Origin of the sequence: Fischerella muscicola PCC 7414, assembly GCF_000317205.1 — a bacterium.
GTDB classification, from domain to species: Bacteria; Cyanobacteriota; Cyanobacteriia; order Cyanobacteriales; family Nostocaceae; genus Fischerella; species Fischerella muscicola.
The window spans coordinates 1-57671 of sequence record NZ_AJLK01000170.1 but is presented as its reverse complement, the minus strand read 5'-3'; the positions used below and the strand labels follow the sequence as shown (position 1 = coordinate 57671).

The following is a 57671-nucleotide window of genomic DNA, read 5'->3' as shown; positions in this document are numbered from 1 at the left end:
CTTGTGCCATCTGCCATGCCACGTGCTACTCTGCGGGAAGCCGTCCTGCGGGCGTCTACAAGTCGGCGAAGCCGCCCAACGCAGTGGCTCCTCCGCATAGCTGCCTTATTTTCAAGACAGACGGTCATGTGATAAATCACACAACGAGGGAATGAAAACTGTCTTTCCTTCTGCCTTCTGCCCTCTGCATTATTTTCAAAACAGACGTTACTAAGCTAAAGATGTTTAACTGTGGAGAGAAAGGCGATCGCACAAACTCCAGTTATCATCTTTTTTAGTACGCGCCCTGATAGGAGTATTGTTGATGGCTGGGCCTATTATCCCGCCCGAACAACATCGCAAACTGGTGATGCGCTGGTTACTTAAAGAAGAACGCAGCGATAAAGGAGATCATTCCCAGCATCCTTGGTGGCAGGTAATGTGCCTGACGGGGGTAGATTATTTCTCAACGCTTGGGTATCAGCCTGGAATCGCTGCTATCGCTGCGGGGGCGTTATCTCCTCTAGCTACCTTGATTCTAGTTTTGCTGACGCTGTCCCGGTATTCATGTAGGGGGGTAGTTATCAGTTATCAAATTAAACTGGTTACTGTTAACTGTTAACTGATTCACGCCCTATCCCCGATCTTGCAACTGACACAGTAATAAGCCAAACAACTGGTTTTCGTCAGTCCATACTTTTTGCGGTACTAAATTCTTGGCTTTTAGTTCTTGCTGGATGCTGTTGAGGCTGAATTTACGGGAAATCTCGGTGCGGATAGTTTCACCTGGTTCAAAATGAACATTGAGTTTGAGAGTGTGTAATTCGACGGTTTGCGATCGCTTACTTTTGAGATGCATCTCAATTTGATGTTCAACTTCGTTATAAAATGCCCAGTGTTCAAATTGGGTGGTATCAAAATTACCCTGAAAACGCCAGTTGAGATGCTCTAACATATTCAAGTTAAATGCCGCTGTAACTCCTTGATTGTCGTTATAAGCGGCTTCCAGAATATGTTTTGGTTTTTGTAAGTCTACCCCCAATAAAAAATACTCTCCCACTTGCAAAGCAGCTTTGACTTGGGATAAAAACACATCACACTCTTGTGGATTCAAATTACCCAAAGTGCTACCAATAAAACAAATCATCCGACTGGGTAACTGGCTAGGCTCAATTTGAGAAAGTGCTAATTCGTAGGTTCCTGCCAGTGCGTAAACTTGTAGTGAGGGATAGTCTGCTAGTAGCGACAGCGCGCCACTTTCGAGCATACCAGCACTGACATCAATTGGTAGATAATGCAGAGGTAGTCCTTGTTGTTGGTAAGCATCTAGTAAAATCCTGGTTTTAGTAGAACTGCCACTACCCAGTTCAACTATTTCACAAGCGCCTGTGATTGCCGCAATTTCACTAGCACAGCTTTGCAAAATTTTTGTCTCAGTGCGTGTCAGGTAATACTCTGGTAACTCACAAATTTGCTCAAATAAATCGGAACCACGATCATCATAGAAATAACGCGGTGGTAGGGTTTTTGGTGTTTGAGTTAATCCCTTAACCACATCAGTTCCAGTACTAGAAGCAACAATCAAAATTGGTTCTAGCAAACGCTGTATTTGTAAGCGTTGTTCAATAGTTCTTTGAAAGTTACCCTTACTGCTGTCAGGTTTAGATATTGACATTCACCCTCCGTGTTTTTGCCGTGATAGGTTGCGATGCCGTATTGCAATAGCTTTAGCGATCGCTTTCCCCAAATGGCCTCTATTTATGTTAGCCAGTGAAACAAAAAGCCGCAGTGGATACAAGATGCTGATCCACTGGGATTTTCCCATGAAACAGGCTAATTTGCTCCAGAGGGAGTTTTGTTTCGTGCGTCAGATCCCCAACTTTTTTAAAAAGTCGGGGATCTATACCAGGTGAATTGCCGTTATGATCGCATCAACATCTTCAGGCGATTCCCGCTGCTGTTCCTGCATAGTACGTTGCTACTGAACCCATAACAGTAGTGGTTAGACAACGATCGCCCCATTTGCAACCAGATAAAGAAGCGATAGTTAGCATAATGCAGTTAAAAATTAGGGTAAAACAACAGAGGTTTCTTTACCATTGTTGTTTGCACTATTCAAAGGTGTAGCTGTACTCTCAGAAGGGGATTGGGTGTTTTTTGAACGGCGTGATGATTTCTGGCGTGGCTTACCTCCCGCCTGGACATATTGCAAGCTGTCTTTGCCATAACGAGTTGCCACACTCATTAACATCTTTTCAGAATAGCCGCTTAATTCTTCTTCAATGAGAGAGAGGCGACCTGCCATTTCATCCAGGGTAGAGAGTAAAGTGTTGTAAGTTAATAGCTGGTCTTGCAAGGTTTGGATACGGCTGTCATAATCTGTCAAATTCAAACCGTTGCCAAAATCTAGCGTCGGGCTAATCGATCGCATTCCGGCAATTCGACGGAGAGCTTTTTCGAGAGTAGGTGAACTGCGTTTTAGTCGTGCCATCAGATGCGCTCCTCAAAGAATTTATTGGATTACTTACTGTATGTACTGTAGCCAATGCAACAATAAACCTCTTTGAGAAATAATTCGGAAAAATAAAATGAAATTATTAATATCAATCTGATGATTTTTAGTTGTTTACACTGAAAGTATATTAAGAATAATTAAAAATAATACTTTCAAAAGCAAAACATACCTCGAAGTCATGTTGAAGTACTTGGAAGTCGTGTTGAAGTACTTGAAAGTCGTTTTGAGGTACTTGAAAGTCGTGTTGAGGTACTTAGAAACGATGTTGGAGTAATTCAAAGTCGTGTTGAGGTACTTTGAAATCGTGTTGAGGTACTTGGAAACGATGTTGAAGTAATTCAAAGTCGTGTTGAGGTACTTTGAAATCGTCTTGGAGTATTAGATGATGGGTTTCCCTAGCTTAACCCGACCAACGGCAAAGGCGATACCTTCGGTCAGCTTCACTAACACACTGAAAAGTATCATAAATAAAATTCAACTCTAAGTTCTTGCTAAATGTGCGATCGCCCTGAATCCTGCTTCTGCGGTAACTGATATCATTTCACAAAATTATTGCTACAAATCCTCCCCTTATCCTCCCAATACGGTTCGGATAAGACAAATCGATTGACATCTAAACCCTGTACCAGACGTGCCATGGCACGTCTCTACATTCCCAAATCATGACGAAAAATTCTTAATCGAACCGTATTGCTTCTCCTCCTTGTCTCCCTAGCTGCCAAATGCATCAAACTTATAGTGAAATGGTATGAGAACTCCCGATGCAATTCATATTGCAAAAGAACCCCACCCTAACCCTAAGTGAGATCAGGGAGGGAATTAAATCTTCCCCCCGTGAACGGGGGGATTGAGGGGGGTTTTCAGAATTCATGCAAGAGGTCTATTGTCTCTTTGTTGAGATTAAGCTGTATTAGGTGAGAAACTAGGGACAACATAAATCAAGGGAATTTTCACTTTTTGCACAGCGAAACCCCGCCAAAACTTGTTGTACACCAGGATGATACCAATTGCGAAAACTAGAACGCAGCGCCCAAGGACGGGTTGCCCAGCTACCACCTTTTAAAACGCAATGTTGACGGTCAAAATAAACCTGCGAGTACCCAATATAAGGGTAATACTGAAAGCCTTTATAACCATCAAACCAGGTAGCTGTCCATTCCCAGACATTGCCTAAAGTATCATACAAACCATAAGGGCTTTGTCCAGCAGGATAGGCATTTACTGGTGTTGTTTTGCCCATTTTTTGATCATGATTGCAATGTTCTGGTGTTGGTTGTGCATCTCCCCAAGCATAAGCGCGACGCTGATTAGTTCTAGCATCCCAGCTAGCTGCTTTTTCCCATTCGGCTTCTGTGGGTAAGCGCTTGCCAACAAACCGCGCGTAGGCTTCTGCTTCGTAATAACTAACACCACACACTGGGTGATTATCCCAGGTTAAATCTTCATGCCAGTACAAAGGTTGGGTTATTTTTGCTGTTTGCAACCATTCCCAGCCCTCCTTTGACCACCATTGGGGATTTTCATAACCTCCTGCTGCCATAAATGCCCGATATTGTCCACAAGTGACAGGGAAACGGTCAATATAGTATGTGTCTAGATATACTCGATGAGCAGGGCGTTCGTTATCCAAGGCATCTGGTGAATCATTACCCATCTCGAATTCGCCAGCGGGAATTTGGATCATCTCTTCGGGGTGATGGGGGGATGGGGAGGTGGGGTGATGGGGAACTCGGGGCCCCCACTCCCCTAAGGGAGTGGGGATTAGGGGCAGTGGGGTGATGGGGTGATGGGGGGATGGGAAGAACTTAGAATTATATTTTCCACATTTCCCTATTTCCTTATCTTTCAGCTTGCACATTTCCAATATAAAACAAATAATCTCGCTGTGTTGGCTTTCGTGTTGAAGTAAAAAGCGCCACAGAGGTGCTTCTGTTTCTAAATCTGTTACTTCTAAGTAATCGAAGACTTTTTCTCTCACTGTATTTAGGTAGTAACAAATTTCCTCTAAGTTGGGTAATTTGACGCGATCGCACTTTGGCAAGCCATCAGCAGCAAACAGCCGGCGATATTGAGGGAACATACAGGGTAAACCTGCACTGCGCTCAAGTAACCACAAAGATTCTGTGTAAGCAATATGACCCAAATGCCAACCCACAGGACTAAAATCAGGATGAGCTTGATGGCAAAAGGTAACTTCGTCCATACCCTCAAACAAAGTGAGAGTTTTGGCACGACACTGAGTAAAAGCCTGAAAAATTGTCTGTTTGAAACTAGATTTGCTCAATTCTGATATCACACTCTTCTCCCACACTGATAATGCTATTTTCTGGACAAGGTGTCCAATTACCTCCAAATAGTGGTTCTGAGGCTAAGATGACGGCATTGGGGAAAGTTGGATCATTAGCTGTCCAGTAAAGCGAGGGAGCAGGTGATTTTGTGCTAAAGCGAGAAGCAACAAGACTATTTCCATTACTGATAACTAGGTTGGCTGAGGCGTGGGTTTGATGAGTTAGCGCGATCTCTGTAAGTTTGAGCAAAGTTATATGTAGAGCCTGCTCGAGAGTTTTGCCTGGGTTTTTCTGCCATAGAGATAGCAGCAAAGCAAAGATATGCTCGGAATCAGTAGTTCCACTCACCCATTTATAAATTTCATCATTTAGCTGCTGGCTAATTGGTACATACAGTGTTTGCCGGAAATTTTCAATCCGACCATTGTGAATGCATAATAGACGTTGATACTGAAAAGGCTGACAGTTACTTAAATCGAGTGCTTGCCCTGCTGTAGCACTGCGAACATAGGAAAGAATACACCCTGACTCCACATAACGGCTGAGACTAGGTAGGTTAATATCATTCCAAATCGGCAGCGTATTTTTGTAGGTAAAAGGTTCGGTATCCCTTTGCACATGATACCAACCCACACCGAAGCCATCGGCGTTAACCACTCCAGATAGCATTTCGCGGGGTTGATAGCTCTGGACTATCAGCGAGTGTTCTGGTTCATACAACAGAGGTTCTAGAGAAACTGGTGAACCAAGGTAGGCTAATAAACGACACATTTTTTAGGAATGGACTCCCGATAACTGTAGAAATTAAGCTTTTTGCCTGAGAATTACCTGAAAATTATATAAATTTCTCATGATGTGGCGATCGCTCCATTTACCTATACCATCAGAGTATTTCTCTTTTTCTCAGTAAAAATTCGGTAAAGAAAGTGACTGTAATCATATTGACAATCTGAAAAACTGTATAAAATAACCAAATTTACATTAATTTTACCAATTACAAAAATATCCCATGTCTCAAAGAAAACTTCTAGGCTTCGAGTACAACAGAAGCCGACTATTGAGGTTTTTCTACCTCAACTTACCTTTAGCAACCATCATCTTGCTGGTTTGGATGAAAGCTGCAATGGCGCAAACTCCCAGCATCAAGCAAGAATTAAGTTCCCTCTGGCTATTAATTGCAGGTGCTTTAGTCTTCTTTATGAATGCTGGCTTTGCATTGTTAGAAACTGGCTTCTGTAGACACAACAACGCCACTAATGTCTTAGCAAAAAACCTCGTTGTTTTTTGTGCAGCAACATTAGCTTATTGGCTGTTTGGTTTTGGATTTATGTATGGCGTTAGTATATACAACTATGTAAATTTTTATATCTTATTTCAAGACTTCTCTATATTTTGCAGGTCTGAGATAACTAACCACTAACTAGAAATAAATAAATATATGACTAATTCAATAATGGTTATTTTCCCTTATCGGTATCACCAAACATGGGTTTTTGATGATGAGCATGTTGGACTATTTCAAGAACCCTTCGTTAGCGGTGTACCTGAGATGATTGATATGCTCGTGAAAGATATTCCCAATGTTGACGAAGGCTTTAAACTTTTGTTTTCTGCTGAGCCTTTTCCTGGCTATCAAGCAGAATTAGTTTGGTTGCAACAAGAGTATGGTGGTAACTGGTATCGCTGGAATGAAACTAATATGGAAGGATGGCTTTGTCCAGCATTGTTTAAATATTTTAGTGAACCACCAGAAAAAATATACTGTAATGCGGAAAGTATTTATAGTAATAAAGCTCTTGCATGAACTATTATTAAAATTACGAATGACGAACTAGAAAGGATTTTTTTATCCTTCATAATTCATCATTCATAATTCATCATTTTCTAGTACTTCAAATTCCAAGCAGCAAAAGCTAAAGCACACCAACCAGCGATAAAAGCTGCTCCCCCTAAGGGTGTAATTGCTCCTAAATATTTAACACCAGTTAAACTCAGAGCATATAAGCTGCCGGAGAAAATTGCAATCCCAATAATAAACAACCACCCACTAGCTACTAAACTAGGTGGGGGAGATTTGATGTGAAGTAATAATATTGCTACAGCCAACAATGCCAAAGCATGATACATTTGGTAGCGGGCGCCTGTTTCAAAAATTAAAAGCGATCGCTCACTAAGTCTTTCTCGAAGAGCATGAGAAGCAAAAGCTCCCGCAGCAACAGATAAACCACCTAAAATTGCTGCTAAGCTCAAAAATATTTGCGTCATAGAGTTTCCCAATCAATTCTTTAAAGGTCAAAATGATAGGAAATTCCCCCCTCTTCACTTATCTTATAATTAGCATTAAATACTTTGGCTTGTTCATCAAGATATTGCCTAGCGACTGGTGCTGGCAGATGAGATTGCATCGCAAAACCTAAAAGAGTTATACGTCCGTTATTTTCTTGAATCATCCGGTAAAAAGTGGATTGCAGATGTTCGCTAATCTGCTGTTCCAGCGCCTTTTTATCTTGCCGACTTTGACGATATAAACCTATTGCTAACCATCCTCCCAAAGCAAGGGTCGGAATGCCAAAAATAAGACCTTGCTTGGTGGTAAGATCAAGGGCATTATACGCTTCTGTTGAACGAAAATCTGGCGCCTCTTCGTCTATTCCTGGAGAAATATATTGAACCATCTTATGTTTTTCAATTGCTGCTGAGACTGATAAAGTCAAAAACATCAATCCCAGAGTTAGCAGCCAACCCGCAGCCAATTTTTCACCAGTCTTCATAGTTGTTAGTGGTTAGTTGTTGTAGAGACGTGCCATGGCACGTCTGTACATTGGTTAGTGGTTAGTTGTTATAGAGACGTGCCATGGCACGTCTGTACATCGGTTAGTGGTTAGTTGTTAGTGGTTAGTTGTTAGTGCTTGGTTTTTCCAAGCAACAAACAACAACCAACAACCAACAAATATACGGAAATTGTACCGCTATTTTCTTCGACCAGACGATAAAAGGTAGATTGCAGGCGATCGCTTAACAGCTTCTGGTGTTGTTTACGCATACTCCACACCAGCCATCCTCCATATGCTGTGGCTGGTAAGCCGAAAGCTAAACCGCTAATAATACCGTCTACCGATTCTTGCTGTTCCTGCGGAGTTTACTTTTGGTTGTAGGTAAGTATCTCAACAGCAGTGACAATAAAGCAGAAAAAACCAAATGTCAACAACACCCCAGCAGATACTTTTTTTAATAAATTTCATAACACGACAAGATGTAATATCTTGTCGCGATCTTAGCCTTACTTCCGCTTAGCTTCCAGTAAGCGGGAGAAATAAAAACGAGTACGTGTCATTGACTGGCGTTGCACAACAAAACCATTTTTCTCTAGGATCTTGACTACATCAGCCTCCCGGTGTAAATAAGCACGAGTCGCTTTACTTGGCCCCGGAAAGAAACTCCCAATTTTCTTTAGGATAGTCAAAGCACAGGTTTTAGGAGCAAAACTGAGAATTATTCGCGACTGTGCTAAAGAACAAAGGTGAGAAATCATCGCATCCGCTTTTTCTTGGGGATAGTGGATGAGAACATCCAAACAAATCACCGTATGGTAACTACCACTGAGAGTTTCCAAATCTTGAACAGCAAAAGTCAGATTTTCTGGATTTTTTAGGGTTAGAGAAGCTCTTTGTTTCCCTTCTTCTACCATTTTTTCAGAAATATCGCTGGCATAAACTTTTGCGCCTGCTTCTGCTAAGGGAATGCTGAGACTACCCACACCACACCCAGCATCGCAGATAGACAGCCCTGCTAAATTGTCATCTGCTTTTAGCCAGTCGAGTACTTTATCTACAGTTTGCTGATGCCCATTGCGGATATCTAGCTGGACTTTGTTGACTTCGCCATCGCCATATATACGTCTCCAACGGTCAAAACCGGTGGAATTGAAATATTCTTTAACAATTGTTTTATCGTCGGCTGCGTTCATGAAATTCAATTATCGAAGAGTATCCAATGCGTGACATCCTCCCGACGCTGACCGCTAGGCGGTACAGCGCGGGCTTCCAACTTCACAGTTAGACATTCCTGCCCCACGCCACTTATCTAGGTCATAGACCCCCGACAGACCGACTTGACAGGCTGTTTCCGTTCCCCAGAGTCCCTGGGCTACTACACTCAGCAAGCGGCGAGACTCCATGTATCCCGACGCTGATGCTTTGCTGCCCAGCGCGGGACTTATGTTCTCGCGCTCTTAGTAGTTAAAAGTATCATGCCTGTCCACTTGGAGGAGAGTGTGGGATTTTTTTGTACTTCAGCATCTCAATAATGAATCTGCAATTATTAACTCTAAATAAACACGGGTATGGGGGTTTAAGGGTGTGGGAGTGTAGGGGAGGAAAAAGTGTTTATTTTGTTTATTTTATTTGTAGCGGGTGGCACACCGCCCGTAGAGTGTTCTAAAGAAACACTTTGCATAAAAATACTGGGTACTGCTGTACTGCCTTTTGGTTGAGGAACTGTATTTTTAGTCTAAACCCGGTAAAAATTATTGGTTTTTACAACAAAATTGATTTTTATCTAGTATTAATGCTTAAATATTAGTGATTTATTATACAAATATATTTAATATAATAGCTATTTTAATTGCTCCGGAATAAATTCCTTTAAGACTTAGTGAATATTTTTTTAGTTTATTGATTAAGTTTTTTATCGAGGTTATTTGTAGATGAGCAAATGTTTTATCAATAGATTAGTTTTATGGTAAGAATAAAATTTTTCACGCATTTTATTGCGGCATCGAGCCTCGTATCTACTTTCTTATCTATGACATCGGTAGCTCATGCCTCTAGCTTAATTCCTAAAGAAGAAGGAGAAATTCAGTTAACAAACTTAGCATGTTTAAGCAATCAAAATCCTAAATGTATAGATACAGCTTTAGGTTCAAACGGCTACAAAGTTACTAGTTTAGAATTTGACAAACAATTTTCTGTGAGTCGTTTATTTGTTGATCAAAGAAACACTACCAACGATTACTCAAAGTTTGGTATTCAGTTTCTGGCAGACGATGAAGGCACTAATCCATCTATGGGAGAGTATTGGTTACGTCCAGTAGCATATACTGCACCTGTAGTTAAGAAAGACATTAAAACCTCTACTTCCACACAGAAAAATCTGAATGCACCCGAGGGTGCTACTGTAGGAACCAAGACTAATACAACAGCACCAAAACAAACTACTACTACGCGCTCTGATGGCACACAAGTAATTACGGAAGAAATAATCGAAACAACCATAACTACTAGGCAAATTATGGTTGATCAAAAGACAACTCAAACTGTTTATAACGAAAAAACAAAAAAATACGAGACAAAAACAGTTACTGTTAAAGTGCCTAAGTTAGTACAAGATGTTACTACTAAAACTACTACTCAAACAACTACAATTACACCAGGAAAGCCTGTTGAAAATGGAAGATTAGAAGTCGGTAGATTCAAATTTGAATTTAATAATCCTTTGGCTGGTATAAAACTCAACTTTTTTGATGTCGAAGATTTTAATTACACTGGCATATTGAGCTATACCAATTCTCAAGGTCAAAATATTTATGTTTCAGAAATGTTAACTGGACTCCTTGATAAAAAAGGGAAGATTATAGATGGAACTATCCAATCTTTAACTTTAAAGGATGTAAAATCTTTTGTGGTGCAACTGGGTAATCCTGGTAAAAAATATGGCTATCAAAGTATTTTCAGTTCAACTGGCGATGGTGTGCGCTTTCAGCTAGAAACTGTGCCAGAACCCAGCACTTTAGCTGGTTTGGGAACTTTAGCTATTCTGGGAATTTTAGGTAGTAGCCAGTTGAAGCGAAAAACTAGCTGTTGATATAGACTTCTTGCATGAATCCTAAAAACCCCCTCAATCTCCCCGTTTACGGGGAGAAGACAGGAAAAAACTTTTAATATTGGAGGGTTGAGTGGGGTAAAAAATATTTGTGCAAGAGGTCTAATATAAGAAAAATCGTTAGTACTCCAACTACTAATTACCCGTTACCAACCTCTGCCAAGTTAATTCTCTACTAGATTCATCCAAGTGCCAGCGTAATAATTGGCTAGCAGAAGCACCAACTATACTTTCTGATAAACCGATCGCTTTTCTAGGTGCATCTGTAGCAAGTGCGATCGCCACCTCTACATCACATATTCCCCACTTCACCAAGTTTTGCACTCCCACCAATAAAGGCAAAGTCGTCCCTGATAAAGTACCATCCGGTAGTCGTGCTGTACCAGCTTTAACTTCTATGTGTCGATTATCCCAAGGATAGATACCATCAGGTAGCCCCAAAGGTGACAAAGCATCGCTAACTAGAAAAAGTCCTTTTTCATAACGACTAGCACGCAGCAATATATCTAGCATTGTTGGTGAAACATGTTGTCCATCAGCAATAAAACCACACATCACCTCCGGATGAGTAATTGCTGCCCCTAATAATCCTGGTTCACGATGGTGTAGTGGCAGCATGGCATTGAAAGCATGAGTCACCATCGTTGCACCCACCTCAAAAGCTTGTTGTGCCTGTGCTGCTGTTGCTTGCGAATGTCCTAAACTGACAGTGATACCTAAAGAACGCAAGTAAGGAATTACTTCACCTGTTGCATCTAACTCTGGGGCAAGAGTAACAACTTTGACAATATCAGCATAATCCCCTAACACCCGCTTGACTTCATCTATTGTTAAAGGCAATAAGTACTCAGCGGGGTGGGCGCCGCGTTTGTGAAAATTTAAAAATGGCCCCTCAAGATGAACTCCCAGAATTCGTGATCGCCAGAGATGTAAATTCTCGCCATTTGCCATAAACTTAGTAATCACAGCAAGCGATCGCTGAATATTTTCTACCCCAGTTGTCACCAAAGTAGGTAAAAAAGCATCTACTCCCACATTCCACAAAAATTCGCAGATTTTTGGCAATATATGAGCATTTTCCGTTTGCAATTCTGGAAATGCTAACCCCAATGCACCGTTAATCTGCAAATCAACACCACCCAGCGAAATCCAATCACCTTTGACATCTAACACTTGTAAGTCTGCTGGTGGAACTCTTTTAAAGACTGTATAAATTGGTAAGATACGTTCAATCATACCTTGGCGATTCACAAGCAGCATTTGCAAATCTTTATAACCAGGTACTCGTGCGTTAATAATGTCTATAGGAAAGGGATCGGGAGTCGGGGATTGGGGATGGAGCATTAGAATTTGCAATTATTTCTGAGTTAGATTTTAGGGTGAATCACAAATTACGTAGCTAAATGAGATGATAATCTCTACCAAAGTAACCAGAAACTACAAGTTAGAGAAGAAAAAAGTCAAAATAAAAATCTTTAACTTTTACCCAATCCCCAATCCCTATTACTATCTATGACTCAACCTCTTGTCGGTATTATTATGGGCAGCGATTCCGATTTACCTACCATGCAAGGTGCGATCGCTGTTTGTGAAGATTTTGGTGTTGCTGTTGAAGTTGCGATCGTCAGCGCTCATCGTACACCAGAACGAATGGTGGAATATGCCAAGTCTGCCCACGAACGGGGTATTAAGGTTATTATTGCTGGTGCGGGTGGTGCTGCCCATCTCCCTGGCATGGTTGCATCTCTAACTCCCCTACCTGTGATTGGTGTTCCTGTACCTAGCCGTCATTTACAAGGTGTTGATTCTTTGTATTCTATTGTACAAATGCCTGCGGGTATTCCGGTTGCCACAGTAGCGATCGGCAATGCAACAAATGCTGGACTATTAGCTATACAAATTATTGCCACACAACAGATAGATTTACTGAAAAAAATACAAAATTACCGCCAAAATCTATGTGAATCGGTAATGGCAAAGCAAGCTAAATTAGACCAAATGGGCTATGAACAGTATTTGAAACAAATGTAGAGGCTTGTAATATCTTAGTTTCATTTTATACGTTTCAATACTAAAATTAAAAATTTTTTCTACAACTTTATGTATTGAATAATACTAAATGTGTTTTTTATTTCAACACTTAAAGTGTTGAAAATAACATAAACCTACATAAAAATCACTTTCAAATGTAAGCACAACTTTAAATATTTTTAATATTTTTTCAAATTTCTCGCTTAGCTTTAAAAAACATTGATACAGCTAAAGAATGCCAACCTAAGGCTGAAATCGAGATATGTATTGATAGAAAAATCAAGAAAAACTGTATTTAATGTTACAGAAATCCAGAAGTATAAGTTTAAAAATATACAATCTAACAAAAGAAATCTTTCGTAGATTTACAAAAACACTTCATAACCTCAGTCCCATGAAACCTGTGGAAACATTTGTCTGTGGTGTCTGTTAATTGCAAAAACAACAAATTTGTTGGGATTAGCAAATTTTTCTTCAATCAAGGTGTCAGTTGTAAACGTAGATAAAGTTCATAGTGCGTTTTCCTAGCAGAGTATGTGTAATGGTTGAGAAAAGTTTGACAAAATTAATAATTGCCACTGTTGCTTTTTTGCTCAATTTACCTTATAAGGTAAGGCAAAATTTAAAAAAAGCTTGAATTCGGGTTAGCTATTTTTTACGGTAGTTTGAGTGAATTCAAAAAAAATTTTTTACTTGCTACCGTATTTTTAGTGGAATTTTTCGCCAAAATTATGCTTACATAGGCAAAAATTATTTTCTTTGAAAGTAAAAAATTAAAGAGTCAGTGAAGGGTACTTGACTGTTGATGAAAGTACATAATAATAATTTCTTAAGAATGTATGTAGTATCACCAAAGTTAATGCTTACTTCTTGAATTCAACTTGGGTTATTGGATTCTCAAATTTACAAATAACACCTTACTAAAAATTGAGAATCAGCGAGTTTTAATAGCAAACTTGTGTAATAGATAATATCAATAACCACTTGCTTAGCTTTGGGAGAGCGCTCTTTCTGCTTAACGTATTTTCTCTGTTAAGGACGGTTTAGAGCATGATGTTAAAGAACAAAAAAAAATCGAAAGCAAAACATAGGCGACAGTCTAGAAACTGGAATGCCTACAAAACACAATCAAACTCAATTGTCAATCAAATTTTTTGGGTGATTCAGCGCTTGTCTCCCAGTTGGCAAGCTTGTATTCCCATAGCTTGTTTAATTGTGCTGAGTTGGGGTTATGTAGCTGTTGCTCAAACTCCTGCTCCTGCTGGTCCAACCACAGCTGACTTAAAGGTTGCACTTGACACTTTGTGGGTTGCGATCGCTGCTTTTTTAGTGTTTTTCATGAACGCTGGTTTCTGTATGTTAGAAACCGGCTTGTGCCGTCAGAAAAACGCTGTGAATGTTCTTGCCAAAAATCTCATTGTATTTGCTTTGGCTACCGTTGCTTTTTGGGCGATCGGTTTTGGCTTGATGTTTGGCAATGGCAATGACTTTATTGGCTTAAGTGGATTTTTCTTGCAAGGGGCTGATAACAGTCCCGCAACTGGAGATGCTTATAAAGGAGTTTTTAGCGCTCTCAACTGGACTGGCGTTCCCCTAGCTGCCAAATTTTTATTCCAGCTAGTATTTGCCGGAACAGCAGCAACGATCGTATCCGGTGCTGTTGCTGAACGTATTAAATTCGTTGACTTCCTCATTTTCAGCCTCTTACTTGTGGGTATTTCCTACGCCATAACCGGACACTGGATTTGGGGCGGTGGCTGGCTTTACAAAGCTGGTTTCTTTGATTTTGCTGGTTCTACGGTAGTTCACTCCGTAGGTGGTTGGGCAGCTTTGATGGGAGCCGCATTACTTGGGCCTCGCCTTGGTAAATATCAGGATGGACAGACTGTTGCCATTCCCGCTCACAATATGAGCATAGCCACCTTAGGCTGTTTAATTTTGTGGTTGGGCTGGTTTGGATTTAACCCTGGTTCCGTAATGGCTGCTGATGCCAACGCCATCACCCACATCGCCCTGACTACTAACATGGCAGGTGCTGTTGGTGGTATCGCTGCCACAGTGACAGCTTGGCTATATTTGGGTAAGCCAGACCTATCCATGATTATCAATGGTATTTTGGCTGGCTTGGTGGCGGTCACTGCACCTTGTGCTTATATCACTATTGGCAGTTCTTTCATTATTGGTTTAATTGCCGGAGTCATAGTTGTTTTCGCAGTCACCTTCTTTGACAAAATCAAAATAGATGACCCCGTGGGAGCGATCTCAGTACACCTAGTCTGCGGTATTTGGGGAACTCTAGCAGTTGGTCTATTTGCTGTTGGCCCCGGTGTAGCAGACTTTCCTTGGTACACAGAAGGTCTTGGCCCAGCCAGGGGTTTATTTGCAGGTGGCGGCTTAGGGCAGTTCTTCACTCAGTTAATTGGTGTTCTGTCTGTAGGTGGTATGACTGTTCTCCTCAGCACCATATTCTTCTTGGTACTCAAAGCTACTTTAGGCATCAGAGTATCTCGTGAAGAAGAAATAGAAGGTCTGGATATCGGTGAACACGGCATGGAAGCCTACAGTGGGTTCCTGAAAGAAGCAGATGCTGGTAGATTCACTGAGCCTAGCAGCCCCAGAGGAATCTCACACTCTGGAGATTTACCTACAAGCCTGTAATTGTTGATTTATTTAGTTTTGGATAATTAATGCCAACCCCTAGTAGCTTTGCTTTTGAAAAAGGGGTTGGTTTTTTGATTGCAGAAGTGGGTAGTTATACCGTTTTACAATCAGTATTTGATCTGAGGGGGTGACAAGGGGGATGTAACTTAGGCTTGGCTTGCCTTTCACTTTAATCACTGCTGAAAAGATGAGAATTAATTGAGCGCGATCGCGCTTTGTGAAAATAGGAGTTTTGAGTGCTGATGAATAAGAAAAATCTTGCTGTTGCTTTTTATCTTTGAGGGCGTCCGTCACCTGAAAGGCTTGCCCTGCCACAAGTTGACTGCGGTTGTCACCCCCTCAGGTATTTGATATATAGCATTCCTCAATCATTCGTGACAGACAAGATCCTCGACTTCTCTAAGAAGTCGGGGATCTGGGCTTTACGACTCTCACAAATCAGATAGGATTGCTATATGACTGATTTAATTTTGCCAAAAGCGATAAAAAGCGTTCTAGACGGACATAGTAAGCCAGATTCTGTCTTTGCTGCGTTACTTCCGGTACTTGGGGAAGTTTTGCAATGCGATCGCTGTTTTCTTTATCTGAGAAATCCTCAAACTAAGCTGGGTAAAATCGCCCATTGGTGGCGGCGTAATCAACAAATACCAGAGATTACAGACACCGACTGGAGATCAGAACCGGAGTCGTTACCAAAAGAAGACCCCTTATTCGCAGCCGCTTTACGAACCGATCCTTCTGTTTATGTCGAAGATGTGGAAACCGCCAGCCCAGAGGTTGTTAATAAAGAATTTGAGCATCAAAATTTTGGACATCGGGCGTTAATTCATGCTCACTTATGTCAAGACGGTCAACTGTGGGGTATTTTACAACCAGAAATTTTTGGTCAAAAGCGAATTTGGTCAGCATTTGACCGCGCCATTATTACTCAACTGGAAACTAAATTGACACCCTTGGCAGTTGCCTATATTCAAGCAGCCAATCCATCTAAATTTATTTGATGTAAACGAGTAATCTATCTACGATCACAGTCCTAAACTCTCACGTCAAAAACAATAGCTGTGACTTATCTTGATAAATCACAGCTTCATGTCTCGAAAATCAAATCAGGCGATAGCCACTATTGATTTTAATTCAAATATCTTTTCAATTACATCTTCTACTACCTTATCAGGTGTAGAAGCACCAGAAGTTACACCGATAACAATTTCTCCATCAGGCAACCAGTTGTTTGTAATTTCCAAATTGCCATTTAATAATCGATGTTCGATGCGATTTTCAAATAGAATTCTATCAACACTATCAATATGGTAAGAAGCAATTCCACGCTCAAAAGCTATTTGTTGTAATTGGGTAGTGTTTGATGAATTAAACCCACCAATTACAATCATTAAATCTAGCTTTTGTTCTACCAATTCTAACATGGCATCTTGCCGTTCTTGAGTAGCATCACAGATAGTATTAAAGCTTTGGAAATGGTCATTTAAATTGGCTGGCCCATACTTTTGCATCATAGTATGTTCAAACAGCTTGCCAATTTGCTCAGTTTCACTTTTGAGCATTGTAGTTTGGTTGGCAATGCCAATCATTTCTAAATCTTTGTCGGGGTCAAATCCTAGTGAGCAAGCTTTACTGAATTTAGCAAGAAATTCTTCTCGATTTCCACCATGCAAAATGTAGTTAGCTACGTATTCTGCCTCTTTTAAATTCAAAACAATGAGATATTTTCCTGCAAAAGAACTAGTGGCGATTGTTTCTTCATGCTTATATTTACCATGAATAATTGAGGTATATTCACGCTTTTTATGCTTCTCAACTGTATTCCAAACCTTTGATACCCAAGGACAAGTGGTATCAACGATTTTGCAGCCTTTGTCATTAAGTATCTGCATTTCTTGAACGCTGGCGCCAAAAGCGGGTAAGATCACAACATCACCAGTTTCCACAACCGAAAAGTCTTTTTTCCCTGCTGTGACTGGGATGAATTCTACTTTCATTTCCCGCATCCGTTGGTTAACAGAAGGATTATGAATAATTTCATTAGTAATCCAAATGCGTTCTGTGGGGAAGTGCTTACGAGTTTCATAGGCCATAGCCACAGCACGTTCTACACCCCAACAAAAACCAAAAGCTTCGGCGAGTCGAATTGTTACATCACCTCGGGTGAGGGTGTAATTATTATTCCGTATTTGCTGAATTAGCTGACTTTGATATTCTGACTGCAATTGGGTGGCAACTTCTTCTTGATGACCAAACCCTTTACGATGATAATTTTCAGAATGTTGAAGTGAACGTTTAAAAGCTTTAGTATCCATTGTTTTTTCAACAAAAATCACTCTTTCACATTTTCTCGCGCCGAGGCACTGTTGTGGTGGGGAGATGGGGAGATTGGGAGGTGGGGAGAATATAGAATTAAGTTCCCCCCATCACCCCATCCCCCTATCACCCCATCTTCTTCTAGCGCCCACCTTCTAGTTCCATCTGGCTATATAATTGCAAGGCAGAACTCCAAACTAAATAACCCTGAGAATTGAGATGTAAGCCGTCGGTGCTTAATTCGGGACGAAGATTACCCTGGTTGTTGACAAATAGGGGATGTAAGTTTAAATATTTGACGCCTTCTGTTCTCGCGATAGTTTGCAGTTGCTGATTCAACTGACGAATGCGACTATTGGAAATAGCTAGTAATTTTTCTCGCCCTTCCCAATTTGCTTGTTCTCCTCCGTGTGGCAATATAGACTGAATAACTATTTGTGTCTGGGGATGCACCTGACGCAGGTAACGCATGATTCGCCGATGGTTTTCTAAAATTATCTCATCGTCCTTGCCCTGGATTAGGTCATTAATACCGATCATCACAAAAATTGTTTCTGGTTGAGTGTGGTCAAACAGTTTTAATCTTTTTAATAACCCAGTGCTATTTTCTCCGGAAATACCTTGGTTTAACCAGTTCCTAGTTTCGGGTAATAGTTCAGGAGGAAACCACAAACTTAAGGAATCTCCAGCAATTACAGTGAGATGATCTGGACGTTTTTCAGCAGCGACTTTCGCTTCTTGTTGGAGAATATCTACCCATTGTTGATAATTGAGTTGATGACGATTACCCAACTCTGGCGTGGGTTGTGATGAAGCATTCGCATTAGCGTGATTTGGCAATATATTCGCGAAAAAAGCAGTCACCCCCCGCTGTCGCCAGATTAGCAGGATGACCGCTAGCAAAAGTATGCCGTTGGTAATCAGCGAGATAATTGCCCAGGTAGGAGAAGTTTTTGCAGAAGTGGACACGATTGTGGGGAGTATACCAAATCTTGTAGTACCAGATTTTATACTGTTGGCGTCCACAAAATGTTACTGATACCAATTCAATTAATGATTGCAACACATCCTTTGGATAAAGACGCGATGAATCGCGTCTCTACAAGATGGCCTATCTGTCGCATTCTTTTGGCGAATTGGTATGAGTTGAAATAGGGGTTGGGGATTGGGGAATAAGGGATAAGAAGGGCAAGGGAGAACTATATAAATGCCCATTTCAAGTATTGTTAATACCCCATCATGACTACTTATCACTAACGGAAATGCGATCGCCAAATTCTTCGTTATAACCTTCTTCACCGTGTTCGCTGATATCCATACCTTGCATTTCTGCTACTTCTTTCACACGTAGACCAACTGTGGCATCAATCAGCTTGAGAATGACGAAGGTTCCCACACCCGCAACAACATAGGCAATAGCAATTGCTGCTAGTTCAACTAGTAATTCTCTGGGATTACCGTAAAGTAAGCCATTTTTCCCGGCGGAGTTTACTGCGGTGGTAGCAAAAACTGCTGTCAAAATTGCACCTACCGTTCCACCCACGCCATGTACAGGATAAGTATCTAGGGCGTCATCAATTTGTATTTTGTGCTTAAAGCTAACAGCATAAAAGCAAACAAAAGTCGTGATACTGCCAATTAAAATTGCTGCTAGTGGTGTGACAAAGCCTGCGGCGGGAGTAATACCTACTAAACCAGCAACTGCTCCTGTAGCTGCACCAACTGCGGTTGGTTTACCACGTAGAACTTTTTCTAAAATCAACCAAGTTAATGCTGCTGCTGCTGCCGAAGTATTAGTGTTAACAAAAGCTATTGTAGCTAAGCTACCTGAAGCAAGAGCGCTACCAGCATTAAAGCCAAACCAACCAAACCATAACAACCCAGCACCTAACAAAATGAAGGGAACGTTGTGAGGAGGGCTAAGACGATCAGGATAGGTTTTGCGAGGGCCAAGAACGATCGCAGCCACTAGGGCAGAAACCCCAGAACTAATATGAACAACTGTACCACCTGCAAAGTCGAGGGCGCCCAAGCCGCCTGCTAAGCCAATGAACCCACCTTTCCCCCATACCATATGAGCCAGAGGAGAGTAAACAAAAGTAGACCACAGCAGTACAAATAAACTATAAGCAGTGAAGCTCATTCGTTCAGCGATCGCCCCAGAGATCAACGCTGGGGTGATGATGGCAAACATGGCTTGGTAAATCATGAATGCTAGATGTGGAATTGTTGGTGCATAAGACAGGATCTCTGGAGGATTCGACCCTTTGAGATAATCTGTAAGTTCTGTGCCAACACCATTCAAACCCAGCCACTGTAAACCACCAATAAAGGGATTTCCAGGCGCAAAGGCAAGGCTATAGCCCCACAAAATCCAAGTTACTCCCACAACTCCCATAAGTACGAAGCTCATCATCAACGTATTGAGAACGTTGCGAGAACGTACGAATCCACCATAAAAAAAGGCAAGTCCAGGAGTCATTAGCAATACTAAAGCTGCTGATATCAGCATAAATGCTGTATCCGCAGCAGTTTGAGCATTAGAAATTGCTGCATTAACATCAACGGGTGCAGCCAAAGCATTGCCTATGAGAGGTCCTGCTAGAAGCACTAGGGCGATCGCCCCAATCATCACAACTTTCTTCAACACTTGTTTTTTGTCCCTTTTCGCCAACATTTCAAGACTATTACGTACATTCATTTGAGTAACTTTTAATACGATTTTCTGTATTAAAATTGACCCAAATTTAGTAAGTTTTGAGACATTCCTCAAAATATACTTCTTTTAGTAGTTGGCAAAAAATAAATTTTTATGCATCTATGTATGTTTTGCATAGTTTTCATATAAGACAAAAAAGTGAGAAATAAAGAGATTAGAAGAGTAATTAAGTATTATTATCTCAATTAAAAAATATGTAGATTTTACATAAAATAGTTTTATAAAGTCTAACCAGTAAGTAAGACTAGAAGATTGAGAGTAATTTTTTTGAATAAACTTTAAGTAGCTTTGACGAAATGCGTACTACTCGACCACATAAGTTCTGACTCTTTGCGAGTGGCTAGATCCCCGACTTTTTTAAAAAGTCGGGGATCTGGCAGCCTATCAAAATCAATATGGTTGAGTAGTACATCACAACGCCTGAAATTGGGCATTGGGCACGGGGCATTAGAAAAATTATCAATATCTTAATTACCTTAATTACCTTTTGCCTGTTAAGAGTTCCCTATTCCCTATTTCATTCCCCTGCCTATCCTTGAGCAACAAGTGGTAAGCGTACGGTGAAAACAGACCCTACTCCCTGTTCGCTCTTGACAAAAATTTCACCACCCATCATTAAACAAAAGTGACGGCTAATTGCCAACCCAAGTCCTGTACCGCCATACTTTTTCGTTGTTGAGGCGTCTCCTTGGGTAAAGGGTTGGAATAACTGCTGTTGTTGCTGTAAAGACATGCCAATACCTGTGTCCGTCACAGTGAAAATAATGATTTCCCTGGGTTCTTCGTCCAGTGAGTAAACTTTTTCTCTTTTGACATTTAATGTCACTTTACCGTTGGTAGTAAACTTAGCGGCATTGCTCAGCAAGTTGTAAAGTACCTGCCTGAGCTTAGTCTGATCGGTGTGCATTATGCCCAATTCTTGCTCATAATCCACTTCTAAGACATTACCATTTTTTTCTACTAGCGGTTTTACCGTCAGCACAACACTATTAATTAATGTCATCAGGTCAAATGTCTCTGGGTAAAAAGTCATTTTCCCTGCTTCAATTTTCGATAAGTCGAGGATATCGTTGATCAATAACAAAAGATGCCTACCAGCAGAGTTAATTGATTCCAAATCACTGATAAACTCTCCTCCTAAGCTGGTATCAGCAGCATCATCTTGGAGTAGTTGACTCAAACCAATAATGGCATTCAATGGTGTACGTAATTCGTGACTAATATTCGCTAAAAATTGACTTTTGGCTTTGTTGGCTCCTTCTGCTAATTCTTTGGCTTGTTCCAGTTCTTTGGTATGTTTTGATACTTGTTCTATCAAACGATTCAGTGATTTTGCTAATAAACCTATTTCATCTTCGGTGGTGACAGGTGCGCGCAAGTCAAAATTCGATTTCCGTGCTACTTGTTCGGCAACTTGAGTGACGGTGATGACTGGTTCAGCGATCGCTCGAGAAGTGCGCCAAGCCACAACAGCAGCAACTCCCACCGACAAGAGCATACTGGCCATGACTATTAATCTTTCAATTCCTTTGGACTGGCTAACATCATTTTTCATCTTCTCCTCTACTTGCTCGGCGCTTTGCAGGAGATCATTCAAATATTTATATAGTTGATCTAGGCGCGAGGCTGTATCACTACGCAAAACCGCTAGTAATTGGTTCTGGACTATGGATGCTTGCTGTGGTGATATTTGCTGATTATTAATTGGTTCTAAGATAGACTCAATATCCTGAACATAGGAGTCTAAATTAGTCGCGTAATTTTGTAATAAAGTCTGTAAAGAAGCTTCACTGGTTGCTAAGTTCTTGGGCTTGCTTTCCAGAAAAGCCATAATTTGATTTTCTATTTTTTTAGTTTTTTCGATATTTTCCAGAAATTTGTCTCTTCTGTAGGCTAGCTTTTCTGGATCTTCCACGACAGCAGGCAAATTTGTACTTTGGATTTGTGCATCTGCGATCGCATCTTTGTAATTAACCAGCATTTGTGTCTGGTAATGGGCGTGATCTAATTCCCTGATTTGTTGTCCTCGATAAAAGTTAGCGACAAACAACCCAGCAAGTGAACCAAAAAACCCAATGCCAATTGCCAGAAAGTAACCATAACCTATTTTTTGATGGATGCGCCAAGAACTAGCCTTGAGTTTCCCTCGCGAGGGAAATTCGATAGTCGGCAGTTCGTCGGTTGAGGGGTCGTTGGCTGACACTTTTGTTGTTTCTGAACTGTTGTCAAAAGCGGTTGGTTTGTGAGTTTGCATCCCTCAAATCTTCTTATCCTCCCGCCAAAGTTATCACATCAATCATAGGCATAAAATCACTGAATCAGTGACTCTCACCTAATCTTACTCTTCCTTTATAACAAGAACAAATATTCGCTCACTATTATAGTTAGCATTACTTCCATGTAGGGATCGGGGATAAGGGATAGGTGATCGGGGAACAGAGAAAGGAAAGAATTTTGGATTTCAACTTAAAATCCAAAATCTAAAATCTAAAATTTATTGTCCTCCTTGTCCTCCCTGTCCCCCTTATCCCCGATCCCTTTTTTCTTGAAATTAAGATTTAGGAGCTAAAGTTTATACTTTTGACTCCTAACTCTGGGCTGAAATGAATTAAGCGATCGCAGCAGTTGAAGCTTCTTTGCTGAGTGCTTGTTTCAACAACTCCGCCTTATCAGTACGTTCCCAGGGCAGGTCTAAATCTGTCCGACCGAAGTGACCGTAAGCCGCGACGTCCTGATAAAAACGTCCGCCTCGTTCGCTTGGTAGATTACGTAAGTTAAAGGTATGGATAATTCCAGCTGGGCGTAGTTCAAAATGATCTGTGATTAACTGGAGTAAGGTTTGATCATCAACTTTGCCCGTACCAAAGGTATCCACCATAATGCTCACTGGTCGCGCTACACCAATAGCATAGCTAAGCTGAACTTCACATTTTTCTGCCAAACCTGCGGCAACAATATTTTTTGCAGCATAGCGACAAGCATAGGCGGCACTGCGGTCTACCTTAGTGGGGTCTTTACCAGAAAAGGCACCACCACCATGTCGGGAGTAGCCACCGTAGGTATCGACAATGATTTTACGTCCAGTTAGACCGGAGTCTCCTTGCGGCCCACCGATCACAAATTTACCAGTGGGGTTGACTAAAAAGCGGGTATTTTCATCTGGCTGAACTTCCAAGTCGCCAAATACAGGTTCAACCACTGCTGACCAAAGGTCTTTTTTGATTTTGGCTTGCACTTCTGCCTCATCGGTGATATCACCGATGGTAGGTGTATGCTGTGTAGAAATCAGGATGGTATCAATGCCTACAGGACGTCCATCTTCGTAAGCAACAGTTACTTGAGTTTTGCCATCAGGGCGCAGGTAGGCTAATTGGCCTGTCTTGCGGACTGCTGCCAATCGACGGGCGATACGGTGAGCCAGGCTGATAGGTAAAGGCATCAGTTCTGGTGTTTCGTTACAAGCGAAACCGAACATAATACCTTGGTCGCCAGCACCAACTTTATCGAATTGTTCCTCGCTATCCTGACGTGCTTCATGGGCAGTGTTCACACCCTGGGCAATATCGGGCGATTGCTCGTCTAAAGCTACCAGCACAGAACAACTGTTAGAGCAGAAGCCATTGACTGCATCTGTATAGCCAATTTCCGCTATTTTTTTGCGGGCAATATTGACATAATTGACACTTGCTTTACTCGTGATTTCACCAGTAATTAATACCAAGCCAGTATTAACAACAACTTCCGCAGCAACACGACTAGTGGGATCTTGTGTGAGCAATGTATCTAGAATTGCATCCGAAATCTGATCGCAGATTTTATCTGGATGACCTTCGGTTACTGACTCGGAGGTAAATAGATAGCGTTTAGACAAATTAAATTCCTCCTAAACAATGGGAGTTAACTGACCAAATGTTGCCATTTAATCTAGCTACTTTAATCTGCAATCATAACAATATTTTTACAATCAGCAGATAAAGCAGTTGCTAATTTCATAAAATCCACTCTTTACTGCTGTATTCTTTAAAATTGAAGAAGGCAGAAGGCAGGAGGCTCAGTTGGCAGAAGGTAATAAGAGGGTGATTGGGCCCCCTCTTATTGAAGACTATTAAATCATAGATTTTTAGTGGGGGTCTTAAACCAAATTTGGGCTGCGGCTTAAGGCATACCTTAAAACTTTTTTCTTCCCTTATCACCTCTGCCCTCTGCCTTCTGCCTTGCCCGAAGGGCAGATAAATATACTGACGAGGAAAAGGTAATACTTAGTTCCAATACCCAATGTCAAATACAATTAATCATAAAAAAAAAGGGACACTAAGAGTGTCCCTTAGATATTTAGACACAAACACTGTTGCCTTAAACTTGAACCGCCATTTTGGCTTCCTTTGCTGTCAAACGCTCGTAAGTAGCGCGCATTTTTAATCCTGTTAGCACTTGGAATAAACCTGTACCATTGTTAGAACCTGGATACTCCCTGTGCTGGAGTAATAGATGAGTCATCTCGCCTTGATACTTGGTGGATGTGTTGCTGAGATGAGTTTCGATGTAAATAACTTCTTCAAGGTTATCGAATTGACCATCTACCTCTAGGACAGAGACATAGCGACCATAGTATACATCTGAACCATAGTACAGTTGCATACCGGGATAGGAACAAGATAGCTTGCGCCCACAGGGAGTCCAGTGGATTGTGGAGCCTTCATCGAACAGATAAACTGGTTCAAAGCCTTCTTTACCTTCGCGTTGCAGCATCCGTACCCGCAGAACTTTACGCTCTTTGTCCTCTTTGATGAGGTTGGTAGGTAATACCTGAAGAACTACATCAGCAAATTCTCTTTGTGGTTCAATGTAGTTCTGAAAATCAGGTTTACGAGAATTGATTTGAGCCAAAACATCTTCGTAGCGGTGACCGCGTTCAGCCATATCTCGCTGAATCTTCCAAGCAATTTTGACTTCATCACTAATATCAAAATAGACGCTGAAGTCAATTAACGATCGCACACGTTCATCATATAAAGGATGTAGCCCCTCAATCACTACAATATGATTTGGTTCTACCAGTTCGGGTGGATCGATGTTGCCGGTTTCGTGGTTGTAAATCGGCTTCATAATAGATTGACCTTCTTTGAGCGCTTTGATTTGCTCGTACATCAGGTCAAAATTGTTGGCTCTAGGGTCAAGTGCGGTTATGCCTGTTTCTTTACGTTGCTTACGATCCAGACAATGATAGTCATCCAAACAGATGACTGTCATCAACTCCTCACCGAATAAATCCGTCAGACGACGCAAAAACGTAGATTTACCACACCCAGAGTCTCCGGCTACTCCGATTAATACCACACGTTCTGGTTTATTACTCATAAATCTCCTCTAAATGCTAAAGATGAGTCAATCAATAATTTTTCACACCTACAGACATGAAGCCAGGAGCTTACCCCTTTGGTTTATCCTGCGTTCTTGCTACTCAGCAGCACCAATAGACATATAACGGGTAAGCTAAACAGTCATAATTGTTACCCGTTTTTGTTGTCTAAGTTGTCGCTGGTAAGTATTTAATCCTAGTGATATATTGGATTCTAACAGAAGGGGTTATTCTATACAAGGCTTGCTATCAGCAAGAAAATGCGTTTTTGGAATCATGGTTGTGAATGTTTAGAATCACAAAAATCCCCTCAAAACCAGCTGTGCAGCTACTGAAGTTAAGTCACAAGCCCAAAAATGTGGGTTTTGAATTTTTTATTCCCATAGCAGCAAAGCAGTTGCCCTTAAGATTAGTGATACTTGTAGTGTGTCACAATAACTTTGAATAGTTTGTACCAGCACTAAAGTGCTGATTTTAACGCTGTAGCCGCTACCGTTAGGGCAGCACCCACTACACACATCACAAAACTAATATGACAAACTAGTAGACTGTTAGTCTGGAATCATTAGGTGTTTGAGATCACAAATACCCAATCACCAAAAACTGTCAACAATCATTAGTTCAAGTTTCACAACTCTTCCGGGAGTATTATGGCAATTGAGGGTTACAGCTTATGACTCTATTAATTCAAGTCTATAGGGTATAATTTAATTTTTAAAGTACTTTTTAAGCTTTTCTGAATTTTTATTAGGCAAGAAGCAAAAATTGATAAGATTAAAAACTATTTTATGTTATCTATCCTCAGAAAGAAGTAAGAAAACAGAATAGTAAGGCAGTTAACACTACATTGATTATATAAGTACAAAAGAGCGAACAAGTAGCTTGGTCATGTATTTGTAGAGGTTGACAGATGTTTCACATCAAGTAAAACTTAATTTATAATCTGTATCGGAATACTTTACATATTCTTCTATGATTGTACTTGTTGTGTTATTCAGCATAACAAAGGTATCTTTGTGGATATGAAATATTCCAAAAACTCTAAGCGATGAAGCTTTGCAGTCAGGTAACAATCAAATTATGCAAAACCATGAAGCTGGAAAGCCTGCGATATAGGACTGACAGCTTTCTGCCAAACCACTAACTGCATAGCAGCCTTCATATGACTAGAGGCTTCACACACAAGTGAAACAAACTGGAAACATATCTTCCCTAAACTGGCATTTTGAAGTCAAACACCTAAAGCAGGGTGTACTTTGGGTTACAGAGAGCTATCTATGTTGTAGCGATGCCATATCACGAAAAAAAAATTAAATTGACTCATTATTAACATTCTCCAAAGAACTTATCCTCTACCTTAGAAGGTGAACAGGTGTGACTTTTGCCATGCTTTAGTGTCTTTGGTGAGTGTACGTAAAAAGGCATTGGCTAATGCCGCTTTTCCAAGTATCAGTTTTTTGTCACCAAAAATTTGGTAAAAAGAGCTGAATATGTGGTGAAAGGGTTTTTTGAGAAAAGGTTAAGTAAATATCGGAGTGTTAGAACGAATGTACTATAGAGGTGCTGTTGAAGGAGCTGCCAACACAGAATCAGGTAGCCGTGTTTTTGTTTACGAGGTGGTTGGTCTGCGTCAGAGTGAAGAAACTGATCAGACGAACTATCAAATTCGTAACAGTGGCAGTGTGTTCATCAGAGTGCCTTACAGCCGCATGAATCAGGAAATGCGACGTATTACTCGCCTGGGCGGCAGAATTGTTAGCATACAACCAGTCAGTGTTTTACAGCAAACTAATGGTAAAGCCACATCTGCTAAATCTGCTCACGAAGAAAATGGTAATGCCACACCTGTAAATGCTGAACCACCAGTCCAGCAACAGCCCCAGAAGAATGAGACTAAAGGCAAGACCATGACTCAAGCGAAAGCTAAAAAAGATGCCCACGCTGACGTTCCTGTCAACATTTACCGCCCTAATGCTCCTTACATTGGTAAATGCATTTCCAATGAAGCATTAGTAGGAGAAAACGGTATCGGTATTGTTCAGCATCTCAAGTTCGACCTCTCTGGCGGAAATTTGCGTTACATAGAAGGTCAAAGTATCGGTATTATTCCGCCGGGACTGGACAAGAATGGCAAACCAGAAAAATTGAGACTGTACTCTATCGCTTCGACTCGTCACGGCGATGATGTAGATGACAAGACTGTATCACTGTGCGTCCGTCAGTTAGAGTACAAGCATCCAGAAACTGGCGAAACAGTCTACGGTGTCTGCTCGACTTACCTGTGTAACCTCAAGCCTGGAGATGAAGTTAAAATCACAGGCCCAGTGGGTAAGGAAATGTTACTACCCCCAGATGAAGACGCCAACGTGATCATGATGGCAACAGGAACAGGTATTGCCCCCATGCGTGCTTATCTGTGGCGGATGTTCAAGGATGCCGAAAGAGCTGTTAACCCAGAATACCAGTTCAAAGGTTTCTCATGGCTGATTTTTGGTGTTCCCACAACTCCAAATATTCTTTACAAAGAAGAATTGGAAGAAATCCAAGCGAAGTATCCTGATAACTTCCGCTTGACTTATGCCATTAGCCGTGAGCAGAAAAACCCCCAAGGCGGCAGAATGTACATTCAAGACCGCGTTGCTGAACACGCAGATGAACTGTGGAGTTTGATTAAGAACGAGAAAACCCACACCTACATTTGCGGTTTGCGTGGTATGGAAGATGGCATTGATGCAGCACTTTCAGCAGCAGCAGCGAAAGAGGGTATCAACTGGAGCGACTATCAGAAAGAACTCAAGAAAGCTGGGCGCTGGCACGTTGAAACATATTAATTTGGTTGTTAGTTAGTAGTTGGTAGTTGCTTGGAACAAACAACAACCAACAACCAACAACCAACTATCAACATAAAGATCTAGTAGGGTGGGCAATGCCCACCCTACAATTGTTGTTGGTGAAATTTGGTATAAGATTCGTGGGCGTAAAGCTGGGAATACTGGGTTTAGGTACAGTAGGCACGGGTACAGTGCAACTTTTACAAGATAATGCAGGGCGTCACCCGTTGTTGCGAGATGTAGAAATATATCGGGTAGGGGTACGATCGCTTGACAAACCCCGGATCGTAGAATTGGCGGATGCTGTCTTAACTACAGATTTAGCAGCAATAGTCAACGACCCGCAGGTAGATATAGTAGTTGAGGTCATTGGTGGACTCGAACCAGCGCGATCGCTAATTCTCAAAGCCATTGAAAATGGCAAACATGTCGTCACTGCTAATAAAGCGGTAATTTCCCGGTTTGGGGATGAAATCTTTACTGCTGCCAATAAAGCTGGTGTTTATGTCATGCTAGAGGCTGCTGTTGGTGGTGGGATCCCGGTGATTCAACCCCTTAAGCAATCTTTAAGTGTCAACCGCATTCATACCGTAACAGGCATTGTTAACGGTACAACTAACTATATCCTGACGCGGATGCAAGCTGAAGGCATTAGCTTCGATGATGTCTTAGCCGACGCCCAAAAGTTGGGTTATGCAGAAGCCGATCCTACAGCTGATGTCGATGGGTTAGACGCCGCAGACAAAATAGCTATTCTGGCCTCATTAGCCTTTGGTGGACGCATTAAACTACAAGATGTCTATTGTGAGGGTATTCGGCAAGTCAGCAAGACAGACATTGCCTATGCCGAGAAATTGGGATTCGTCATTAAACTACTAGCAATAGCTAAAACAGTTAATCCTTCCGCCATCACCCCTACCCTACGGGAAGCCGCTTATGCGTCTACACCCGATCATCCAATTTCCGTCAGAGTTCACCCGACTCTAGTTCCGAAAGCACACCCCTTAGCCAGCATCAACGGTGTTTATAATGCCATTCTTGTAGAAGGAGAACCGATTGGACAGGTGATGTTTTTTGGCCCAGGTGCTGGTGCTGGTGCAACTGCTAGTGCTGTATCGTCTGACATCTTAAATTTGGTAGCAGCACTACAAGCCAGTACAGCTACACCTAACGCCTTATTATCTTGTAGGCATCAAGACTACTGTCAAATTACGCCACTAGAGGAACTTGTTACCAGATTCTATACCCGTTTTCTGACTAAAGACCAACCAGGGGTAATTGGTAAATTGGGAACCTGCTTTGGTAAATACAGTGTAAGCTTAGAGTCAGTTGTACAAACAGGCTTTCAGGGAGAATTAGCAGAGATTGTTGTTGTTACTCACGATGTCCGAGAAGGAGATTTCCGCCAAGCTTTGGCAGAAATTCGTACCTTAGAAGCGATAGACAGCATTCCCAGCTTGTTACGAGTGTTATGAGAAACTTTGTTAATGGTTGTACCAGACGTGCCATGGCACGTCTGGTACAGTGGTTAGTGGTTAGTGGTTAGTAGGTAATGGGTAATAGGAGAAAGACCAATCAACAACCACCAATCAACAACCAACAACCACCAATCAACAACCACCAATCAACAACCAACAACCAACAACCAACAACCACCAATCAACAACCAACAATTTAGGATAATCACTGATGACAAACACGCCTCCCGATCCTAAGTCATCTCAAACAAATGCCCTCGGCTTTGATGAATTTATTGGCATTCTTGTTGCTTTTGTCACTATCGGGGCAATTTTGTTTTGGTCATTTTCCCGTAAGGAGTCTGGCTGGAATTTCAACAGCTTGTTGTTACCTTCCCCTACTCCGACTACTTCCCCCACACCTTTAGCTATACCAACTCCTCCAGATGTAGGAAGTCGTCAAACACCATCTGCATCTGCCGAAGAGAATTTAAGTAGAGTCACACCATCTCCCACTGTCAACCCGAATAATTTGCCGCAAGAACAAGCACCTTTTCCACCCTTTACTACTAACAGAACCCTACCACTAATTATTCCTGAGCAAAAATCAACAATTCCCCCACCAATTGCATTTAATGATGTACCGAGTGACTTTTGGGCGCGTCGTTTTATTGATGTGCTTTCCTCTCGGAATATAATTAAGGGCTATGAAGATTACACCTTTAGACCAAATCAGCCTGTCACCCGCGCTGAATTTGCTGCGATTGTAGAACAAGCATTTGGAAAAGAACTTAGCAAGACCAAGAATACAATCTCTTTTAAGGATGTGCCACCTCGGTTTTGGGCAAACTCAGCCATTGACCAAGCCATTAGTACAGGGTTCTTAAAAGGCTACCCTAACAAAGTTTTTAGACCACAGCAAAAGATTCCGCGAGTCCAGGTATTAGTTGCCCTGACTAGTGGAATGAATTTAAATGTTCCTGCTTCTCAAACTCAAATTTTAAGCTTTTACAGGGATGCTAAAGAAATTCCTAACTACGCTATTGGCAAAATAGCAGCTGCCACAGCTAATGGTCTTGTGGTTAATTATCCTAATCCCAAAGCGCTTAATCCCAATAAAGAAGCTACCCGTGCAGAGGTAGCGGCTATGGTTTATCAAGCTTTGGTGCGAACAGGAAGGTTAGACGCAATTGAATCTGAATATATTGTCAAAGCGCCTAATTAGATGTGATGGCACAAGTGGTCAAGAGTTGCTAAGAATCTACTTGACCACTTGGGAGGAGGCGAGATCCAGCAGTAATTGATAGCGTACCAGCGTTGCGATCGCTCTAGGTACTGAATTACTCAGTTTTAGGCGTCTTTACCGACCACTTGTGATTTGAGAGTTGCAATTTCATTGGTTAACTCTTGCCTGGTAGAGGCTTTGAGTAAATAACGGTAAACAAACCATGCAGAGTAACCAATACCAATTAATTCAAAAGTCGGCGCCACTAAAGGAATATCATTTAAAGCATCTAGGATCGCCAAGACAACTTTAACAGCGACAATGGCTCCCACAATTAAACCAATCGTAACCAGGGGCTGTCTGTATTTATTAAAAAAGCTTCCCAGGTATTCAGGTAGTGTCGCTAAAAAGCTAGAAGCGATTTCTCCGTACTTCAACCATTGGTCTTGAGTTTGCACAGTGGGTTGGATTTTAGTAATGGTTCCTGTTTGGTTGTTCATATCTGGCACTATTGCCTCTGGAGACTTTGTTTCTACTACTTCCGGTTCTTGCATTTCCGCTCCCATGATTGTGACAGTTGAGTTACTTTAATCGGGACAATTACAACCAAAAGGCTGTTGAGTCGGCGATGCACTAACACATCACTTTACACATACAGGCATGTACCTTGAACCAAAGTTCAAGTTTTGCTCTTGCCTGTTTTGCCCATCTGGTGGACTGACATCAGACAGGTAAGCTGTTTATGATCGTACTCATTGGAGTACAAATCATGCACCAATAAGTTCATCCCTTATTTATACAAGCCTAAATGCCGATTTTACCTGATATTTAGGCAATCTTAAGCTGTTATTCTCAATGCTGAGAGTAGAATTGATATTAATACTTAATAAAAATTTTTATGTATTCATTTAGCCTAGACTTTTAAAAATATTTGTGGTATGCAATGGCTAAACCCACGTAAACAAATTAGCTAGTACTTTTTCAACCAAATTTTATAGATTAAAAAATAATTAAAAATTAATTTTGAGCAAAAATCCTCCCACCTCTAAATTTTTTCTTAGAAATGGGAGGATTAACTAATAAATCTGTTGGTTAACTTCTTCTCTGATTTCGCTTAGGGTTGAGGTGGGGTAAAAAATCTTTCTCACCTTATGCGTGGATATATGCCTATTTAGTCCCAATCTGGAATATCCGCACTATCACCACCAATACCTATCCCAGTGTTGTAGATCTCAGCATTGGTAATATTGAGGTTATTCATTGAGGCGCCATGCACATTGGAATCTAAAATTGTAGCACTGGTAAAGTTGACGCCGTTGAGATTGGCATTTTTGAAATTAACATTGGTCGCAAAAGCTGACTCTAAGTTCGCACCTGCCAAATTTGCCCCCGTAAGGTCAGCACCCTCAAGATTTGCTCCTTCCAGGTTAGCACCTTGGAGATTTGCGCCTCTGAGGTCAGCACCAATTAAGTGAGCGCCACTGAGGTCTGCTCCTGATAGATTACACCCTACACATTCCCCAGTTGATAACAGCTTTTGTATTTGCTGCGGATTATTGGCACTAACTGCGCCAGTGAAGAACAGGGGAGTTACTAAAGTTAGAGCAGCCAAAATTTTGGTTTTCATATTTCCCCCTTTACAATTAACGTGTCTCCGTTCTTTTCCTCACAATCTAATTATCTCACTAAACAAGTTGTGAAAATATATTTGTTTCACAAACTGTTTGCGATCGCACTCTGATTTATGCAAGTGCAAAAATACTAGTGCCATAAGAAAGTAAAGTATTTTCAATCATAGTATATGTCTAACCAATGGCATCTGACAAACACCTATTGTCAGAGTCTGTACATACTTTCTTTTCTCACTGCTGGCAGAAGAACAAATTATATATCTGCTCTTTTATATGTTCCATTAGTCATAGATAAGGAATTACATATAAGTTATTTCAATTTATCAAAAATATTATTTTGGTCAAAACCGAATTTTTGCTGAAAGCAGGCAAAAATACTGCTACATCAAATATCATTCATCTTGGAACATATCTATACTTCAGTAGATATTTAATTGTAGTTACTCAGTATTATTACTGTTCGATTTATTTCCGATTTTGTCTTGAAATTTTAATAAAAAATCAATTAATACATTTCAATATTATATTTTCGCACTCAAGTCTATTCTGATTTATTAAATTATTTAGTATTTGGTTTATTTTAATAGTTATTGAATAATAAAATTTATATATTAAAATATCTTGCTTCTGTACAAAAACAATATTTTTGACTAGAAAAAATAATTATTTAATAATTTTTCAATAAACTTAAAATCATTAAAATTAGGGTTTCAAGCTGTTGTGATTGACTGCGAACAGCCGAAAGAGGAAAACCGCGTCTATTCTAGCTTTTCCAGGCGAAAATAAATATATCTAAAGGATTAAATATGCTGTCAAAATGGAAAATATGAATTATTTTAGATTAGGGATATTAGACACAATTAAGCTTACAAGATTGATAATTACTCGTGGAGATAAACTTACCGCAAACTGATTCTTTTTTCAACCTTTGACCCTCGCGACTAGTTGACGTATAGTCTTAATTTGACTAGAGACCAACAAGGCTTGATTTATGGTTCGAGAGCTTGAACGCAAACGCCAGAGTGCAAACTTTCCAGAAACAGCCCCAGCGGCCTACCCAGTGTTTTTTAGAACTTACAGCCGCCGTAAAGAGGCACAAACAAGGGAGACATGGGAGCAGGTATGCGATCGCACTTTAGGTGGTTTAATTAACTTGGGAAAACTGCAACCACAAGAGGCTGAGATCCTCGAACGGATGCAGCGTAACTTGAAAGCTTTACCCAGTGGGCGCTGGTTGTGGGTTGGTGGCACAGACTGGATAGCCAAGCCACAGAATTTTTCTGGTGCTTACAACTGCACTTCTACCAACCTCCAGAACTGGAGTGCTTTTGGCTTGATGATGGATTTGGCAATGATGGGCTGCGGTACTGGAGCAGTTTTAGAACCAAAATACATCAACCAATTGCCCCTTATTCGTAATCGCTTAAATGTAACTGTACAGGGAGAAATTGGTTTTACTCCCCGTCTAGAACGGCGTGAATTTACAGAAGTAAAAATAGATACTAATGCTCACCGCGTTACCATCTATGTAGGAGACAGCCGCCAAGGCTGGGTGCAATCATATCAGACTTTACTGGAACTCTCTACTGATGAAAGATTTACACAAGAAATACAAGTAATTGTTGATATCAGCGATGTACGCCAAGCTGGAGAAATTCTCAACGGCTTTGGAGGAGTTGCCAATCCCGTAAAATTGCCTGGATTGTATCAGCGCTGCGCTTCTATCCTTAATAAAGCAGTAGGACGTCAATTAAATTCTGTGGAGTGTTGTCTGTTAATTGATGAAGCTGCTGTCACAATTGTTGCAGGTAATATCAGACGTTGTTTACCTGAAGATGCCTTGGTTCATACTTTCCAAGGTCTGGTTCCCATACGTGATATCCAAGTAGGTGACTTAGTACAAACCCCCTTGGGATTCAGACGAGTGGTTGATAAATTTGACCAAGGATTTCAGGAAGTTTATGAGATAGAAACCAATGCCACTTATCCCAGAGCGACTTTAAACCACAGACAAGCAGTTCTTACAGATGCTAAAGGGGGAATTACTTGGAAGCCAATAGCGAGTCTTGTGGAAGGCGATCGCCTATTACACAATACACAAGTCTTACCTGGTACAGTAACTCACCTACCCCCTGACTTTACACAAGAAAGACCAACTCAAAGTGGAAATGTCAAATCATTTATTGTTCCTGATCTAACACCGGAAATTGCTTGGTTGATTGGATTTACCCATGGAGATGGCTATATTGCTCTTGGTCGTAACAAGTATGGAAAGCCCTATGGCCGCGTAGAATGGGCAATGAACGGCTTGGATGTGGAACTTCTACCTAGACTTCAAACAAAAATAGATGCAGCATTGGCTTTATTTGGACTAAGTGCAACTCACACCAGTGTCAAAGGCGAAAATACTGCTAAATCCATCTGTTCCTCTATTCGCTTCGCAGAATATTTTTATCGCTACATTAAGCAGCCTAATATTCCTTTGCAAGTCCCTAGTTTTATTTTGCAGGGTTCAATAGATATTAGAGCTGCTTACCTAGCAGGATTGATGGATAGTGACGGTGCTGTAAATAACCGCCCACCTCACCTCATCACTACAGTTTACCGCTCATTTATTAGGCAAGTTGCAGCAGTTTTATCCAGTCTAGGAATTGCCGGTAGAATTAGCATTGTTTATCCTCAACAAAAGAGATGGCAAGCTAAATACAACCTCACAATTCCAGCATTAAAAGAGCGTTACAACGCTTTGATAGCTCCCCACAGCGTTAAAGGAGAAATCAAACAAGGACTGAAAATGTACGGCTGCACCGTGCCAGGAACAATTATGCGGGAAGCTTACACTTACAGTGAAATGCGGGAAATGGGATTTCAAGGTTCTTGTTCTGTTGATGCCAACTATGAACGCTACGTTGCTGAGGCGGATACTTCACTGGATATTCCCGTTACAGTCAAAGGACTGGGCAGTTACGATTATGTCCAAACTTACGACATTGAAGTCGAAGAAGCTCATTGTTTCTACTGTGATGGTTATCTGACACATAACAGCGCTGGGATGCGTCAAGGCAACAACGATGATAATTTGTTTGCCGATGCCAAAGCAAACCTTTGGCAGCAGGATGAAAACGGTAACTGGCGTATTGATCCAGAACGGGATTCACTGCGAATGGCGAACCATACCAGAGTTTTTCACCGTAAGCCAACATTAGAAGAATGTGTTGATGCTGTTCGTAAACAGTACTACAGTGGTGAAGGTGCAATTCAATGGGCTGGTGAAGCTGTAGCCAGGGCTAACTGTGATTTACTGTCTACCGCCAGCTTGAAAACTGAATTTTTACAAGCTTATCAACAAGGTACTGCCAAACAGTGGTTGCAGGAACACTATCCCAACCTTGATGAGCGTGAACTGGAACATCGTTTGGCTAGATTTGGCTTGAATCCGTGTGGTGAAATTATCGGTAGTAACTTCCACTGTAATTTGTCAGAGGTTCATCTCAATCAAATTGACCCACATAACTATAAAGAACAGGAAGAAGCTTTCACCGCAGGTGCATTATCTGTAGCTGCTCTTTTGCATCACAAATTCCAAGAACCACGCTATCAAGAAGCCCGTGAACTTGACCCGATTGTCGGCGTTTCTTTCACTGGTTTATTTGATTTCTTTGTTCATGCTTTTGGGATTGATTGGTTACATTGGTGGGCTGAAGGAAGGCCAAACACTGCTCAAGGATTGGCGTTTAAACGTCAAGAAGAAAAATATTTGAGTACGTGGAAAGATATTGTGCATCGGGTAGTTTGGGATTATTGTGAAAAGCACAATCTCAAGCGTCCAAATCGTTGCACTACAGTCCAACCCAGTGGCACTAAATCTCTGTTGACTGGTGCTTCTCCAGGATGGCATCCTCCCAAAGCCCAAAGATTTATTCGCAGAATCACCTTCCGCAAAAATGACCCTGTAGCCTTAGCATGTATTGACTATGGTTATAATGTCATACCTTCTCAATCTGATAAGGATGAACAGGGTAATTTGTTAAATGACCCCTTTGATTCTAGGGTAAGTGAGTGGTTGGTAGAGATTCCTGTCGCCGTACCTTGGGCAGATTTACCAGGCGCTGATGAAGTTGACATTAGTAAATTTAGCGCCCTATCTCAAATGGATTTCTATATGCAAGTGCAGAAATTTTATGTGACACATAATACCTCTGCTACGATTGAGTTGCGAGAGCAAGAAATAGAAGCTTTGGGAACTCGTATATACGAAACTATTCGTGACGATGAAGGATACATCAGTGCTGCTCTTTTAGCACGGTTTGACGACCATCAAACTTTTCCACGCTTGCCTTTTGAACCAATTACAAAAGAGCGGTATGAGGAGCTAATGCAAGAAGTAAAAATGCATCGGAAAACGCATGATTTTCACACCGCATTGAGTCGTTATGATTTCGGTGAATTAATGGAAGTTGGGCCCGCAGGTTGTGATTCAGATAAATGTATGTTGCCTGAAGAAAATCCTAATTAATTAGTTAACCTAGTAAGTAGGAAGAAGGAAGAATTTAGATTGCTTGCCTTCTTCCTATTTTTGGTAATTTTGAGGGATGGTTAATTTTACTTGAGTTTTAAAGGAACAGTCTTTGAGCAAATGCTTTCAATCGCAAATTAAAATTGGTATGAATGCGATCGCGTTTATATCAAGTCAACGTCACTAGAAGAATAAAAGTTAGCATTTATACTTTTTTTATCTACATCGCAACAAGTTTCATCTCACACGCTACGATGAAGTAAAAGTCACATTTGATGAGAATGATCCAGGCAATTTAGGAGACTTATAGTATGTTTGTTGATGAACTGACGCCTATTTTTCAACAATTAGCCCAGCACCCAATATCATTTATGGGTGGCTTCTTCTCGGGAGTGCTGCGACTCAATCTTGCTGATGATCCTGTTAAAAGCTGGCTGAATCAACAGACTGGCTCAAATATTCACGCAACTTCTACAGTTGAACAAAACAACGGTAAGTCTAGTGGCCCACAATCAATAGCGATTGAATAAACAAAACAGTCATTGGTCATTGGTCATTGGTTGTTAGGTATATGTCTTTGACTAGATTTGCCAGTCACGACGCCTAAAGATATTATTGCTAAATTCACCAATAAAAAATAATTAATGAGCAAAGACTAATGACCAAAAATTGGAGGGCATAAGGCCTAGTTTGGCTATAAGTACGGGAAGATAACTATTGCTGTTTCTCTTCCCAATGCCAGCCAGAATTGTTCTAATTGTAGTGAAAAAGACTTTTAAAAAAAGCGCGATCGCCTATAAATTGTAGTATAAGCAACAATTTGCCCACATGTGTTATTGTTTTTTGTTCCATTCAAGGTAAGCGATAAAGTGGCAAATTTCGCATCTGCACAAATAGGTATATTTAATTCGATAAGCATGAATAAATATCAAATAAAACCTACTTTTCCATAAGCAAAACTCCACATATAAGAGAGACTGATTTGAAATTAAAGGGGTTTGTAAATTCTCATACTTTAAAAAATGTCAATATCGGTTATCATATGAGCGTACGCGAAAGTTCAGCCTGAATAGTTGGTTGGTTACCAGCTACGGTATCCACCCTTGTTAATCAGAGCCAACGAAATTCTTTTCGTTCCTATTAACTATATTTTTAGCTGAATTTGCCGCCTCAAGTTGAGACTTACGTGATCCAAATGACTATTTACGTTGGCAATCTCTCCTACAGCGCTACCGAAGAAGACTTGAAAGCTGTTTTTGCCGAATACGGCCAGGTTAAAAGAGTTGTGTTACCGACTGACCGCGATACAGGTAGACTGCGCGGGTTTGCATTTGTTGAAATGAATGAAGACGCCCAAGAAGATGCAGCGATTACCGAATTGGATGGCGCTGAATGGATGGGTCGTCAACTTAAAGTCAACAAAGCAAGACCAAGGGAGGATAACCGACGAGGTAGTTGGGCAAAAAGGTAATTTTTAAACTGATGAAAAATTATAATAGCAAATTGCTTACTTGTTAGGCAAGGTATAAGTTACGGCAAGTAACTAAAAAGCACTAAACCAACCTAAAGCCAAATAGTAGCAAAATAACTGACTAGTTGTGACTAATAAAATAAAGTCGCGGCCAGTCGGTTATTTTGTGTTTTGTGATTCAAGCCGAGGAGAAGTCAAATTCTATATCTGGATACTCAAAAAGCTATATTTCCTAAAGACCGTATAAACTAAAGTTGTATGTTATTTGTACCCAGTTTTTTCGTATTATCCATGTAACATTGCTATTACATTGAGCGTTTTTTGTACGTTATTTGTATAAAAAACAGGTATATTACTTAAAATCAGCTATTGACAAGAGTTTCAAGGGTTATCAAACCTAATCCAACATCTAAAATCCAAAATCTAAAATCGGATGACCCTCGCTTATCCACGCCGACAACGACAACTTGAAAGTCTAGTCAGAAAATTAGGTTTGGCAGTAGAAGCACCAATTAAATGGCAACTGCTGGACTTAGCACTGACTCATCCAACCGTATCTGAGTCAGCAAATTATGAACATCTAGAATTTGTTGGTGATGCTGTGGTGCGGTTGGTGGCAGCCATTGTGTTGTGGGAAAATTATCCAAGTTGTCCGGTGGGAGATTTTGCAGCAATTCGTTCGGTATTAGTGAGCGATCGCATTTTAGCTCAGCTAGCACGCTCTTACGGTTTTGAACTATATTTACTTGTAGCTGGCAGTGCTACTGCTGACAAAGCTGGTCAACAGTCAAGATTAGCAGATGCTTTTGAAGCAGTTCTAGGAGCGCTTTACCTCAGCACCAACAACCTAGATTTAATTCGTCCTTGGCTAGATCCTCACTTTAAAGAACTGGCAGCAGAAATTCGCCTCGATCCAGCCAGACTAAATTACAAAGCTGCTCTCCAAGAATGGACTCAAGCCCAGTTTAAGGTTTTACCAGAATATCGAGTTGTAGAAATTAGTCAGCCTCATAATAATCAAGAGCGTTTCATTGCCCAAGTATGGTTGCACGGACAAAAATTTGGTGAAGGCAAGGGCCGTTCTATTAAAGCTGCCGAACAAGCAGCAGCAAAGGTTGCTTTTTTAACTTTAAGTACACAGGAAAATCACTGAATTAGTTCAAGTAAGAACTTAAAATTCCAGCGTATTTAACAATTGACGATAGTTATATATACTACACACGATTGAGTAGAGGCGTGATCTTCCTCATTCTCAAGAAACAAGGCAGAGGAGGCGCTCTTTGCAAAGCTGCGCCTCGCGTTCAAGGAACGCCGTGGCAGAAGGCAGAAGGGGTTCCCCACAAATTTGCTCTCCGAATCGCGAATTTGTGGGGTCCCCGCAGAGGGCAGAAGGAAAGAGGATTTGACGGATTTGCCTTTCATTCATAGTAGGTGGTGTGCCGCCCGCTATGAATGAAACACCCTTATACCATTTTACAAAAATCCTGATACAAATAACTCCCCCACTCTCCCGCTCCCAGACGCTTCAAACAGCGCGTCTCTACATCTTCCCATATGTATCAACCTTAAAGTGAAACGGTATTACACCCGTGTTTCTTAGGAGTTCACGTCTTTACTCTTGACTCTTGACACTTAACTAATGACTAATCAAATTAAAATCGCTGTTGTTGGAGTAGGACGTTGGGGCGTGCATTTGCTGCGGAATTTTCTAGAACATCCCCAGGTTACGGTTGCAGCAGTGGTAGACCCCAATTTAGAGCGTTTGGCAACGATACAACGTCAATATTTCTTAAGTAATAAGACAGAAGAAACTGTATTATTAACCACCGAATGGCATAAAATTAAGCAAATAACAGATTTAGATGCAGTAGTAATTGCTACTCCTGCTAGCACACATTATTCTCTAATTACTAACGCTTTAGATTGGGGATACCATGTTTTAGCAGAGAAACCTTTAACTTTAAACCTAAAGGAATGTCATGAACTCTGTCAGCTAGCCCAAAAACGGCAACGGCAACTCATGGTTGATCATACCTATCTATTTCATCCAGCAGTGGAACGAGGGCAAGCTATTGTTCAAGAGGGAAAATTAGGGGATTTGCGCTACGGCTATGCTTGCCGTACCCACTTAGGGCCAGTCCGCCAAGATGTTGATGCCCTATGGGACTTAGCTATTCACGATATTGCTATATTCAACAGTTGGTTAGGTCAACAACCAGTGAGTGTACAAGCATCGGGTAGGGTGTGGCTACAAGAGAAGGTGCGGAGAACCACCACCCCATCACCCCATCACCCCATCTCCCTATTAGGATTAGCCGACTTAGTTTGGGTGACACTAACCTACCCTAATGGTTTTCAAGCTTATATTCATTTATGTTGGCTCAATCCTGATAAGCAGCGACGTTTAGTAGTTGTAGGTAGTCGCGGAAGTTTAATTTTTGATGAAATGTCAGCTACATCACCTTTAACCCTGCTGCATGGCGAGTTAGAAATGCAAAGCAATCATTTTATTCCTGTCAATCAAAGCCAACAAGTGCTGCAAATCGAAAAAAATGAACCATTAAAACGAGTATGCGATCGCTTTGTTCATTGCATCCACAACAATACTCCTTGCATGGTTTCATCTGGTTGGGTAGGAACGCAGTTAGTAAATATTCTCGCTGCCCTGACAGAATCACTTAACCAGAATGGCAAACTTGTTGTACTGAATACAAATCATTACTGAGTTCTGGTTTTTGGCTAAGAGAGTTTAATTCTCCATCTTCTGTGTTCTCCTGGTGGGTATCTATCAAAGGTAAAATAATTTTCACTGTTGTACCTTGATTGATACCTCTACTTTCAAGGGTGATCCTACCTCCCATCAGTTCAATTAAGTTGCGTGAAATAGCTAGTCCCAGCCCTGTACCGCCAAATTTGCGTGTAGTACCATCATCTACCATGACAAACGGGCGAAATAGCTTCTGTTGCTGGGCAGGGTCAATGCCCACACCTGTATCTTGAACAGTAACAATCACTTGGGATTTACCATCAATTTGTTGAATTTCTGTTGTGATTGTGATGCTACCCTCATCAGTAAATTTAGTAGCATTACCGATAATATTAATTAATACCTGCTTCAGTTTGGCTGAGTCAGCATTCACCAAGATCAACTCGTTCATCTGTTGAGGAATATTTAACTGCAAGCCTTTTTGTTGAATATTCACAGATTGCAAATTGATGACCTCTTTTAGTAATTGTTGCAGGTCAATTGGTTCTAAAGATACAGAGAGTTTTCCAGCTTCTATTTTGGAAATATCAAGCAATTCATTAATAATACCTAGTAAGTGAATTGCTGTATCATCAGCGCGCTTAAGGAACTCGAGTTCTTCTTCTCGGTCATCACACAAGTCATCTCGAACTAGGCGAATACAATTAATAATAATGTGTAATGGATTTCTCAATTCATGAGAAGTTGCCGCCAGAAACTGACTTTTACTCTGGTTAGCGGTTTTTGCTTCTTTCCAAGCTATTTCTACTTCTTCTGCCCAAGCTTTGAGACGTTCTAGCATTTGATCCAGGGCTTGGGCTAGTTGATTAAACTCTCGAATTTTTAAGTTACGCGGGACTGGTACTGTACTGTGGTGACTGTGGAGATTAAGAGCATAGTCGCGCAATTCTTCCACAGGAAGAGCCAAGCAACGAGCTAGATATAAAGCTGCCACCACGCTAGCACCAATTAAGCCAACTGTCAAAACAATCAAAATTAGTTTGATTTGTCCTAAATCATATAAAGCATTGTCCAGACTAGTAACCGCTAAAATCACCCACCTTTGCTGTTTTCCTTGGATGATTGGACTGTCAATAGCAGTGTAACCAGCGAGTAATTCTTCTCCCTCTTTATCAAAAAATAAATGTAGAGTATCTTGCTCACCAGCAATGGCATTTTTCACAATCATTTGTAGACGTGAAGCATCTATATGCTGGGCAATATTAGTACCAATTCGACCAGCAATTGGATGTGCTAGAATTATTCCATTTTCAGCAATAACTACTGTTGATCCTGTCAGTAAGCCAGGTTTATTTTTGATTTTTTCGCGTAGCACTGTTGATTTGAAGACTAAATTGTAGCGCCATTGCCCAGCAAGATCATAAACTGGTGCTGATAATAGTAACTTTAGTTTACTTTGTTCATCTTTATTCCCAGTGGTATTGAAATTTGGTGGTAATAGCTTTACTTCTAATCCGTGATCAGAAAAAGAAGAATTTAATTGACTGATTGGTTCTTTGCCGCACGTACTAGCACTAATCGTATCGCTATTAGAATTGACTAATTGTATGCATTCAATTTGCCGTGGTTGCTGTTGTGCTAGCTGATTTAGAAACTCTTCTATTTGAGGAATTGTACCTGATTGAATTACCTGGGTTTTAGTAGCACTGAGCAAATTTGCTTTTAAAGCAGCGAGTGTATCTGCAATCTTTTCTCCCTTGAGAACGGCACTTGCTGTTAAATTTTGACGGGCGGTTTCTAGCAGGCTATAACGTGCTTTTTGGTAGGCGACTGTTTCACCTATCAATAAAACTGGAACAGACAGGAGCAAAATCTTTGATACTAAAATCCTCCTAAAGGAGGATTGACGCTGCTTAGCCATCGGCACTCTCACTTGGCATTTGCAAACCACAACAGCAACCAAATGCAATTAAATTAACTAATAATATTAAGCAATGAATATTGGTTGTTGCCAAAAATTTTAAACCATCATATAGCTGGTTAGCAAAAAAATTTATTTTACACAAACACTGAAAGCAACTAGTTCTAATTGCAACTTTAATTCGATGCAAATAAAGTAGCGAAATTAGTTGTAAACAGGAGTGTGCCAGTATCATTATTTTTGAGAATCTAAAGTTAAAAACATTCAGAGAAAAAATATACAAAAAAATCAATGATAAAATATCGACCTTATACTACGGTAGTTTTAGCCATGAGTGCAGATGGCAAGATAGCTGATGTTACGCGATCGCCTGCTCGCTTTGGCTCCAATAGCGATAAAGCACACCTAGAAAGCAAAATCGCTGCTGCTGATGCAGTCTTATTTGGTGCTGATACTCTCCGCGCTTACGGTACAACACTAACAGTAACGAATCCACAACTGCTGCAAAATCGAATACAAGGGGGTAAACCCCTTCAACCAGTACAGATAGTAATTACACACACTGCCAACCTGAATCCGGAAATTCGCTTTTTTCAGCAGTCGATTAAACGTTGGTTGCTCACCACAACCACAGGGGCGTTTTTTTGGCATAAACGACCTGAATTTGAGCAGATCCTGGTATTGGAAACAGAAGAGGGAAAAATTGACATTGCAGCAGCCCTGGAGCATCTATCAAAATTAGGTGTAGCACAATTAGCAATACTAGGTGGTGGTGAATTAGTTGCCTCTATGCTGGAATTAGATTTAATAGATGAACTCTGGCTGACCATTTGTCCCTTAATTTTAGGTGGTACTGGTGCGCCTACACCAGTAGGAGGCAAAGGATTTTCATCAAAATTAGCTCCCCAGTTACAACTTCTAGAAGTTAATACTGTAGGGCAAGAAGTTTTTCTTCATTATCGAATTGTTCGTTAGTTAATGGTTGATTGTTGGTTGTTGGTTGTTGGTTGTTGGTTGTTGGTTGTTGTACCAGACGTGCCATGGCACGTCTCTACAGTGGTTAGTGGTTATTCCCACACTCCTCACACCCCACCCTGCACCGAAGTCCTCCGCGTACTCTACCCTACGAGAACGCCTTACGGCGTACGAGAAGCCGGGCTTCGCCCGTCTACGGGGGTTCGCATACCCTTCCCCTTACCTTAAGCCTATGAGCGCGTCTACGTGACCCAAAGCCCAGCCACTGCGGTGGTGAGGCAGCGCGAGAAGGGGGGTTCCAAGAGTTGTAGCACGTGGCGTCACGTGGCGTCCAAGACTGCGACCCCCTCACTGCTACGCGTCTACACACTTCTCACACCCCTCACACCCCATCTCCCCATCTCCCCATTGCCCCCCAACCCCACAAAGTGGGGACCCCTAGCCCCCCACTGCCCCTAATCCCCTCCAGGGGACCGGTGAGTTCCCCATTGCCCCCCAACCCCACAAAGTGGGGACCCCTAGCCCCCCACCTCCCGATCCCCACCACAATAGGTAAAATAAATTATTAACTTTTGTATCGGAAGCTCGCGATGGTGGAACAACAAAAGCCTCGCTACTCTGTTGCTTGGATCAATAAAATTGCCGAAGTTCCCCAACCCGCTTGGGATGCTTTAGCACTACCACTGACAACCCCATTTTTAGAGTGGAACTGGCTGAACAATTTGGAAACTTCAGGTAGCGCTACAGCTAAAACTGGTTGGTTGCCTAATCACCTCACCTTGTGGCGAGACAGAACACTCATTGCTGCTGCTCCACTTTACCTGAAAGGACACAGTTATGGTGAATTTGTGTTTGATCACCAATGGGCTGATTTGGCGCAACGTATAGGTGTGGAATATTACCCAAAAATGTTGGGTATGTCACCGTTTACCCCTGCTGAAGGCTATCGATTTTTAATTGCGCCTGGGGAAGATGAAGATGAGATTACAGCAATTATGGTGCATGAAATTGATGCTTTTTGCTCAAAACATCGGATTTCTGGTTGCCATTTTCTCTATGTAGATCCCCAATGGCGTCCTGTTTTAGAACGCTGTGGTTTTACTGCTTGGCTGCATCATAGCTATATTTGGGAGAATCTTAGTTTTCAAACTTTCGATGATTATCTAGGAGTATTTAACGCTAACCAGCGCCGCAATATCAAGCGAGAACGTAAAGCGGTAGAAAAGGCTGGTTTGCGACTACAACCCTTGAGTGGGGAGGAAATTCCCAAGTCTTTATTTGGGTTAATGTACGAGTTTTATGCAGATACTTGCGATAAATTTGGCTGGTGGGGTAGTAAATATCTAACCAAGCGATTTTTTGAGCAGTTACATGATAATTATCGCGATCGCGTTTTATTTTTCGCTGCATATAACGAACACAATCAGCGTCAACCAATGGGGATGTCTTTTTGTTTATTTAAGGGCGATAGGATGTATGGGCGCTACTGGGGTAGTTTTCAAGAAATAGATTGTTTACATTTTAATGCTTGTTATTATGCCCCGATTGAATGGGCGATCGCTAACGGTATCCAAATTTTTGATCCTGGTGCAGGCGGACGCCACAAAAAACGCCGTGGTTTTCCAGCAATGCCTAACCATAGTTTGCATCGTTTTTACAACAATCGTTTGCGACAAATTTTGTGTTCTTACATCGCTGAAGTAAATGAACTCGAACAAGAAGAAATTGAAGCAATCAATGCAGAATTACCCTTTTCTCAAAAATATAATTGAAGCCTAAAATTCTTCTGCAATAGACTACTTAGAGGTAGATAGGAATTAAACTTGAGAAAGGGTAAAAAAATCCCTGAGTCAAGTTAATTTTCACGGTACGTATGGGTTTGAAATTGGAAGATATAGCGCAAATAGATAATAAACTTTCTCAGCGTCATATTGATCTTGATCCCGGTGGATATTTCATTATTTACTTAGAGAGAGAAACAGGGCTGATTTGTGCCAAGCATTTCACAAATGTAATTGATGAGCATGGTTTGGCAGTAGATCCAGAAACAGGAAAAGTAATTCCGGCACGAGGAAAAGTAGAACGAACTCACACAACGGTATTTACAGGAAGGACAGCAAAAGAATTATGTGTGCAAATATTTGAACAAACAAAACCCTGTCCCGTGACTCAGCTAGATCATGCAGCTTATTTAGGTCGAGAATTTGTTCGTGCTGAGATTGCTTTGGTGACAGGGCAAGAGTATGTTCAAGATTAGTTGTTGGTTAATGGTTGTTAGTTGTTTGTTGGTGGTTATTCCAAACAACAAACAACAACCAACAAACAACTACTGACCAGGGCAAGAGTATGTTCAAGATTAGTTGTTGGTTAATGGTTGTTAGTTGTTTGTTGGTGGTTATTCCAAACAACAAACAACAACCAACAAACAACTACTGACCATCAGAAGATGATGGTTGAACAGCTAGGTAAATGTAATAAGTCGCCATTGGGATGACAGTGGCAGCAATTAAAAGTCCCACTACCCAAGCGATCGCATTGCCTTTATCGGCTTCTTCTGTTTTCCCAAAGGTTCCTTCTACCTGCACTTTTTCCACTATTTGGGGTGGGCCAGGATCGGGTTCACCAGAAAGTACAGCGACTAAGCGATCGCTAGCATCTAAAAACGCTTGATTATATTTGTCACCTTCTCGTAAAGGCGCCATTAGGGTTTCATCTGCCACACTTTTGGCAATTTCGTCTGTGAGTACGGACTTAACGCGATCGCCACTGATAATAGCAGCACCGTTAGTAACGGTATCAATCATTAATAAAGTTTGATTGGCTTGTGCTTCTATTGTCGGAAACCATTTTTCAAACAATGCTTTCGTAAAGCTTTCCGGGGTTTCACCATAATCTAAACGACGGACAGTCACAAATCTTACTTCATTGCCAGTTTTCTTTGCTAAATCTTCTAAGGCACTACTAATCTTGCCTTCATTAACACGACTAATAACTTCAGCTTGGTCTACAACCCAAGTATTAGGTGTGAAATTGGGCATTTCATATACACCTGTAGCGAAAGCTGGTGTAGCAAAAAATGCAGAAACTATGAGCACAAGGCAGAAGGCAGAAATTCTCAATCCTTCTAATTTTGACATTATCCATTGGATATGTTTTTTCCAATTCAATAATTGACAGAGGAGCTGTTTCATTGGAGTAATGTTATGTATAAAGACGGGCTTTCACCAAAAATACTACATAAATACAGGACAAGTCTCACCTTTTGGCAGAGTCTTTAACAGTTATCAGTGATCAGTTATCAGTTATCAGTAGTTGGTGGTACGCACTCTGACTCCTCCCTTTAACCAAATCGTATTGCTTACATCCCTATTTTCTTGACGGCTGCCAAGATAAATGCGATCGCTGCCTCGGTGTGCTTTTCTATCATTTCTGGACTGAGGCGATCTATTTCTGGAGTTAGGTGTTTCCAGTTTTCATGAACTGTGAAGTAAAAAAGGCAAACGCTGAGGATGTGGGTTAGGGTTAAATATGGGTCGATTGGACGAAAACATCCTGTTGACATACCACGTTCCAGAACCTTGATCAGAGGTTCGTGTAAGCTTTGAACATTACTCTGCTTGAAATACAAGCCTTGATTTTGGCTAGCTTCTTGAAACCAAAGCATTTGGCGATACGGGTTCGTGGCTTCATGGGCGATCGCTAAGCGAATAATTTGCACCAAAGCGTCTTCAGGCGCCAAATGATCAAGATTGAGTTGGCTTACCATTGCCTGAACTTCATCAATTGGACGTTGCAACACTGCTTTATACAAACCTTCTTTGTTCTCAAAATAGTAATGAAGCGTAGCAGTTGTCACGTTAGCACCTTTAGCGATCGCACCCATGCGAGCGCCTTTTAACCCATGCCGCGCAAATTCCAATTCTGCGGCATCCAAAATTTGCTGTTGCGTCAACTCTGCATCTCGCACCTGCCGAAGTGATTTGGTAACTCTTTTCACCGACCGAAGCACAGTTTCATAACCTAGTTACTAACTTCCTTATAGTAACAGGGAGATTTATCGAAGCTATAGGCATCGTGAACTACAGAGTATTTAGTTTTGCCACAGTATCCCCCGCTACTTAAGTGCGGGCCAATAGCATAACCCACTTTAAGTGGCTTGAAAGCTTATTCAATTAGTCTACTTTTATTAGACTTCGGCTATTAGAGGGCAGTTTACTTGCGGGCGGGTCAATTGTTAACGTCAAATTACGCTTAATTGACGAAATTTATACTTATAAATATACTTACTAATTAATTAGTAAGTTAAATTTCAGACAATTATGCATAAACTGCAAGGCGCACCTTGGCTGTTGGCACATCGTTCTATGCTGAAGCCAAACAAGCCTATGAAAGTTTCTCTGTTTGGCAACGACTATGTACTTTGGCAAGATAACAAAGGTAAAATCAATTGCCTACCAAACGCTTGTCCCCACATGGGGGCAATGCTTTCCCAAGGATGGTGTGTGAAACAGTCCGATGGTAGTAGCAAAATAGCTTGTCCATTTCATGCCCTAGAGTTTGATGGAACTGGCTGTACCGTCTTACCAAGTTCTGAAAAGCAAACACAGCCTTTGCTAACACCTCTGGAATTAGTTATCCAAGGAGACTTCATCTGGTCTTATGGCGATTATGAGCCGAAAATTTCCATTCCGCCCATCATGAATGAGATAGCAGCAAAATATGAATTTATTGGATTCACAGGCGATCGCACTATCAAAACCGATCTGTTCACCTTGCTTTTGAATATGCACGACTACAACCATCAGAATGGTACTCATCGTGAGTTGTTTGAAATCGAACAGGTGCAGGTAAAGCAATTTATTGATGAGGGATTTCACTCCCACGCCTACCTTGTACAGCCAAGAAAGCAACCTACTTTCTGGGACATTCTCAAGAATCCTGGTTTGATAGCTATGCCCAAAGTACTTGAGGCACATTTAGAAAACTTTTTCCCATTTATGGGAATGTTACATGGTGACAATCCCATTCTTGCTCTGAAAGAATGTCATTTCTACATCCCAGAGTCAACAAATTACTCGCGGGTATTCGTTCTCATGTACATGAAAGCACACTCTCCCATCGCCCATCTAATTAAACGAAATCTTTTAAAGCTAATCGATATTGTTATTGAGCAAGACGCTGATATTTTGGGGAAACTATATGCCAACACACCACAGCACATTAAACTGAACAACGAAGTTGGTATAGATTGGGTACGACGCAATTTTGAGAGTTTTCCGTCAGTCGTTGAACCGAATCTCTCTCGGTGATTGTGCTAATTTTTTAACACTTCGTATGAATTTACACACCAAATTTTATTTTTAGACTCTGCGCTAACTCCGCATTCCTACGCATTTATAATCTACTTTTAGTACATCATGTCAGTTCATAAATACTCAAACTTATGTCAAATTATGGGGGATAACAAAATTCCCCCTTTTGCAGTGATTTCAAAAAATTAAAAGACCTTATTCGGAAATTACTGAAAGCAACGGTAACTTACGAATTTCCTCCCGTACACTCATAAGAATTTTACCAAGATGATTCTGTCCTGTTTGGTCTGCACCGCAGCCCCAAAAATAATCCTTTGGGGAGTTTTCCACCAGTAATTGATCGCCCGTAGTAAGCAGAACTTCTCTAATATCAGCATGGGTAAGAAACTTTTTGAGTACAGCTTCTCGCATGATTTTAGTCTTAACTATCTCCCAATCTAAACGTACCTTGCGGGTACAACAGCGTCCTAATGCCGCCGCTTCTTCTGGTGTCTCAACTGCATGGATGACAGGTATGATCACCGCATCTGGTGTTCCTACAAATTTTTGAGCTTGATAATAATGCTCTACTGTCCGCCAATAAATACCATCGATTTTAATACTGTGGGGAGAAAAGTTAGAAAAACAGCCATAAGGCTCGTAAGCTTTGTAAAAGTAAATAGTCATTTTAAAGTTGCTCTTTTAATACTTCAACTTCTATGATGCCTGGAGTTGTTGGCAGGCAAAAGATAGCGTCTTCAAAAAAGTTTGATTTTTGACTGTTATAAGCAAAGTAGTAACCTGGGAATCGCTATAATTTTTATGAGCTTTGGGAAAAAAACAGCCATGTTAGAGTATAATTCGCCGAGTTATTTACCCTCTGCCGAAGAACTGCCCGATTCTGACGAAACCCCTGTGGATAACGAACTGCAAGAATTGATACCAGGCTTGCTCAAAGCTATATTATTATTACTCTGGGCAGAACGCATGGACTGGTTTTTTGGGATAGATATGGGTATTTATTATCATCCTGATAAACCTCCAATCGTGCCAGATGGGTTTTTAAGTTTAGGCGTAGAGCGATTTTATGATGAGGAATTACGTCCAAGTTACGTGCTTTGGGATGAAAATGTAGTCCCGATTTTGGTGCTAGAGGTAGTTTCCCAAAATTATCGTAAGGAATATACTACCAAGTTGGATGAATATGCAGCTTTGGGTGTACTTTACTACGTAATTTATTCTTCTCGCCGTCGCCGCAAACCACGTTTAGAAGTGCATAAGTTAGTGAATGGGAAGTATGAATTGCAAGAGGGAAATCCTGTTTGGCTAAGCGAAATAGGCTTAGGAATTGGTTGCGAACGGGGAACCTATAGCGGAGTAACGCGGGAGTGGCTGTATTGGTATGACGAAGAAGGTAAACGATATCCTACGCCAGAAGAACAGATTAAACAAGCAAACAAGCGTGCTGAAAAGCTGGCGGAGAAATTGCGTGAGTTAGGGATAGATCCGGATAGTGTTGGTTAGGAATGACGTGGCGATGTCTGAGGATAAGCCACTTAATCAAAAAGCACCTCAATTGAGGTGCTTTAAAGATTTTTTACTGTAATTTATTAGATCACCACTTTCTCTAACATCAATTTAGAAGCTTTGAGTTGTTCCGGTACAGTGACGGGGTAATCTCCTGTGAAACAGGCAGAACAAAAACTCTGGGGATCTTCTCCCGTCGCTAACAGCATTCCCTCCCAACTAAGATAGGCAAGGCTATCTACTTCTAGTTGCTTGGTGATTTCTGCTACTGATTTTGTCGCTGCGATTAGCTGATCTTGACTATCGGTATCGATACCGTAGAAGCAAGGGTGAGTGACTGGCGGTGAAGAAATTCGCATATGTACTTCTGTAGCCCCGGCTTCACGCAAGGTTTTGACTAGTTTGCGGCTAGTAGTTCCCCGTACAATTGAGTCATCGACTATTATGACTCGTTTACCATTAAGTACGTCCTTGAGGGGGTTAAGTTTCATGCGGATGCCTGACTCGCGCATGGTTTGAGTCGGCTGAATAAATGTCCGTCCAACGTAGCGATTTTTAATTAGTCCTTCAGCATAGGAGATACCGGAGGCTTGAGAAAAGCCAATGGCAGCAGGAATCCCAGAGTCAGGAACACCAATGACAATATCTGCGTCAACGAGTGATTCTGTTGCGAGTTGCCGTCCTAACCGCATCCGGTAAGTGTACAAGCTTTCGTTGTGCATGACACTATCGGGACGCGCAAAGTAAATCATTTCAAAGATACACAGCTTGCGTTGCTGCTGCTGACTCCAGTGGTAGGAAGCCAAACCCTCTTCTGTAATCCAGACTAATTCCCCTGGTTCCACATCCCGCAGATACTCAGCACCAATAATATCTAAACCGCAAGTTTCAGAAGCCAGCACATAACGCACCGGATCGGTTCCCAAAATACCAATTACCAGAGGACGAATACCGTTGGGATCACGAACACCCATCAAACCAGCAGGTGTACCAATTACCAAACTAAAGGCTCCACTCAGACGACCAAAGGCTTTAATGCCGCCCTCTAGCCAATTTTGACCCGCGTCTATTTCTTGGGCGATCGCAAAAGCAATCATTTCGGAATCAGTTGTTGTCACCAAGTTACAGTTATTCTCTAGTAACTCTTGGCGTAACTGAATAGTGTTGACTAAATTCCCATTATGTGCTAAAGCTAGTGTTCCTAAACTGGTATCAACAACGGCAGGTTGGGCGTTGACTTTTCGGCTCGAACCTGTGGTGGAATAGCGAGTATGACCAACTGCCATCTGGCCAGGCAAGTTGCTTAAAATCCCTTCGTTGAAGACCTGGGATACCAGACCCATGTCTTTATGTAGATGTACTTGTTCACCATCAAAAGTAGCAATGCCGGCAGATTCTTGCCCCCGGTGTTGGAGTGCATATAATCCAAAGTAAGTAAGTTTAGCAACGTCTTCTCCTGGTGCATAGATGCCGAAAACACCGCAAGCTTCTTCTGGCTTATCTGGTCGAGTATCCTGATGAGTCATTTGGTTATTGGTTGGTAGAGGCTGGTCATCCGCAGTGATGGGATGGGTGGGAATCATGCTAGCTTGGCTCCTGATGAGGGTGTCAAATCACTAGTGGTTCGTCAAACCAAAGTAGATGGGTGATGGATCGGGAAAAGGTTAAAGGGCAAAGGATAAATTTTCCCTTTCTCCCTTGTCCTTTTCCCAAGTAGAAATGAATAAATGCACAAAAATTAATAAATGGTTAACCATCTATTAAAACAGTAGCGTAATTATTATTTTCGCGGAAGCTAATCAAGCGCGAAATGTAAAGTGTCCAAAGTATGAAATTTGATTCATCTTTATATTACTTAACGTTCTTGGGTATTGGTATAAACGGCTAGACGCCTTTTGATCGCTTTTGAGTAGCGATCGCCCATCTCCTCAATCCTAGCGTTGATTAAAGTTTGACCATCAGCGGATAAAACCCGCAAGCCGATTTCGGAATTCCCAACTTTACCCAGTTTTTGCCAGTTCTGGCCGAGATTTTCCTGTAAGTAAGATTCCCAAATTTCTTGTTGTTCTGGTGCTACGGAAACTAAAATTCGCCCACCACTTTCACCAAACAGTATTTCGTCTAGACGTTGCGAATTATCTAGAGGTAACTTTAAGCTAATTTCTGCACCCATTTTACCCGTAATACAACACTCAGCCAGAGCAATTACCAAACCACCCTCAGCACAATCATGGGCTGAACGTACCCAACCTTGACGAATTCCCTCACGACAAGCTTTTTGTACCCGTCTTTCCCAATCAAAATCTACTCTTGGTGGTTTGCCCGCAACAATACCATGAATACTAGCTAAATATTCCGAAGCACCCAAGGTAATTTTGGATTCTGATAGTCCTAAAAGATAAATTACATCGCCTGCTAAGCGCCAAGCTTGACCACAAATTTTGCTTAAATCGGGGATCAACCCCACCATACCGACAACTGGAGTTGGATAAATCGGCTGAGGATTACCTTGAGAATCAAGAGTCTCGTTGTACAGAGAAACATTACCCCCAGTTACCGGAGTTGCTAATTCCCGACAACCTTCTGCCAAACCACGACAAGCTTCTGCTAATTGCCAATAACCAATCGGTTTTTCCGGACTACCAAAATTGAGGTTATCAGTTACCGCCAAAGGTTCTGCACCCACACAGCTAAGATTGCGTGCGGCTTCTGCTACTACCGCTTTTGCCCCTTCGTAAGGATCAAGATAAACGTAGCGGGGATTACAATCTACTGTAGCAGCAACACCCGATTTTGGATTTTGGATTTTGGATTTTAGATTGGGGATTTCTTCTAATGGACGCAAACGAATTACCGCAGCATCACCACCACCAGGTAACATCACCGTATTGTTCTGCACCTGATGGTCATACTGGCGATAAACCCAGCTTTTAGAAGCAATCGTCGGATTATCCAGTAAATTCAATAAAATCTCATTCCAAGTACGCAACTTTCCCTTTATTTCTATGCCAGCAGTTGTACATGGGGGCAAAGAATCTGGTGTCCATTCCCAAGCCTGGCGTACATATTCTGGTGGATCTGCTAATAACTCCCTCTCATACACAGGTGTATTTTCTGCCAAAGCTGTAGCAGGAATTTCTGCTGCTACTTTACCTCGAAACAGAATCCGGACAATTGGTTCGGCAATCACTGTACCAGCAACAACGGCATGAAGTCCCCAACGATGAAAAATATCGATTAACTCTTGTTCCCGTCCCTTTTGGGCGACAAATAGCATTCTCTCTTGAGATTCGGAAAGCAGATATTCATAGGGAACCATCCCCAGTTCGCGCACAGGTACTTTATCTAAATCAAATTCAATACCTACACCACCTTTAGCTGCCATTTCGGAGGTGGAACAGGTGATCCCAGCAGCACCCATATCCTGGGCCGCAACTACAGCACCTGTTTTAAAGGCTTCCAGACAAGCTTCTATCAAAGACTTTTCCAAGAAAGGATCACCGACTTGTACCGCCGGGCGATCGTCCATTGATGCATCAGTGAGTTCGGCACTAGCAAAACTTGCACCCCCCATACCATCGCGTCCGGTGGTGGAACCGACGTAAAGCACCGGATTACCAATGCCAGATGCCCCAGATTTGACAATTTCGGGTGTTTCCATCAATCCCAGGGCCATGACGTTGACTAAGGGATTGCCAGAGTAGGCAGGATCAAAGTATACTTCGCCGCCAACGGTGGGTACTCCCACGCAATTACCATAGTGGGCGATCCCTGCTACCACGCCAATAAACAGCCTTTGTGTCTTGGGATCTTCCAGAGAACCGAAGCGAAGGGAATTCAATACAGCAATGGGACGCGCCCCCATTGTAAATATATCACGCAGAATACCTCCAACTCCAGTAGCGGCTCCTTGGAAGGGTTCGACTGCACTGGGATGGTTGTGAGATTCTATTTTAAACGCCAGTCGCAGTCCATCACCTAAGTCTACAACACCAGCATTTTCACCAGGGCCTACTAGGATGCGATCGCCTGTGGTCGGAAACTGTTTTAATAAAGGACGAGAATTTTTATAACAGCAATGCTCTGACCACATTACCCCAAACATACCTAGTTCAGCTTTGTTAGGATGACGCCCTAGTCGCCGGACTATTTCTTGGTATTCTTCAAGTTTAAGACCTTCAGATGCTATTTGTTGAGGAGAAAAGGGAGGTTCGGCAGCGCTGGTCATGGAAGTTTGCACCAAGGGGACAAAGGATTATTGTATCGATTTTCTGTGCCATTCCTGTCAACCGATTTTGGATTTTGAATTGCCTCCATAGATAAATCTCGGTCAATTCTGCGTAAATTTCCGATTGATATTGTGGTGATGATGCTCGTGTGAGTCGTCAGCGTGGAACTACTGAAGGTTAGTTTTGTGAGTCAACAGCAAGCCCTACGTAAATATTTTTGCTGATTTTCGACAAATAGAAATACTTCAGTATTTTCACGAGTTCTAAAAATAAAGAGCATTTCATAATATATATATTTACTAGATTCACCAAGCACTCAAACCAGAACTCTAAGTTTGTTGTGTAAACATCCCATAATTAAGCTTTTGATAAAGATACGGTTCTGAACTGAACAGGGTGTTTTGCCATTTATCCTTTTGCAAGTATCGACCCATACACTATGACAGCGATCGCTTGTACTAAATATACTTTCTAAAAACTAGCAATACGGACAGGCTAGAGACTAGTACTGCAATCAAATTGGGATTTTAGGGCTATGAAATTGTCGACTAGCATCTTAATTGTGAATTCGATAATTCAATATTTCAGGTATCGGCTCAACAACCAATCTTAACTGCCATGCTCAAAATATGAACCAAGTTTAGCTTTATTATTGCTTCACATTTGTGGTTATTTTTGTTTAAGAAAAAATATTCCTGATGCTTATCTTAAGTACAGAATAGCTACAAATAGCCTCAATACTGTTTGCACTAGACATAGTTCCTATACTAGTCACGCCATAAATAGGTAAATCATCTTGTAATGTCCAACTTGCATGTTGAAAAATTTTTAAAGAATTTCTTGGAGTACGCAGTGCAGTATATCTCAAAATCCAGAATATTCAGCTTCAAAGGGGAAAAATCCTGCTAAATACAAGATTTACTCAAGTATATTTGTGATGACAATCACAAGTGTGCATGATTAAGATCCTATCCCTGCAATTGCGAAACAGAGAGAATAAAAGACAACTGAACTCTAGCCGAGTCATTAATAGGGAACACACTAATTGCCGACAGTCTTTTCAAAGGCTGTCGGCTTTTTGTTTCTGAATGCTTAGTAGTTGGTTGTTGCTGGTTGGCTGTTAATGGTTGCCAGTCGCTTATGAAGCACGTGGTGTCCAAGACGGCAAGTGGACTCACCATCTGCCCTCAGCTACCTCTGCCTTATTTTCAAGACAGATATTAAGTAAAAAATATTTGTGCAAATACAATCCAAATTCCTGCCTCTCAAATCAGAAATCCCTACTAATGGGTTAGTCAAGCATTTGCTTTGGGAATCATAGCTTTGAGTAGTAATTACTGCAAAACTTTTTACAACCAAGATTCAGGCTTGGGAGAATAACTATGACAGCAGCCTTAGTGGGCGCACATGAAATTGTGCTGGAAAAACATGACAGTTCGATAAAATTTAACTCTTCTGTTGGGGAAGGTACTGAGTTTGTAATTGAAATTCCTGTTCAGCAATAGATAGTAGGAAATACTCATGTATACTAATGCACTTGAACAGGAAATAGCCATTCTCAAGCAACAGCTAGCAGAATCAACTAGAGAATTCACTGTAACCGTTGCGCGATTAGAACAGGAAATTCACAAACGCAAACAAGTTGAACAGGAACTTCGCCAATCTCAGCAATTTCTACAACAAATTTTTGATATGCTACCCCAGCGTATTTTCTGGAAAGACCGGAACTTGAGGTATTTGGGTTGCAACAAATCTTTTGCTCAAGATGCGGGGTTAGACTCACCTGTAGATATTATCGGTAAGGATGATTTTGAGCTTGTCTGGCGAGAATTCGCTCATAATTATCAAGCAGATGACCAAGCGGTGATCACAAGTAGTGTTGCTAAACTTCACTACGAGGAGTTGCTAATTAAAGAAGACGGAACAAAAATTTGGATAAAAACTAGTAAAGTTCCTCTATGTAACGAAGTCGGGGAAATAATTGGTGTTTTTGGCTGCTATGAAGATATTACTACCCGCAAAGCGGCTGAAACTGCCTTAAAAGAGAGTCAACAACAGTTACAAGCATTCATTGATAACAGTCCATCGGTGATCTTCATCAAGGATGTAGAGGGACGATATATTCTGGCAAACCGTAACTTC

At 41.3% G+C, this 57671-nt stretch carries 48 protein-coding genes and 1 pseudogene (1 of these 49 running past the window's edge); 24 read left to right on the top strand and 25 right to left on the bottom strand.

Annotated elements, in window-relative coordinates:
* Window positions 1-100 carry part of the coding region annotated (locus UYI_RS39335) for a hypothetical protein (protein ID WP_235148031.1) on the top strand (this coding region is incomplete at its 5' end). The annotated region extends 107 nt beyond the left edge of the window, so 100 of the 207 annotated nt are shown.
* Between the two features lie 204 nt (window positions 101-304).
* Window positions 305-535: pseudogene (locus UYI_RS0127240) on the top strand (amino acid transporter); the annotation flags it as partial.
* Window positions 536-613: 78 nt separating this feature from the next.
* Here the strand turns inward: UYI_RS0127240 and egtD are convergent.
* The 4 genes from egtD to egtC all read right to left on the bottom strand — a co-directional run bounded on the left by egtD (window position 614) and on the right by egtC (window position 5553).
* On the bottom strand, window positions 614-1654 hold the full coding sequence (egtD, locus tag UYI_RS0127235) for an L-histidine N(alpha)-methyltransferase (protein WP_016869848.1): 1041 nt from the start codon (window positions 1652-1654) through the stop codon (window positions 614-616).
* A gap of 393 nt (window positions 1655-2047) precedes the next feature.
* Entirely contained in the window at window positions 2048-2470 is a 423-nt protein-coding gene (locus UYI_RS0127230) for a hypothetical protein (protein ID WP_016869847.1), read from the bottom strand.
* A 946-nt stretch (window positions 2471-3416) separates the two neighbouring features.
* Window positions 3417-4790, bottom strand: coding sequence for an ergothioneine biosynthesis protein EgtB (gene egtB, locus UYI_RS0127225; protein ID WP_016869846.1), 1374 nt, complete (start codon window positions 4788-4790; stop codon window positions 3417-3419).
* Window positions 4765-5553 (bottom strand): ergothioneine biosynthesis protein EgtC, encoded by a 789-nt coding sequence (gene egtC, locus UYI_RS0127220; protein ID WP_016869845.1) that lies wholly within the window; start codon window positions 5551-5553, stop codon window positions 4765-4767. The genes egtB and egtC overlap by 26 nt, the downstream gene beginning before the upstream one ends.
* A gap of 238 nt (window positions 5554-5791) precedes the next feature.
* Here egtC and UYI_RS39870 point away from each other — a divergent pair, with 238 nt between their 5' ends.
* Both UYI_RS39870 and UYI_RS0127210 read left to right on the top strand, forming a co-directional pair.
* A complete protein-coding gene (locus UYI_RS39870; protein ID WP_258003494.1) occupies window positions 5792-6202 on the top strand; it encodes a hypothetical protein in 411 nt (136 codons plus the stop codon).
* An 18-nt stretch (window positions 6203-6220) separates the two neighbouring features.
* The gene (locus tag UYI_RS0127210; RefSeq protein ID WP_026086206.1) at window positions 6221-6586 is read left to right on the top strand and encodes a DUF6717 family protein; all 366 of its coding nucleotides are present in this window, start codon (window positions 6221-6223) and stop codon (window positions 6584-6586) included.
* Window positions 6587-6666: 80 nt separating this feature from the next.
* On the opposite strand, the gene UYI_RS0127205 is transcribed toward UYI_RS0127210, so the two are convergent.
* From UYI_RS0127205 to UYI_RS38175, 5 genes are all read right to left on the bottom strand, one after another.
* Window positions 6667-7047, bottom strand: coding sequence for a DUF423 domain-containing protein (locus UYI_RS0127205; protein ID WP_016869842.1), 381 nt, complete (start codon window positions 7045-7047; stop codon window positions 6667-6669).
* A 20-nt stretch (window positions 7048-7067) separates the two neighbouring features.
* On the bottom strand, window positions 7068-7553 hold the full coding sequence (locus UYI_RS0127200) for a hypothetical protein (RefSeq protein WP_016869841.1): 486 nt from the start codon (window positions 7551-7553) through the stop codon (window positions 7068-7070).
* A gap of 131 nt (window positions 7554-7684) precedes the next feature.
* Complete coding sequence (locus UYI_RS39330; protein ID WP_235148030.1) at window positions 7685-7825, bottom strand: hypothetical protein; 141 nt, start codon at window positions 7823-7825, stop codon at window positions 7685-7687.
* Between the two features lie 237 nt (window positions 7826-8062).
* Window positions 8063-8749, bottom strand: a complete 687-nt coding sequence (gene bchM, locus UYI_RS0127195) for a magnesium protoporphyrin IX methyltransferase (protein WP_016869840.1) — start codon at window positions 8747-8749, stop codon at window positions 8063-8065.
* Between the two features lie 54 nt (window positions 8750-8803).
* Window positions 8804-8959: a hypothetical protein gene (locus UYI_RS38175; RefSeq protein ID WP_016869839.1), complete on the bottom strand. Its 156-nt coding sequence runs from the start codon at window positions 8957-8959 to the stop codon at window positions 8804-8806.
* 560 nt (window positions 8960-9519) lie between these two features.
* Here UYI_RS38175 and UYI_RS0127185 point away from each other — a divergent pair.
* Window positions 9520-10644 carry an LEVG family PEP-CTERM protein gene (locus UYI_RS0127185; RefSeq protein ID WP_035139054.1) on the top strand — a complete coding sequence of 375 codons (1125 nt, stop codon included), beginning with the start codon at window positions 9520-9522 and terminating at the stop codon, window positions 10642-10644.
* A 153-nt stretch (window positions 10645-10797) separates the two neighbouring features.
* On the opposite strand, the gene nagA is transcribed toward UYI_RS0127185, so the two are convergent.
* The gene (gene nagA / locus UYI_RS0127180; protein WP_016869837.1) at window positions 10798-12006 is read right to left on the bottom strand and encodes an N-acetylglucosamine-6-phosphate deacetylase; all 1209 of its coding nucleotides are present in this window, start codon (window positions 12004-12006) and stop codon (window positions 10798-10800) included.
* A gap of 168 nt (window positions 12007-12174) precedes the next feature.
* Here nagA and purE point away from each other — a divergent pair, with 168 nt between their 5' ends.
* Together purE and UYI_RS0127165 are read left to right on the top strand one after the other, a co-directional pair.
* Window positions 12175-12693: a 5-(carboxyamino)imidazole ribonucleotide mutase gene (purE, locus tag UYI_RS0127175; RefSeq protein WP_016869836.1), complete on the top strand. Its 519-nt coding sequence runs from the start codon at window positions 12175-12177 to the stop codon at window positions 12691-12693.
* A 1053-nt stretch (window positions 12694-13746) separates the two neighbouring features.
* On the top strand, window positions 13747-15351 hold the full coding sequence (locus tag UYI_RS0127165) for an ammonium transporter (protein WP_016869834.1): 1605 nt from the start codon (window positions 13747-13749) through the stop codon (window positions 15349-15351).
* Window positions 15352-15390: 39 nt separating this feature from the next.
* Here the strand turns inward: UYI_RS0127165 and UYI_RS0127160 are convergent, their stop codons facing one another.
* Window positions 15391-15669: a hypothetical protein gene (locus UYI_RS0127160; RefSeq protein ID WP_016869833.1), complete on the bottom strand. Its 279-nt coding sequence runs from the start codon at window positions 15667-15669 to the stop codon at window positions 15391-15393.
* Window positions 15670-15809: 140 nt separating this feature from the next.
* On the opposite strand from UYI_RS0127160, the gene UYI_RS0127155 reads away from it, so the two are divergent.
* Window positions 15810-16355 carry a GAF domain-containing protein gene (locus UYI_RS0127155; protein ID WP_016869832.1) on the top strand — a complete coding sequence of 182 codons (546 nt, stop codon included), beginning with the start codon at window positions 15810-15812 and terminating at the stop codon, window positions 16353-16355.
* A 105-nt stretch (window positions 16356-16460) separates the two neighbouring features.
* On the opposite strand, the gene UYI_RS0127150 is transcribed toward UYI_RS0127155, so the two are convergent.
* From UYI_RS0127150 to UYI_RS0127125, 6 genes are all read right to left on the bottom strand, one after another.
* Window positions 16461-17669 (bottom strand): 4-hydroxy-3-methylbut-2-enyl diphosphate reductase, encoded by a 1209-nt coding sequence (locus tag UYI_RS0127150; RefSeq protein WP_026086205.1) that lies wholly within the window; start codon window positions 17667-17669, stop codon window positions 16461-16463.
* Window positions 17670-17811: 142 nt separating this feature from the next.
* Complete coding sequence (locus tag UYI_RS0127145; protein WP_026086204.1) at window positions 17812-18639, bottom strand: SGNH/GDSL hydrolase family protein; 828 nt, start codon at window positions 18637-18639, stop codon at window positions 17812-17814.
* Window positions 18640-18913: 274 nt separating this feature from the next.
* Entirely contained in the window at window positions 18914-20320 is a 1407-nt protein-coding gene (locus tag UYI_RS0127140) for an ammonium transporter (protein WP_026086203.1), read from the bottom strand.
* Window positions 20321-20918: 598 nt separating this feature from the next.
* Window positions 20919-22643 carry a sensor histidine kinase gene (locus UYI_RS0127135; protein ID WP_016869828.1) on the bottom strand — a complete coding sequence of 575 codons (1725 nt, stop codon included), beginning with the start codon at window positions 22641-22643 and terminating at the stop codon, window positions 20919-20921.
* Between the two features lie 354 nt (window positions 22644-22997).
* Window positions 22998-24260, bottom strand: a complete 1263-nt coding sequence (metK, locus tag UYI_RS0127130) for a methionine adenosyltransferase (RefSeq protein ID WP_016869827.1) — start codon at window positions 24258-24260, stop codon at window positions 22998-23000.
* A 482-nt stretch (window positions 24261-24742) separates the two neighbouring features.
* Window positions 24743-25747: a phosphoribulokinase gene (locus tag UYI_RS0127125; protein ID WP_016869826.1), complete on the bottom strand. Its 1005-nt coding sequence runs from the start codon at window positions 25745-25747 to the stop codon at window positions 24743-24745.
* 1548 nt (window positions 25748-27295) lie between these two features.
* Between UYI_RS0127125 and petH the strand changes: the two genes are divergently transcribed.
* From petH to UYI_RS0127100, 4 genes are all read left to right on the top strand, one after another.
* Window positions 27296-28579, top strand: coding sequence for a ferredoxin--NADP reductase (petH, locus tag UYI_RS0127115; RefSeq protein ID WP_016869824.1), 1284 nt, complete (start codon window positions 27296-27298; stop codon window positions 28577-28579).
* A 140-nt stretch (window positions 28580-28719) separates the two neighbouring features.
* Window positions 28720-30054 carry a homoserine dehydrogenase gene (locus UYI_RS0127110; protein ID WP_026086202.1) on the top strand — a complete coding sequence of 445 codons (1335 nt, stop codon included), beginning with the start codon at window positions 28720-28722 and terminating at the stop codon, window positions 30052-30054.
* Window positions 30055-30131: 77 nt separating this feature from the next.
* Window positions 30132-30257 (top strand): hypothetical protein, encoded by a 126-nt coding sequence (locus tag UYI_RS39865; RefSeq protein WP_016869822.1) that lies wholly within the window; start codon window positions 30132-30134, stop codon window positions 30255-30257.
* 11 nt (window positions 30258-30268) lie between these two features.
* The gene (locus UYI_RS0127100) at window positions 30269-31261 is read left to right on the top strand and encodes an S-layer homology domain-containing protein (RefSeq protein ID WP_016869821.1); all 993 of its coding nucleotides are present in this window, start codon (window positions 30269-30271) and stop codon (window positions 31259-31261) included.
* 125 nt (window positions 31262-31386) lie between these two features.
* Here the strand turns inward: UYI_RS0127100 and UYI_RS0127095 are convergent, their stop codons facing one another.
* Together UYI_RS0127095 and UYI_RS0127090 are read right to left on the bottom strand one after the other, a co-directional pair.
* Window positions 31387-31827, bottom strand: a complete 441-nt coding sequence (locus UYI_RS0127095) for a CAAD domain-containing protein (RefSeq protein ID WP_016869820.1) — start codon at window positions 31825-31827, stop codon at window positions 31387-31389.
* A 605-nt stretch (window positions 31828-32432) separates the two neighbouring features.
* The gene (locus tag UYI_RS0127090) at window positions 32433-32888 is read right to left on the bottom strand and encodes a pentapeptide repeat-containing protein (protein WP_016869819.1); all 456 of its coding nucleotides are present in this window, start codon (window positions 32886-32888) and stop codon (window positions 32433-32435) included.
* A gap of 995 nt (window positions 32889-33883) precedes the next feature.
* Here UYI_RS0127090 and nrdJ point away from each other — a divergent pair.
* The 5 genes from nrdJ to UYI_RS0127060 all read left to right on the top strand — a co-directional run bounded on the left by nrdJ (window position 33884) and on the right by UYI_RS0127060 (window position 41604).
* Entirely contained in the window at window positions 33884-37408 is a 3525-nt protein-coding gene (gene nrdJ / locus UYI_RS0127085) for a ribonucleoside-triphosphate reductase, adenosylcobalamin-dependent (RefSeq protein WP_016869818.1), read from the top strand.
* Window positions 37409-37719: 311 nt separating this feature from the next.
* A complete protein-coding gene (locus UYI_RS0127080; RefSeq protein WP_016869817.1) occupies window positions 37720-37938 on the top strand; it encodes a hypothetical protein in 219 nt (72 codons plus the stop codon).
* 665 nt (window positions 37939-38603) lie between these two features.
* The gene (locus UYI_RS0127075) at window positions 38604-38879 is read left to right on the top strand and encodes an RNA recognition motif domain-containing protein (RefSeq protein ID WP_016869816.1); all 276 of its coding nucleotides are present in this window, start codon (window positions 38604-38606) and stop codon (window positions 38877-38879) included.
* Window positions 38880-39312: 433 nt separating this feature from the next.
* Window positions 39313-40032, top strand: a complete 720-nt coding sequence (rnc, locus tag UYI_RS0127070; RefSeq protein ID WP_016869815.1) for a ribonuclease III — start codon at window positions 39313-39315, stop codon at window positions 40030-40032.
* Between the two features lie 486 nt (window positions 40033-40518).
* Window positions 40519-41604, top strand: a complete 1086-nt coding sequence (locus UYI_RS0127060; RefSeq protein ID WP_016869813.1) for a Gfo/Idh/MocA family protein — start codon at window positions 40519-40521, stop codon at window positions 41602-41604.
* On the opposite strand, the gene UYI_RS0127055 is transcribed toward UYI_RS0127060, so the two are convergent.
* A complete protein-coding gene (locus UYI_RS0127055; RefSeq protein WP_016869812.1) occupies window positions 41558-43507 on the bottom strand; it encodes a sensor histidine kinase in 1950 nt (649 codons plus the stop codon). The two genes, UYI_RS0127060 and UYI_RS0127055, sit on opposite strands and share 47 nt — an antisense overlap.
* 291 nt (window positions 43508-43798) lie before the next feature.
* Between UYI_RS0127055 and UYI_RS0127050 the strand changes: the two genes are divergently transcribed.
* The 3 genes from UYI_RS0127050 to UYI_RS0127035 all read left to right on the top strand — a co-directional run bounded on the left by UYI_RS0127050 (window position 43799) and on the right by UYI_RS0127035 (window position 46739).
* The gene (locus tag UYI_RS0127050) at window positions 43799-44482 is read left to right on the top strand and encodes a RibD family protein (protein WP_016869811.1); all 684 of its coding nucleotides are present in this window, start codon (window positions 43799-43801) and stop codon (window positions 44480-44482) included.
* Window positions 44483-45072: 590 nt separating this feature from the next.
* Complete coding sequence (locus tag UYI_RS0127040; protein WP_016869809.1) at window positions 45073-46254, top strand: GNAT family N-acetyltransferase; 1182 nt, start codon at window positions 45073-45075, stop codon at window positions 46252-46254.
* A gap of 101 nt (window positions 46255-46355) precedes the next feature.
* Window positions 46356-46739: a DUF4346 domain-containing protein gene (locus UYI_RS0127035; protein WP_016869808.1), complete on the top strand. Its 384-nt coding sequence runs from the start codon at window positions 46356-46358 to the stop codon at window positions 46737-46739.
* Between the two features lie 172 nt (window positions 46740-46911).
* On the opposite strand, the gene psb32 is transcribed toward UYI_RS0127035, so the two are convergent.
* On the bottom strand, window positions 46912-47673 hold the full coding sequence (gene psb32, locus UYI_RS0127025) for a photosystem II repair protein Psb32 (RefSeq protein ID WP_026086201.1): 762 nt from the start codon (window positions 47671-47673) through the stop codon (window positions 46912-46914).
* 167 nt (window positions 47674-47840) lie between these two features.
* Entirely contained in the window at window positions 47841-48491 is a 651-nt protein-coding gene (locus tag UYI_RS0127020) for a TetR/AcrR family transcriptional regulator (RefSeq protein WP_051035589.1), read from the bottom strand.
* 310 nt (window positions 48492-48801) lie between these two features.
* On the opposite strand from UYI_RS0127020, the gene UYI_RS0127015 reads away from it, so the two are divergent.
* Window positions 48802-49791, top strand: coding sequence for a Rieske 2Fe-2S domain-containing protein (locus UYI_RS0127015; protein WP_016869804.1), 990 nt, complete (start codon window positions 48802-48804; stop codon window positions 49789-49791).
* Window positions 49792-49989: 198 nt separating this feature from the next.
* Here UYI_RS0127015 and UYI_RS0127010 read toward each other — a convergent pair whose 3' ends face one another.
* On the bottom strand, window positions 49990-50460 hold the full coding sequence (locus UYI_RS0127010) for an NADAR family protein (RefSeq protein WP_016869803.1): 471 nt from the start codon (window positions 50458-50460) through the stop codon (window positions 49990-49992).
* Window positions 50461-50619: 159 nt separating this feature from the next.
* On the opposite strand from UYI_RS0127010, the gene UYI_RS0127005 reads away from it, so the two are divergent.
* Complete coding sequence (locus tag UYI_RS0127005) at window positions 50620-51297, top strand: Uma2 family endonuclease (protein WP_026086200.1); 678 nt, start codon at window positions 50620-50622, stop codon at window positions 51295-51297.
* An 86-nt stretch (window positions 51298-51383) separates the two neighbouring features.
* Here UYI_RS0127005 and purF read toward each other — a convergent pair whose 3' ends face one another.
* Both purF and purL read right to left on the bottom strand, forming a co-directional pair.
* A complete protein-coding gene (gene purF / locus UYI_RS0127000) occupies window positions 51384-52883 on the bottom strand; it encodes an amidophosphoribosyltransferase (protein ID WP_016869801.1) in 1500 nt (499 codons plus the stop codon).
* Between the two features lie 272 nt (window positions 52884-53155).
* The gene (purL, locus tag UYI_RS0126995) at window positions 53156-55528 is read right to left on the bottom strand and encodes a phosphoribosylformylglycinamidine synthase subunit PurL (RefSeq protein ID WP_016869800.1); all 2373 of its coding nucleotides are present in this window, start codon (window positions 55526-55528) and stop codon (window positions 53156-53158) included.
* A gap of 1383 nt (window positions 55529-56911) precedes the next feature.
* Here purL and UYI_RS39860 point away from each other — a divergent pair.
* Entirely contained in the window at window positions 56912-57034 is a 123-nt protein-coding gene (locus UYI_RS39860; protein ID WP_016869799.1) for a hypothetical protein, read from the top strand.
* Between the two features lie 16 nt (window positions 57035-57050).
* The coding region (locus UYI_RS33510) for a PAS domain-containing protein (protein ID WP_035139053.1) at window positions 57051-57671 on the top strand (621 nt) is incomplete at its 3' end.

Excerpts from the sequence above, each read along its gene's own strand:
- egtD (WP_016869848.1), bottom strand. The coding sequence starts at position 1,654 with ATGTCAATATCTAAACCTGACAGCAGTAAGGGTAACTTTCAAAGAACT.
- UYI_RS0127230 (WP_016869847.1), bottom strand. The coding sequence starts at position 2,470 with ATGGCACGACTAAAACGCAGTTCACCTACTCTCGAAAAAGCTCTCCGT.
- egtC (WP_016869845.1), bottom strand. The coding sequence starts at position 5,553 with ATGTGTCGTTTATTAGCCTACCTTGGTTCACCAGTTTCTCTAGAACCT.
- UYI_RS39870 (WP_258003494.1), top strand. The coding sequence starts at position 5,792 with ATGTCTCAAAGAAAACTTCTAGGCTTCGAGTACAACAGAAGCCGACTA.
- UYI_RS0127210 (WP_026086206.1), top strand. The coding sequence starts at position 6,221 with ATGACTAATTCAATAATGGTTATTTTCCCTTATCGGTATCACCAAACA.
- UYI_RS0127205 (WP_016869842.1), bottom strand. The coding sequence starts at position 7,047 with ATGACGCAAATATTTTTGAGCTTAGCAGCAATTTTAGGTGGTTTATCT.
- UYI_RS0127200 (WP_016869841.1), bottom strand. The coding sequence starts at position 7,553 with ATGAAGACTGGTGAAAAATTGGCTGCGGGTTGGCTGCTAACTCTGGGA.
- UYI_RS39330 (WP_235148030.1), bottom strand. The coding sequence starts at position 7,825 with ATGCGTAAACAACACCAGAAGCTGTTAAGCGATCGCCTGCAATCTACC.
- bchM (WP_016869840.1), bottom strand. The coding sequence starts at position 8,749 with ATGAACGCAGCCGACGATAAAACAATTGTTAAAGAATATTTCAATTCC.
- UYI_RS38175 (WP_016869839.1), bottom strand. The coding sequence starts at position 8,959 with ATGGAGTCTCGCCGCTTGCTGAGTGTAGTAGCCCAGGGACTCTGGGGA.
- UYI_RS0127185 (WP_035139054.1), top strand. The coding sequence starts at position 9,520 with ATGGTAAGAATAAAATTTTTCACGCATTTTATTGCGGCATCGAGCCTC.
- nagA (WP_016869837.1), bottom strand. The coding sequence starts at position 12,006 with ATGCTCCATCCCCAATCCCCGACTCCCGATCCCTTTCCTATAGACATT.
- purE (WP_016869836.1), top strand. The coding sequence starts at position 12,175 with ATGACTCAACCTCTTGTCGGTATTATTATGGGCAGCGATTCCGATTTA.
- UYI_RS0127165 (WP_016869834.1), top strand. The coding sequence starts at position 13,747 with ATGTTAAAGAACAAAAAAAAATCGAAAGCAAAACATAGGCGACAGTCT.
- UYI_RS0127155 (WP_016869832.1), top strand. The coding sequence starts at position 15,810 with ATGACTGATTTAATTTTGCCAAAAGCGATAAAAAGCGTTCTAGACGGA.
- UYI_RS0127150 (WP_026086205.1), bottom strand. The coding sequence starts at position 17,669 with ATGGATACTAAAGCTTTTAAACGTTCACTTCAACATTCTGAAAATTAT.
- UYI_RS0127135 (WP_016869828.1), bottom strand. The coding sequence starts at position 22,643 with ATGCAAACTCACAAACCAACCGCTTTTGACAACAGTTCAGAAACAACA.
- UYI_RS0127125 (WP_016869826.1), bottom strand. The coding sequence starts at position 25,747 with ATGAGTAATAAACCAGAACGTGTGGTATTAATCGGAGTAGCCGGAGAC.
- petH (WP_016869824.1), top strand. The coding sequence starts at position 27,296 with ATGTACTATAGAGGTGCTGTTGAAGGAGCTGCCAACACAGAATCAGGT.
- UYI_RS39865 (WP_016869822.1), top strand. The coding sequence starts at position 30,132 with ATGGGTAATAGGAGAAAGACCAATCAACAACCACCAATCAACAACCAA.
- UYI_RS0127100 (WP_016869821.1), top strand. The coding sequence starts at position 30,269 with ATGACAAACACGCCTCCCGATCCTAAGTCATCTCAAACAAATGCCCTC.
- UYI_RS0127095 (WP_016869820.1), bottom strand. The coding sequence starts at position 31,827 with ATGGGAGCGGAAATGCAAGAACCGGAAGTAGTAGAAACAAAGTCTCCA.
- UYI_RS0127090 (WP_016869819.1), bottom strand. The coding sequence starts at position 32,888 with ATGAAAACCAAAATTTTGGCTGCTCTAACTTTAGTAACTCCCCTGTTC.
- nrdJ (WP_016869818.1), top strand. The coding sequence starts at position 33,884 with ATGGTTCGAGAGCTTGAACGCAAACGCCAGAGTGCAAACTTTCCAGAA.
- UYI_RS0127080 (WP_016869817.1), top strand. The coding sequence starts at position 37,720 with ATGTTTGTTGATGAACTGACGCCTATTTTTCAACAATTAGCCCAGCAC.
- UYI_RS0127075 (WP_016869816.1), top strand. The coding sequence starts at position 38,604 with ATGACTATTTACGTTGGCAATCTCTCCTACAGCGCTACCGAAGAAGAC.
- rnc (WP_016869815.1), top strand. The coding sequence starts at position 39,313 with ATGACCCTCGCTTATCCACGCCGACAACGACAACTTGAAAGTCTAGTC.
- UYI_RS0127060 (WP_016869813.1), top strand. The coding sequence starts at position 40,519 with ATGACTAATCAAATTAAAATCGCTGTTGTTGGAGTAGGACGTTGGGGC.
- UYI_RS0127055 (WP_016869812.1), bottom strand. The coding sequence starts at position 43,507 with ATGGCTAAGCAGCGTCAATCCTCCTTTAGGAGGATTTTAGTATCAAAG.
- UYI_RS0127050 (WP_016869811.1), top strand. The coding sequence starts at position 43,799 with ATGATAAAATATCGACCTTATACTACGGTAGTTTTAGCCATGAGTGCA.
- UYI_RS0127040 (WP_016869809.1), top strand. The coding sequence starts at position 45,073 with ATGGTGGAACAACAAAAGCCTCGCTACTCTGTTGCTTGGATCAATAAA.
- UYI_RS0127035 (WP_016869808.1), top strand. The coding sequence starts at position 46,356 with ATGGGTTTGAAATTGGAAGATATAGCGCAAATAGATAATAAACTTTCT.
- psb32 (WP_026086201.1), bottom strand. The coding sequence starts at position 47,673 with ATGAAACAGCTCCTCTGTCAATTATTGAATTGGAAAAAACATATCCAA.
- UYI_RS0127015 (WP_016869804.1), top strand. The coding sequence starts at position 48,802 with ATGCATAAACTGCAAGGCGCACCTTGGCTGTTGGCACATCGTTCTATG.
- UYI_RS0127010 (WP_016869803.1), bottom strand. The coding sequence starts at position 50,460 with ATGACTATTTACTTTTACAAAGCTTACGAGCCTTATGGCTGTTTTTCT.
- UYI_RS0127005 (WP_026086200.1), top strand. The coding sequence starts at position 50,620 with ATGTTAGAGTATAATTCGCCGAGTTATTTACCCTCTGCCGAAGAACTG.
- purF (WP_016869801.1), bottom strand. The coding sequence starts at position 52,883 with ATGATTCCCACCCATCCCATCACTGCGGATGACCAGCCTCTACCAACC.
- purL (WP_016869800.1), bottom strand. The coding sequence starts at position 55,528 with ATGACCAGCGCTGCCGAACCTCCCTTTTCTCCTCAACAAATAGCATCT.
- UYI_RS39860 (WP_016869799.1), top strand. The coding sequence starts at position 56,912 with ATGACAGCAGCCTTAGTGGGCGCACATGAAATTGTGCTGGAAAAACAT.